Annotated in this window: 62 protein-coding genes (1 of these 62 only partly in view); 33 read left to right on the plus strand and 29 right to left on the minus strand. The window is 72.8% G+C overall.

Annotation, left to right across the window (positions count from 1 at the left end; genetic code table 11):
* Positions 1-110 precede the first annotated feature (110 nt).
* The 4 genes from IEY71_RS13060 (at position 111) to IEY71_RS13075 (ending at position 5,389) form a co-directional block, all read left to right on the plus strand.
* Entirely contained in the window at positions 111-1,496 is a 1,386-nt protein-coding gene (locus IEY71_RS13060; protein ID WP_189085747.1) for an MFS transporter, read from the plus strand.
* Between the two features lie 206 nt (positions 1,497-1,702).
* The gene (locus IEY71_RS13065) at positions 1,703-3,058 is read left to right on the plus strand and encodes an MFS transporter (RefSeq protein WP_189085748.1); all 1,356 of its coding nucleotides are present in this window, start codon (positions 1,703-1,705) and stop codon (positions 3,056-3,058) included.
* Positions 3,055-4,602 (plus strand): sulfatase family protein, encoded by a 1,548-nt coding sequence (locus IEY71_RS13070; RefSeq protein ID WP_189085749.1) that lies wholly within the window; start codon positions 3,055-3,057, stop codon positions 4,600-4,602. The genes IEY71_RS13065 and IEY71_RS13070 overlap by 4 nt, the downstream gene beginning before the upstream one ends.
* A gap of 28 nt (positions 4,603-4,630) precedes the next feature.
* Positions 4,631-5,389: a GntR family transcriptional regulator gene (locus IEY71_RS13075; protein ID WP_229781730.1), complete on the plus strand. Its 759-nt coding sequence runs from the start codon at positions 4,631-4,633 to the stop codon at positions 5,387-5,389.
* A 73-nt stretch (positions 5,390-5,462) separates the two neighbouring features.
* Here IEY71_RS13075 and IEY71_RS13080 read toward each other — a convergent pair whose 3' ends face one another.
* Positions 5,463-6,263, minus strand: a complete 801-nt coding sequence (locus IEY71_RS13080; RefSeq protein WP_189085751.1) for an SDR family oxidoreductase — start codon at positions 6,261-6,263, stop codon at positions 5,463-5,465.
* An 89-nt stretch (positions 6,264-6,352) separates the two neighbouring features.
* Between IEY71_RS13080 and IEY71_RS13085 the strand changes: the two genes are divergently transcribed.
* From IEY71_RS13085 to IEY71_RS13095, 3 genes are all read left to right on the plus strand, one after another.
* Positions 6,353-6,940 carry a TetR/AcrR family transcriptional regulator gene (locus IEY71_RS13085; protein WP_189085752.1) on the plus strand — a complete coding sequence of 196 codons (588 nt, stop codon included), beginning with the start codon at positions 6,353-6,355 and terminating at the stop codon, positions 6,938-6,940.
* Positions 6,941-7,016: 76 nt separating this feature from the next.
* Positions 7,017-7,574, plus strand: a complete 558-nt coding sequence (locus IEY71_RS13090; protein ID WP_189085753.1) for a bifunctional nuclease family protein — start codon at positions 7,017-7,019, stop codon at positions 7,572-7,574.
* Positions 7,574-8,374, plus strand: a complete 801-nt coding sequence (locus IEY71_RS13095) for an alpha/beta fold hydrolase (RefSeq protein WP_189085754.1) — start codon at positions 7,574-7,576, stop codon at positions 8,372-8,374. Before IEY71_RS13090 ends, IEY71_RS13095 begins: the two co-directional genes overlap by 1 nt.
* A gap of 55 nt (positions 8,375-8,429) precedes the next feature.
* Here the strand turns inward: IEY71_RS13095 and IEY71_RS18615 are convergent, their stop codons facing one another.
* A complete protein-coding gene (locus IEY71_RS18615; RefSeq protein ID WP_373292266.1) occupies positions 8,430-8,738 on the minus strand; it encodes an ABC transporter permease in 309 nt (102 codons plus the stop codon).
* Positions 8,739-8,794: 56 nt separating this feature from the next.
* Between IEY71_RS18615 and IEY71_RS13100 the strand changes: the two genes are divergently transcribed.
* From IEY71_RS13100 to IEY71_RS13110, 3 genes are all read left to right on the plus strand, one after another.
* A complete protein-coding gene (locus tag IEY71_RS13100) occupies positions 8,795-8,959 on the plus strand; it encodes a hypothetical protein (RefSeq protein WP_189085755.1) in 165 nt (54 codons plus the stop codon).
* An 8-nt stretch (positions 8,960-8,967) separates the two neighbouring features.
* Complete coding sequence (locus tag IEY71_RS13105) at positions 8,968-9,573, plus strand: hypothetical protein (protein WP_229781731.1); 606 nt, start codon at positions 8,968-8,970, stop codon at positions 9,571-9,573.
* Between the two features lie 119 nt (positions 9,574-9,692).
* On the plus strand, positions 9,693-10,157 hold the full coding sequence (locus IEY71_RS13110; protein ID WP_189085757.1) for a recombinase family protein: 465 nt from the start codon (positions 9,693-9,695) through the stop codon (positions 10,155-10,157).
* A 28-nt stretch (positions 10,158-10,185) separates the two neighbouring features.
* On the opposite strand, the gene IEY71_RS13115 is transcribed toward IEY71_RS13110, so the two are convergent.
* The 8 genes from IEY71_RS13115 to IEY71_RS13150 all read right to left on the minus strand — a co-directional run bounded on the left by IEY71_RS13115 (position 10,186) and on the right by IEY71_RS13150 (position 16,562).
* Positions 10,186-10,389 (minus strand): hypothetical protein, encoded by a 204-nt coding sequence (locus IEY71_RS13115; protein ID WP_189085758.1) that lies wholly within the window; start codon positions 10,387-10,389, stop codon positions 10,186-10,188.
* A 55-nt stretch (positions 10,390-10,444) separates the two neighbouring features.
* Positions 10,445-11,719, minus strand: coding sequence for a diaminobutyrate--2-oxoglutarate transaminase (gene ectB / locus IEY71_RS13120; RefSeq protein WP_189085759.1), 1,275 nt, complete (start codon positions 11,717-11,719; stop codon positions 10,445-10,447).
* 92 nt (positions 11,720-11,811) lie between these two features.
* Positions 11,812-12,891 carry an ABC transporter ATP-binding protein gene (locus IEY71_RS13125; RefSeq protein ID WP_189085760.1) on the minus strand — a complete coding sequence of 360 codons (1,080 nt, stop codon included), beginning with the start codon at positions 12,889-12,891 and terminating at the stop codon, positions 11,812-11,814.
* Positions 12,888-13,715, minus strand: a complete 828-nt coding sequence (locus IEY71_RS13130; protein WP_189085761.1) for an ABC transporter permease — start codon at positions 13,713-13,715, stop codon at positions 12,888-12,890. The genes IEY71_RS13125 and IEY71_RS13130 overlap by 4 nt, the downstream gene beginning before the upstream one ends.
* On the minus strand, positions 13,712-14,638 hold the full coding sequence (locus IEY71_RS13135; RefSeq protein ID WP_189085762.1) for an ABC transporter permease: 927 nt from the start codon (positions 14,636-14,638) through the stop codon (positions 13,712-13,714). Before IEY71_RS13135 ends, IEY71_RS13130 begins: the two co-directional genes overlap by 4 nt.
* A gap of 2 nt (positions 14,639-14,640) precedes the next feature.
* A complete protein-coding gene (locus tag IEY71_RS13140) occupies positions 14,641-15,768 on the minus strand; it encodes an ABC transporter substrate-binding protein (protein ID WP_189085763.1) in 1,128 nt (375 codons plus the stop codon).
* Positions 15,769-15,893: 125 nt separating this feature from the next.
* Positions 15,894-16,184, minus strand: a complete 291-nt coding sequence (locus IEY71_RS13145; protein ID WP_189085764.1) for a DUF4287 domain-containing protein — start codon at positions 16,182-16,184, stop codon at positions 15,894-15,896.
* A 42-nt stretch (positions 16,185-16,226) separates the two neighbouring features.
* The gene (locus IEY71_RS13150; RefSeq protein WP_229781732.1) at positions 16,227-16,562 is read right to left on the minus strand and encodes a cupin domain-containing protein; all 336 of its coding nucleotides are present in this window, start codon (positions 16,560-16,562) and stop codon (positions 16,227-16,229) included.
* Positions 16,563-16,608: 46 nt separating this feature from the next.
* On the opposite strand from IEY71_RS13150, the gene IEY71_RS13155 reads away from it, so the two are divergent.
* Complete coding sequence (locus tag IEY71_RS13155; protein ID WP_189085766.1) at positions 16,609-17,598, plus strand: ArsR/SmtB family transcription factor; 990 nt, start codon at positions 16,609-16,611, stop codon at positions 17,596-17,598.
* A gap of 21 nt (positions 17,599-17,619) precedes the next feature.
* Here IEY71_RS13155 and IEY71_RS13160 read toward each other — a convergent pair whose 3' ends face one another.
* Positions 17,620-18,528, minus strand: a complete 909-nt coding sequence (locus IEY71_RS13160) for a LysR family transcriptional regulator (RefSeq protein ID WP_189085767.1) — start codon at positions 18,526-18,528, stop codon at positions 17,620-17,622.
* Positions 18,529-18,611: 83 nt separating this feature from the next.
* On the opposite strand from IEY71_RS13160, the gene IEY71_RS13165 reads away from it, so the two are divergent.
* Positions 18,612-20,153: an aminotransferase class I/II-fold pyridoxal phosphate-dependent enzyme gene (locus IEY71_RS13165; RefSeq protein ID WP_189085768.1), complete on the plus strand. Its 1,542-nt coding sequence runs from the start codon at positions 18,612-18,614 to the stop codon at positions 20,151-20,153.
* Here IEY71_RS13165 and IEY71_RS13170 read toward each other — a convergent pair.
* Positions 20,146-20,721 (minus strand): GNAT family N-acetyltransferase, encoded by a 576-nt coding sequence (locus IEY71_RS13170; protein WP_189085769.1) that lies wholly within the window; start codon positions 20,719-20,721, stop codon positions 20,146-20,148. The two genes, IEY71_RS13165 and IEY71_RS13170, sit on opposite strands and share 8 nt — an antisense overlap.
* A gap of 46 nt (positions 20,722-20,767) precedes the next feature.
* Entirely contained in the window at positions 20,768-21,334 is a 567-nt protein-coding gene (locus IEY71_RS13175) for a TetR/AcrR family transcriptional regulator (protein WP_189085770.1), read from the minus strand.
* A 129-nt stretch (positions 21,335-21,463) separates the two neighbouring features.
* Here IEY71_RS13175 and IEY71_RS13180 point away from each other — a divergent pair, with 129 nt between their 5' ends.
* Entirely contained in the window at positions 21,464-22,477 is a 1,014-nt protein-coding gene (locus tag IEY71_RS13180; RefSeq protein ID WP_189085771.1) for an SDR family NAD(P)-dependent oxidoreductase, read from the plus strand.
* 69 nt (positions 22,478-22,546) lie between these two features.
* Here IEY71_RS13180 and IEY71_RS13185 read toward each other — a convergent pair whose 3' ends face one another.
* The gene (locus IEY71_RS13185; RefSeq protein ID WP_189085772.1) at positions 22,547-23,422 is read right to left on the minus strand and encodes an oxygenase MpaB family protein; all 876 of its coding nucleotides are present in this window, start codon (positions 23,420-23,422) and stop codon (positions 22,547-22,549) included.
* 78 nt (positions 23,423-23,500) lie between these two features.
* Here IEY71_RS13185 and IEY71_RS13190 point away from each other — a divergent pair, with 78 nt between their 5' ends.
* The 8 genes from IEY71_RS13190 (at position 23,501) to IEY71_RS13225 (ending at position 31,294) form a co-directional block, all read left to right on the plus strand.
* Complete coding sequence (locus tag IEY71_RS13190) at positions 23,501-24,154, plus strand: TetR/AcrR family transcriptional regulator (protein WP_189085773.1); 654 nt, start codon at positions 23,501-23,503, stop codon at positions 24,152-24,154.
* A 28-nt stretch (positions 24,155-24,182) separates the two neighbouring features.
* Positions 24,183-25,259 carry an alpha/beta hydrolase gene (locus IEY71_RS13195; protein WP_229781733.1) on the plus strand — a complete coding sequence of 359 codons (1,077 nt, stop codon included), beginning with the start codon at positions 24,183-24,185 and terminating at the stop codon, positions 25,257-25,259.
* A 228-nt stretch (positions 25,260-25,487) separates the two neighbouring features.
* Positions 25,488-25,976: an FBP domain-containing protein gene (locus IEY71_RS13200; protein WP_189085774.1), complete on the plus strand. Its 489-nt coding sequence runs from the start codon at positions 25,488-25,490 to the stop codon at positions 25,974-25,976.
* A gap of 47 nt (positions 25,977-26,023) precedes the next feature.
* Positions 26,024-26,503, plus strand: a complete 480-nt coding sequence (locus IEY71_RS13205; RefSeq protein ID WP_229781734.1) for a GNAT family N-acetyltransferase — start codon at positions 26,024-26,026, stop codon at positions 26,501-26,503.
* Positions 26,504-26,586: 83 nt separating this feature from the next.
* The gene (locus IEY71_RS13210; protein ID WP_189085775.1) at positions 26,587-27,165 is read left to right on the plus strand and encodes a TetR/AcrR family transcriptional regulator; all 579 of its coding nucleotides are present in this window, start codon (positions 26,587-26,589) and stop codon (positions 27,163-27,165) included.
* 90 nt (positions 27,166-27,255) lie between these two features.
* The gene (locus tag IEY71_RS13215; protein WP_189085776.1) at positions 27,256-28,614 is read left to right on the plus strand and encodes a cytosine permease; all 1,359 of its coding nucleotides are present in this window, start codon (positions 27,256-27,258) and stop codon (positions 28,612-28,614) included.
* Positions 28,611-29,738 (plus strand): S-methyl thiohydantoin desulfurase family protein, encoded by a 1,128-nt coding sequence (locus IEY71_RS13220; protein WP_189085777.1) that lies wholly within the window; start codon positions 28,611-28,613, stop codon positions 29,736-29,738. The genes IEY71_RS13215 and IEY71_RS13220 overlap by 4 nt, the downstream gene beginning before the upstream one ends.
* Positions 29,738-31,294 (plus strand): hydantoinase/oxoprolinase N-terminal domain-containing protein, encoded by a 1,557-nt coding sequence (locus IEY71_RS13225; protein ID WP_189085778.1) that lies wholly within the window; start codon positions 29,738-29,740, stop codon positions 31,292-31,294. Before IEY71_RS13220 ends, IEY71_RS13225 begins: the two co-directional genes overlap by 1 nt.
* 13 nt (positions 31,295-31,307) lie before the next feature.
* On the opposite strand, the gene IEY71_RS13230 is transcribed toward IEY71_RS13225, so the two are convergent.
* Positions 31,308-31,697, minus strand: a complete 390-nt coding sequence (locus tag IEY71_RS13230; protein ID WP_189085779.1) for a RidA family protein — start codon at positions 31,695-31,697, stop codon at positions 31,308-31,310.
* Positions 31,698-31,814: 117 nt separating this feature from the next.
* On the opposite strand from IEY71_RS13230, the gene IEY71_RS13235 reads away from it, so the two are divergent.
* Positions 31,815-32,234 carry a pyridoxamine 5'-phosphate oxidase family protein gene (locus tag IEY71_RS13235; RefSeq protein ID WP_189085780.1) on the plus strand — a complete coding sequence of 140 codons (420 nt, stop codon included), beginning with the start codon at positions 31,815-31,817 and terminating at the stop codon, positions 32,232-32,234.
* Positions 32,235-32,392: 158 nt separating this feature from the next.
* On the opposite strand, the gene IEY71_RS13240 is transcribed toward IEY71_RS13235, so the two are convergent.
* The 4 genes from IEY71_RS13240 to IEY71_RS13255 all read right to left on the minus strand — a co-directional run bounded on the left by IEY71_RS13240 (position 32,393) and on the right by IEY71_RS13255 (position 35,336).
* Positions 32,393-33,034, minus strand: a complete 642-nt coding sequence (locus IEY71_RS13240; RefSeq protein WP_189085781.1) for a GntR family transcriptional regulator — start codon at positions 33,032-33,034, stop codon at positions 32,393-32,395.
* A gap of 53 nt (positions 33,035-33,087) precedes the next feature.
* Positions 33,088-33,939, minus strand: coding sequence for a cytochrome c biogenesis CcdA family protein (locus IEY71_RS13245; protein ID WP_189085782.1), 852 nt, complete (start codon positions 33,937-33,939; stop codon positions 33,088-33,090).
* Positions 33,940-33,943: 4 nt separating this feature from the next.
* Entirely contained in the window at positions 33,944-34,810 is an 867-nt protein-coding gene (locus tag IEY71_RS13250; RefSeq protein ID WP_189085783.1) for a DsbA family protein, read from the minus strand.
* A 76-nt stretch (positions 34,811-34,886) separates the two neighbouring features.
* Positions 34,887-35,336 carry a DUF6389 family protein gene (locus IEY71_RS13255; protein WP_189085784.1) on the minus strand — a complete coding sequence of 150 codons (450 nt, stop codon included), beginning with the start codon at positions 35,334-35,336 and terminating at the stop codon, positions 34,887-34,889.
* Positions 35,337-35,489: 153 nt separating this feature from the next.
* Between IEY71_RS13255 and IEY71_RS13260 the strand changes: the two genes are divergently transcribed.
* A complete protein-coding gene (locus IEY71_RS13260) occupies positions 35,490-36,497 on the plus strand; it encodes a hypothetical protein (RefSeq protein ID WP_189085785.1) in 1,008 nt (335 codons plus the stop codon).
* 57 nt (positions 36,498-36,554) lie between these two features.
* Here the strand turns inward: IEY71_RS13260 and IEY71_RS13265 are convergent, their stop codons facing one another.
* The 3 genes from IEY71_RS13265 to IEY71_RS13275 form a co-directional block, all read right to left on the minus strand.
* Positions 36,555-37,022, minus strand: coding sequence for a VOC family protein (locus IEY71_RS13265; protein ID WP_189085786.1), 468 nt, complete (start codon positions 37,020-37,022; stop codon positions 36,555-36,557).
* Positions 37,023-37,098: 76 nt separating this feature from the next.
* Positions 37,099-37,611 carry a hypothetical protein gene (locus tag IEY71_RS13270; protein ID WP_189085787.1) on the minus strand — a complete coding sequence of 171 codons (513 nt, stop codon included), beginning with the start codon at positions 37,609-37,611 and terminating at the stop codon, positions 37,099-37,101.
* 66 nt (positions 37,612-37,677) lie between these two features.
* Positions 37,678-38,691 carry a LacI family DNA-binding transcriptional regulator gene (locus tag IEY71_RS13275; RefSeq protein WP_189085788.1) on the minus strand — a complete coding sequence of 338 codons (1,014 nt, stop codon included), beginning with the start codon at positions 38,689-38,691 and terminating at the stop codon, positions 37,678-37,680.
* 237 nt (positions 38,692-38,928) lie between these two features.
* Here IEY71_RS13275 and IEY71_RS13280 point away from each other — a divergent pair, with 237 nt between their 5' ends.
* The 4 genes from IEY71_RS13280 to IEY71_RS13295 are packed head-to-tail and all read left to right on the plus strand — an operon-like array spanning position 38,929 to position 42,994.
* The gene (locus IEY71_RS13280; RefSeq protein WP_189085789.1) at positions 38,929-40,221 is read left to right on the plus strand and encodes a sugar ABC transporter substrate-binding protein; all 1,293 of its coding nucleotides are present in this window, start codon (positions 38,929-38,931) and stop codon (positions 40,219-40,221) included.
* Complete coding sequence (locus IEY71_RS13285) at positions 40,218-41,162, plus strand: carbohydrate ABC transporter permease (RefSeq protein WP_189085790.1); 945 nt, start codon at positions 40,218-40,220, stop codon at positions 41,160-41,162. Before IEY71_RS13280 ends, IEY71_RS13285 begins: the two co-directional genes overlap by 4 nt.
* Position 41,163: 1 nt before the next feature.
* Entirely contained in the window at positions 41,164-42,045 is an 882-nt protein-coding gene (locus tag IEY71_RS13290; protein WP_189085791.1) for a carbohydrate ABC transporter permease, read from the plus strand.
* Positions 42,046-42,103: 58 nt separating this feature from the next.
* Complete coding sequence (locus IEY71_RS13295; RefSeq protein WP_189085792.1) at positions 42,104-42,994, plus strand: nucleoside hydrolase; 891 nt, start codon at positions 42,104-42,106, stop codon at positions 42,992-42,994.
* A 139-nt stretch (positions 42,995-43,133) separates the two neighbouring features.
* Here the strand turns inward: IEY71_RS13295 and IEY71_RS13300 are convergent, their stop codons facing one another.
* The 4 genes from IEY71_RS13300 to IEY71_RS13315 form a co-directional block, all read right to left on the minus strand.
* The gene (locus tag IEY71_RS13300) at positions 43,134-43,373 is read right to left on the minus strand and encodes a hypothetical protein (RefSeq protein WP_189085793.1); all 240 of its coding nucleotides are present in this window, start codon (positions 43,371-43,373) and stop codon (positions 43,134-43,136) included.
* Positions 43,374-43,487: 114 nt separating this feature from the next.
* On the minus strand, positions 43,488-44,567 hold the full coding sequence (locus IEY71_RS13305; RefSeq protein ID WP_189085794.1) for a hypothetical protein: 1,080 nt from the start codon (positions 44,565-44,567) through the stop codon (positions 43,488-43,490).
* Positions 44,568-44,679: 112 nt separating this feature from the next.
* On the minus strand, positions 44,680-45,858 hold the full coding sequence (locus IEY71_RS13310; RefSeq protein WP_189085795.1) for a DUF4303 domain-containing protein: 1,179 nt from the start codon (positions 45,856-45,858) through the stop codon (positions 44,680-44,682).
* On the minus strand, positions 45,855-46,241 hold the full coding sequence (locus IEY71_RS13315; protein ID WP_189085796.1) for a VOC family protein: 387 nt from the start codon (positions 46,239-46,241) through the stop codon (positions 45,855-45,857). The genes IEY71_RS13310 and IEY71_RS13315 overlap by 4 nt, the downstream gene beginning before the upstream one ends.
* Positions 46,242-46,389: 148 nt before the next feature.
* On the opposite strand from IEY71_RS13315, the gene IEY71_RS13320 reads away from it, so the two are divergent.
* The 3 genes from IEY71_RS13320 (at position 46,390) to IEY71_RS13330 (ending at position 48,534) form a co-directional block, all read left to right on the plus strand.
* Positions 46,390-46,875, plus strand: coding sequence for a hypothetical protein (locus tag IEY71_RS13320; protein ID WP_189085797.1), 486 nt, complete (start codon positions 46,390-46,392; stop codon positions 46,873-46,875).
* 97 nt (positions 46,876-46,972) lie between these two features.
* A complete protein-coding gene (locus IEY71_RS13325) occupies positions 46,973-47,698 on the plus strand; it encodes a hypothetical protein (RefSeq protein WP_189085798.1) in 726 nt (241 codons plus the stop codon).
* Positions 47,695-48,534, plus strand: coding sequence for a hypothetical protein (locus tag IEY71_RS13330; RefSeq protein ID WP_189085799.1), 840 nt, complete (start codon positions 47,695-47,697; stop codon positions 48,532-48,534). Before IEY71_RS13325 ends, IEY71_RS13330 begins: the two co-directional genes overlap by 4 nt.
* On the opposite strand, the gene IEY71_RS13335 is transcribed toward IEY71_RS13330, so the two are convergent.
* A complete protein-coding gene (locus IEY71_RS13335) occupies positions 48,521-48,868 on the minus strand; it encodes a hypothetical protein (RefSeq protein WP_189085800.1) in 348 nt (115 codons plus the stop codon). The two genes, IEY71_RS13330 and IEY71_RS13335, sit on opposite strands and share 14 nt — an antisense overlap.
* Before the next feature lie 286 nt (positions 48,869-49,154).
* Here IEY71_RS13335 and IEY71_RS13340 point away from each other — a divergent pair, with 286 nt between their 5' ends.
* Complete coding sequence (locus tag IEY71_RS13340) at positions 49,155-50,327, plus strand: Cmx/CmrA family chloramphenicol efflux MFS transporter (RefSeq protein WP_189085801.1); 1,173 nt, start codon at positions 49,155-49,157, stop codon at positions 50,325-50,327.
* A 56-nt stretch (positions 50,328-50,383) separates the two neighbouring features.
* On the opposite strand, the gene IEY71_RS13345 is transcribed toward IEY71_RS13340, so the two are convergent.
* Positions 50,384-50,659 carry a hypothetical protein gene (locus IEY71_RS13345; protein ID WP_189085802.1) on the minus strand — a complete coding sequence of 92 codons (276 nt, stop codon included), beginning with the start codon at positions 50,657-50,659 and terminating at the stop codon, positions 50,384-50,386.
* 109 nt (positions 50,660-50,768) lie between these two features.
* Between IEY71_RS13345 and IEY71_RS13350 the strand changes: the two genes are divergently transcribed.
* The gene (locus tag IEY71_RS13350) at positions 50,769-51,176 is read left to right on the plus strand and encodes a VOC family protein (protein WP_189085803.1); all 408 of its coding nucleotides are present in this window, start codon (positions 50,769-50,771) and stop codon (positions 51,174-51,176) included.
* Between the two features lie 283 nt (positions 51,177-51,459).
* Here IEY71_RS13350 and IEY71_RS13355 read toward each other — a convergent pair whose 3' ends face one another.
* Positions 51,460-51,924, minus strand: coding sequence for a DUF6993 domain-containing protein (locus IEY71_RS13355; protein ID WP_189085804.1), 465 nt, complete (start codon positions 51,922-51,924; stop codon positions 51,460-51,462).
* 186 nt (positions 51,925-52,110) lie between these two features.
* On the opposite strand from IEY71_RS13355, the gene IEY71_RS13360 reads away from it, so the two are divergent.
* Positions 52,111-52,747 carry the start of an ABC-F family ATP-binding cassette domain-containing protein gene (locus tag IEY71_RS13360; protein ID WP_189085805.1) on the plus strand. It continues 956 nt past the right edge of the window, so the window shows 637 of its 1,593 coding nt (coding positions 1-637); it begins with the start codon at positions 52,111-52,113; its stop codon lies off the right edge, out of view.

Raw genomic sequence — 52,747 nt, forward strand, 5'->3', positions numbered from 1 at the left:
ATCGTATATCATCATGGATGCCGGTCGTCGACGACCCCCTCGTCGCGACCGCCCTCGGTGATCGTGCGGCGCTCGCTCACCGAGCCCCTGATCAGACGAAGGAGTCAGCCATGAGCGCAGCAGAGCACCCTCCGGGGTTCACCCCGACCGGCACGATCGCCCAGGCCGCCGACCGCCGGCGCGTCGTCTTCGCCACGGTGGTCGGCACCACCGTCGAGTGGTACGACTTCTTCATCTACGCCTCCGCCGCCGGCCTCGTCTTCGGCGAGCTGTTCTTCGCCCCCGCCGGTCCCGGCATCGGCACGCTGCTCTCGTTCCTCACCGTCGGCATCAGCTTCCTGTTCCGGCCGTTCGGCGCGTTCCTCGCCGGCCACCTCGGCGACAAGTACGGCCGCCGCCTCGTGCTGATGCTGACGCTCATCCTCATGGGCGTCGCCACGGCCCTCATCGGCCTCCTGCCGACGTACGCCGCGATCGGCGTCGCGGCGCCGATCCTGCTGATCCTGCTCCGCGTGGTGCAGGGCATCTCGGCGGGCGGCGAGTGGGGCGGCGCGGTGCTGATGGCCGTCGAGCACGCCCCCAAGACCAAGCGCGGGCTCTTCGGCGCCTCGCCGCAGATCGGCGTGCCGCTCGGCCTCCTGCTCGCCTCGGGCACGATGGCGCTGATGGCGATCATCGCCCCGGGCGACGCCTTCCTCGAGTGGGGCTGGCGCATCCCGTTCCTGCTCAGCGTCGTGCTCATCCTCATCGGCTACTACGTGCGCCGCAGCGTCGAGGAGAGCCCGGTCTTCGTCGAGATCGCGGACCGCAAGGAGCAGACGCGGATGCCGATCATCCAGCTGTTCCGCAAGCACCTGCTGCTCGTGATCATCGCGGCGCTCGTCTTCGCCGGCAACAACGCGGTCGGGTACATGACGACCGGCGGCTACATCCAGAACTACGCGACGAACCCGGATGGCCCGATCGGCCTCGAGCGCGGGCCGGTGCTCTGGGCCGTCACGGGCTCCGCCGTGACCTGGCTGCTCTCGACGTGGTTCGCCGGCTGGCTCAGCGACCGCATCGGCCGCCGCACCACCTACCTCATCGGCTGGGTGCTGCAGCTCGGCGGGGTGTTCGCGCTGTTCCCGCTCGTCAACACGGGCGAGGTGGGCCTGCTGTTCGCGGGCCTCGCGGTGCTGACGATCGGCCTCGGCTTCACCTACGGACCGCAGGCGGCGTTGTACTCGGAGCTGTTCCCTGCGTCCATCCGCTTCTCGGGCGTCTCGATCTCGTACGCGATCGGCGCGATCCTCGGCGGCGCCTTCGCGCCGTCGATCGCGACGGCGCTCGTCGACGCGACCGGCACGACCATGTCGGTGACCTGGTACCTCGCGGGCATGACCCTGCTCGGGCTCGTGGCGAGCCTGCTGCTGCGCGACCGCAGCGGCATCCCGCTCGGCCCGGACCACGAGGCGGAGCAGGCGAAGAGCCCGATCTACGGCCTGAGCAAGGCCTGAGGCTCGGCCCGCAGGCCACGCGCGCACGAGGGGCGCGGCATCCGATCGGATGCCGCGCCCTTCCGCGTGCGGGCGGCACGACGCGGAGACATCCATACCTCTTTCGAATCGACGGAGAAGTCGATCTTGACGTCATCCCTGGAAGGGCTTACGCTCGGCCTGCACAAGACGTCTATACCTCTCGGTTCGAATCGAAGGAGATTCCCGTGACCAGCCAGCTCGCCTCCCCCGGCTCGCGCACCCCGATGGCCCGGCTCACCGCCGCGACCGTCGTCGGCAACGCGATCGAGTTCTACGACTTCAACGTCTACGGCACGCTCACCGCCGTCGTCTTCGGCCGCCTGTTCTTCTCGGCCGACGACCCCGTGCTCGGCACCTTCCTCGCCTTCACGACCTTCGCCGTCGGCTTCCTCGCCCGCCCGATCGGCGGCATCGTCTTCGGCCACTTCGGCGACCGCATCGGCCGCAAGCCCATGCTCGTCGCGAGCCTGCTCACCATGGGCATCGCGACGATGCTGATGGGGCTTCTGCCGACCTACGCCCAGGTCGGCGCGCTCGCGCCCGTGCTGCTCGTGCTGCTGCGCTTCGTGCAGGGCCTCGGCATCGGCGGCGAGTGGGGCGGCGCGATCACCCTCATGATGGAGTCCGCCCCCGAGCGCCGGCGCGGCATCTTCGGTTCGGCGGTGCAGACCGGCAGCGGCCTCGGCATCATGCTCTCCACGGGCGTCGTCACCCTGCTCTTCGTGCTGCTCACCCCCGAGCAGATCGACGCGTGGGGCTGGCGCATCCCGCTGCTGTTCAGTGTCGTGCTCGTCGCCGTCGGCCTCATCATCCGCTCGAAGATCGAGGAGTCGCCCGCGTTCCGCGAGCGCGAGGCGGTCGCCGCGCCGCCCAAGGTGCCCGTGCTCGAGACGCTGCGCAAGCACTGGCGCATGGTGCTCGTCGCCATCGGCATGTACATCTCGGTCGCCGCCTTCGGCTTCACCCAGGGCGTCTTCTTCGTCTCCTACCTCGTGAACCAGATGCAGATCGCCCCGGCGACGGCGACGCTCGCGAACCTCGTCGCGGCCGCCGGCTACCTGCTCGCGACGCTCCTCGGCGGCTGGCTCTCCGACCGGATCGGCCGAACCCGCGCCTACCTCGTCGGCGCCGTGCTCATCCTCATCGCCCCGTTCCTGATGTTCGGCATCGGCGCGACCGGCTCGGTGCCCCTCATCCTCGCCGTGATGCCCGTCGTCGGCGCCCTCGGCGGCGTGGCCTACGGTGCGCAGGCGGCGCTCTTCTTCGAGCTGTTCCCCGCTCGGGTGCGGTACACGGGCATCTCGCTCGGGTTCCAGATCGCCGCCGTGCTCGGCGGCGGGCTCACCCCGCTCATCGCCGCGAGCCTCACCGAGGCCACGGGCACGACGACCTCGGTATCGATCTACCTCGGCGCGCTCACCGCCCTCATGATCGTGTGCACCCTCCTCGCGCCGCGGGTCATCCGCGCCGAGGCACGCCGCAGCCCCGCCGCCGACGGCGACGCATCCACCCGTCAGCTCTCCCAAGGATCCGCCGTATGACCCGCCCCACCGCCCCGCGCACGATCGTGCTGCTCATGGTCGACCAGCTCGCCGCGAAGTGGCTCGAGCGGGCCCGCGAGGGCATCGTCGAACTGCCGAACTTCGACGCGCTGCAGGCCGAGGGGGCGACGTTCCGCAACGCGTTCAGCACGAACCCCGTGTGCAGCCCGTCCCGGGCGAGCATCGCCACCGGGCTCGCGAACGTGAGCCACGGCGTCACCGAGTGCGGCTACGACCTCGACCCGGGCGTGCCCACCTTCATGCGCGGGCTGCAGGAGGCCGGCTGGCGCACGGGCGCCTTCGGCAAGCTGCACCACGTCACCCAGCTCGAGGAGCTCGCCCCCGACTACACGGTCTACGGCTACGACGTCGTCGCGAACACCGAGGACCTGCGGGCCGGCGAGTGGATCGACTGGGTCGAACGCGAGCACCCCGAGCACTACGAGGCGGCGCTCTCGACGGTGTGGATGACGATGTCGGAGGACCTGCTCGACTACGGCCCCGAGCACGTCGACCTGCGCGCGCGGATCCTCGCCGCCCAGGAGCGCTTCCCCGAGTCAACCGAGGAGGCGTACGAGCTGCCGTTCCCCGCCGAGGTCTCGCAGACCGCGTGGATCACGGACCGCGCCTGCGCGTTCCTCGCCGAGGGCGGCGAGCGAGACCTCTTCGCGCACATCTCCTACGTGCAGCCGCACAACCCCTTCGCCCCGCCCGCCGAGTTCGTCGACCGGGTCGACGTCGACGCGATCCCCGAGCCCGTGCCCGCCGAGTGGGCCGAGCGGCCGATCCCGTACTTCGCCCAGGAGCGCTACCGCGAGCCGAGCTACGCGAACGCCGACTGGCGCCGGCAGCGGCAGCTCTACTTCGCCGACCTCGCGCACCTCGACCACGAGCTCGGCCGGGTCCGCCGGGCGCTCGCCGAGGCGGGGCGGCTCGAGGGAGCCCTCTTCCTCTTCACCTCCGACCACGGCGAGCTGCTGCACGACCAGGGCCTGCTCGGCAAGTGGGAGCGGCACTACGACCCCTGCATCCGGGTGCCGCTCGTCGTCGCCGCGCCGGGCGCCGTGCCGGGCCCGCGCGCCGAGCTCGCCGAGCACACCGACATCGCCGCGACCGTGTACGACTGGGCCGGCGTCGAGCCGCCGACGCTGCCGCAGCACACCCGCGCGGGGGAGCGGCGGCTGCCGATGCTGCACGGCCGCTCGCTGCTGCCGAGCGTGCTCGGCGCGCCGGGCGGCGGAGCGGCCGAGGCATCCGCCCGCGACGCCGTGTACATCCAGTCGAACAACAGCCACGTCGAGGCCCGGCCCTCCTCGTGGGCGCGCACGGTGCGCACCGAGCGCTTCCGCTTCACCTACTTCCCGGACGGCGGCGGCGAGCAGCTGTTCGACCTGGTCGCCGATCCGGATGAGCAGCACAACCTCGCGGCCGATCCGGCCTGGCGGTCGACGCGCGATGAGCTGTTCGCCCGCTTGACGGAGCTCATCATCGCGGAGGGCTTCCCGAACACGCCGCGCGAGCTGTACCGCATCGGCGCGTGGTGAGCGGCGGGCCGCCGCGATAATGGGAGCCATGCCCGCCTCGAGCAAGGTCACCGCCGCCGAAGCCGCGATCCGTGCGCTGCTCGACGGGGGCGTCGCGGGCGACCGGCTGCCGAGCGAGGCGGAGCTCGCCGAGCTCGCGGGCGTCAGCCGGGTCACGGTGCGCGAGGTGCTCGACCGACTCTGGTACGAGGGTGCGATCGTGCGCCGCTGGGGCGCGGGCACCTTCATCGCGGCGCGGCCGCGGGATGCCTCGGCGGGCCCGTTCCGGCGGATCTACGTCGCCCTCGACGACATCGGCTCGCTGCCCGGGCAGATCGACGCGAGCGGGCGGGCGGCGAGCCTCGCGGCCTTCGCCGTGGACCACCTGGTGCCGCCCGCGTGGGTCGCCGAGGCGCTCGCGCCGGAACGACTCGGCCCCGACGGCAAGCTCTGGCGGGTGACCCGCACGCTCGCGATCAACGGGGCGCCGGCGATGGTGATGCGAGACTTCCTGCCGCTCGAGCTGCCGGGCGGGCGGCTGAACCCCACCGAGCTCGCCGACCTCGGCATGGACCTGCCGCGGTTCCTGCGCCTGAACGGCGCGCGCATCGTGAAGTACGAGTCGACGCTCGAAGCGGTGGCGTGCGACGAGGAGACCGCCCGGCTGCTGGGTCGCGAGCCCGGCGCGCCGCAGCTGCGCACGCGGCAGCTCGCGATCTCCGACACGGGCGAGACCGTGAGCTGCGCCGAGCTCGCGTTCCGGGAGGACGAGATCAGCACGACGCTCGTGCGCGCGATCGGCGGCTGAGCCAACCGCTCCACCCCACCCCGAGTTGCCCGACTCTCATGGAAGTCGGGCAACTCGGGTGAGGCTGGGTGGCTCAGGCGGGGTCGTTCCAGGACCAGATGTCGTCGCCGCGGAGCGTCGCGTCGGCGCCGCCGTCGCAGTAGATCGTCTGGCCGGCCATGTGCGTGTTCTGCTCGCTCGTGAGCCAGACGAGCAGGTTCGCGATCGACTCGGGCGGCTGGTGCGAGTTGAGCGGCATCGGCACCGCGGCATCCACCATCGCGCGGCCCTCGGGGGTCTCGAGGAGCCCGGCCGTCATCGGCGTGATCACGGTGCCGGGGGCGACCGCGTTCAGCGGGATGCTGGCGCCGGCCCACTCGGGGGTGATCGAGGCGCGGCGCACCCAGCGCGAGAGCGCACGCTTCGACGACGGGTATACGAGGTAGCCGACCTCGGGGCCCTGTGCCGCGAGCTCGCCGGCGACGGCGAGCGCGCGGGCCTCGTCGCCCGCGAGCGCCGCCTCGACGAGCTCGGCGGAGTTCGGCTGCAGCGAGGCCATCGAGGAGACGACCGCCGCGCGCGGCGCGTCGGACTTCGCGAGCCCGGGCAGCAGCTGGGTGAGCACCTCGACGACGCCGAAGTAGTTCACGGCGATGGTCGCGGGGACGGGGGCCGAGATGCCGGCGCAGGCGATGGCGCCGTCGACGACGCCGCCGGCGAGCTCGAGCGCGCGGGCGGCGGCCTCGGTGCGGCCCTCGGGGGTGGAGAGGTCGGCTTCGACGTCGGCGCCGCGCAGGTCGATGCCGATGACGCGGTGGCCTGTGGCCTCGAGCGCGCCCTTCGTGGCGGCGCCGATGCCGGAGGCCGAGCCCGTCACGACGTAGGTGCGAGTCATGGGGTGTCCTTCCGATTTCACGGGACGGCTGGGGTGATGCCGTATATTTGACACGATACGCCAATAATCGGACGGATGGGGAGGATCGGATGACTCGAGGCCGCGGCCGCCCCAGCGTCGTCGACGTCGGGGCCGTCACCGAGGCCGCGTTCCTGCTCTGGTCCGATCGCGGCTACACCGAGACGGGGTGGAAGGAGCTCGCCGAAGCCACCGGCGTGAGCGCGCGCACCCTGATGCGCCACTTCGGCACTCGCGACCGCATCGCCTGGGCCGGCGTCGAAGCCGCGAACGAGCGGCTGGAGCAGGCGATCGCCGAGTTCCGCGACGAACCCGACGCTGCCGTCGCCGTCCGCCGGGCGATCGTCGCCTCCGTCTCGCACGACGAGCACGTGCGGCGCAGCGCCGCCGCATGGTTCCGCCTCATCGCCGCGGAGCCCGAGCTCGTCGCCACCGCGGCCGCCGCGAACCGGATGTGGACGGCGCGGCTCGCCGCCCACCTCGCCGAACGCCTGCCCGCGGCCGGCCCGGCCGTCTGCGCCGCACTCGCCGCAGCCTACGAAGCGGCCACCTTCGCCGCCCTCCGGGCGTGGGCCGAGCGCGCGACGCCGGGCGACGCGCCCGACGACCCGGCCGACGCCGTCGACGCCGCGCTCGCCTGGATCCGACTGGCGTCCTGAATCGCCGACTCCCCGGAATCGGCGGGGCCGACCGCAGCACGGCAGCGCCGCCTACCATGGGAGGGGAGGTGGCGGCATGATCATGATGCGCGTGCTCGGAGTCGCGCTCGACCAGGCGGGGCAGCATCTCGTGCTGCTGAAGCCGCTCGTCGACGGCCCCGGCGAACCGCGGGTGCTGCCGATCTGGATCGGCGCGCAGGAGGCGAACTCGATCCTCGTCGCCATCAACGACGAGCGCACGCCGCGCCCGCTCACGCACGATCTCACGACCACGCTCATCGATCTGCTCGGCGCCCGCATCGCCCGCGCCGAGATCACCAAGCTCGACGCCGGCACCTTTTACGCCGAGCTCACCCTCGTCACCGGCAACGGCCCCCGACTTGTCGACGCCCGGCCGAGCGACGCGATCGCGCTCGCGGTGCGCGCCGGCGCCGAGATCGTCGTCGACGAGTCGGTCTTCGAGGACGCGGCGATCCCCGCGGCGCTCACCGCGGGTGCGGACGACGACGAGGACGAGGCGGATGCCGCATCCGCCGCCGATCCCGACGCGCCGCCGTCCGCCGCCGACGAGGCGAAGCTCGAGGAGTTCAAGCGCTTCCTCGACGACGTCGACCCGGAGGACTTCCAAGGCTGATGGACGCGAAGATCCCGGAGCGCACCGAGCTGCCCGCCCCGCAGTTCGTGCTCGCCCCCGACGGCACCCGCATCGCCACCTACTCCTGGGGCGACGAGGACGCGCCGACCGTGCTCTGCGTGCACGGCTTCGCCTCGAGCTGCCGCGACAACTGGGTCGAGACGGGGTGGGTGCGCCAGCTCCTCGGCGCGGGCTTCCGCGTGCTCGGCGTCGACCAGCGCGGACACGGCGCGAGCGGCCATCCGCACGATCCCGAGGCGTACCGGATGTCGGCCTTCGTCACCGACCTCGTGACGGTGCTCGACACGTATCTGCTCGACGGCGTGCGCTACGCGGGCTACTCGCTCGGCGCCCGCGTCGGCTGGCAGCTCGCCGTGCAGGCGCCGGAGCACGTCTCCCGGGCGGTGCTCGGCGGCATCCCCGACGGCCGCCCGCTCGCCCGGCTGAAGACCGAGCAGGCCCGCGCCTACGCCGAGCACGGCACGCCCGTCGAGGACCGGGTGACCCGCAGCTACGTCTCGCTCGCCGAGCGGGTGCCGGGCAACGACCTGCTCGCGCTCATCGCGCTCGCCGAGGGGATGGCGGGCGGCGATGCGGATCCCGACCCGGCCCGGCCGCCCCGGCAGCCGGTGCTGTTCGCGACCGGCTCGGAGGACGCCATCCTGCCGCAGTCGAAGCGTCTCGCCGAGGCGACTCCGGCCGCGAGCTTCCTCGAGGTGCCCGGCCGGCACCACTTCAACGCGCCGGGCTCGCGGGTCTTCCGCGAGGGCGCGGCGGAGTTCCTCGCCGAGGCGGGCTGAGTCTCGGACAACGCTGCGCGACGCCACGGCGGTCGCGTCGCGCGGGTGTCGCCCGCTAGGGAACGCGCAGTTCCGCAACCGGTTCGCGTCGAGAGGCGACGATGGCGGGGATCACGCTCGCGAGCACGGCGACTGCGACCGAGAGGACGCCGACACTGAACAGGTACGCCGGCGGCGGAAGCGGGTCCGAACCGAGCTCGAGGACGAGGACCGAGACCGTTGTCCCGATGAGTGCGCCGGTGAGGGCGAGGATCAGGGTCTGAATCAGGAGCAGGCGAACGATCAGTCTCCGGCTCGCGCCGAGGGCTCGTCGGCGACCGCGGCCATGGCGTCGAGCATAGCCATTGCAAAACAATCCAACCAAACGTTATGTTTTGTGTGTCGCGGCATCGACGCCCGGCCGAACAGAATCGGGGAATCATGAGCCTGGCGAGGTCGGGGAGCACCGCGGTGAACGTGAACGACTGGCGCTCCAGTGCCACGCTCGGCACCAACGTCGCGCGCAACTGGTACTCCACCCAGCAGGCCGGCAACTGGGGTGTCAGTGCCCCGAGCGTCGCGGCGGCGTCCGCGTCGTGCGGCTGACGGCGGGCATGGCGGATCGCGCCGCGTTCCGCTGCGTCGTCGCGGCGGTGATCGCGAGCACCGCGGTTCTCCTCGCCGCTTGCTCGGGTCAGGCATCCCCGCCCGACGAACGTTCGGATCCGAGCAGTGCCGCGGACTACGGCTATTTGAGCGAGGTCGACTCCGAAGGCCTGCTCGGCGGGCGGACCGTTTCGCAGGTCCTCAGCCAGGCGATGTACGACTGCATGGTGGACGCGGGCTGGGTGAACCTCACCGTGGCGGACGACGGCAGCATGAGCGGGGAGGTCCCCGCCGCGCAATCGGAGCAGTACGACACGGACTTCGCCGACTGCCAGGCCCAGGTGGACCTCAACTATCCGATTCCGGAGATGACCGAGAGCGCGATCCGGGAGCGGTACGCGCGCGAAGTCGAGGCGCGGGATTGCCTGATCGCGCAAGGCTACTCCGTGAGCGAGCCGCCGTCCGAGCAGGTCTGGGTGGAGACGTTCACGAGCGACCCGGCCAGCTTGTGGCTGCCGTACTTCGAAGTCTTCACGCAAGCGCAGCTGAGTGCATCCGAGGAGAAGGAACTCAAGCGAGCGTGCCCGGACCCCGGCGACCGCTTCTACACGTAGACGTCGAGGGCGGCTCGGCGGTCGGCGGCGCTCCCGTCCGACGGGGACGGGATGCCTCTCCGAGTGTCGGCGGGAGGCCGTACCCTGGAGGGAGGGTCGAAACTGACGAGGAGCGAGCGATGAGCGAGACGAACACGGGATCCATGGCCGAGGCCGAGGCGATCCACGCCGCCATCGAGTGCCCCGACTGCTTCGTCGAGCTGCAGCGCGACGGGCACTGGTGGATGGCCCGCCCGGCCGGCTCGCGACTCGTCGGCCTCGTCGTCTCGCGCGACGACATGCCCTCGATCGTCGAGCAGCGCGACGACCTCACGCACTTCGGGGTCGCCATCTCCGACTTCCGTCACCCGGCTCCCGAGAACCTGTCCGAGTCGTGGGAGCAGCGGCTCGCGCGCTTCTTCGGCACGCTCAAGAGCGGCGACGTGCTCGTGGTCGCCACCGTGCACGCGCTCGGCCGCGACGTCGACGAAGAGCTGCGCACGCTCGCCGAGCTCCGCCGCCGCGGCGTCGTCGTCAAGGTGCTCAGCCACGGCGCGCGCCACCTCGCCGACACGGGGCTCGAGGGCACCGGGCTCGAGGCCTAGCGCGGCGCGATCCTGACGGGCGCTCGGCTCAGCCGAGCGCGATCCACCAGCCGATGCACGCCACCATGGCGAGCAGCAGCGCCCCGAGCGCGACGCCCGTGCGCACGATGCGGCGACGGCTCAGCGTGCCAGGGTCGAGCGACGAGCGCGAGAAGCGGTCGAGGTTCGGGCTGACGGCCTGGAACGGCGGCTCGCTCGACGGCGGGATGCCGCCGCCCTCGTTCCGGTCCATGCGTGCATGGTAGCTCCGAACCGGGGCGCCCGGTATCCTGCCGCGCGAGGTGGGGTTACTGCCCCTTGACCTCGGCGAGGCTCTCGCGCACGATCTCCAGGCCGCGGCGCAGTTCCTCGTCGGTGATGGTCAGCGCGGGCAGGAACTTCAGCACCTCGTCGTGCGCGCCCGAGGTCTCGATCACGAGGCCGCGCGCGAACGCCGCCTTCGAGATGCGGCCGGCGAGCCCGCGGTCGAGCTCGCAGACGAGGCCGTACATGAGGCCGCGGCCGCGCACGCGGAGCTCGAGCTCGGGGTGCTCGGCCGCGATCGCCTCCAGCTCGCCGCGCAGCAACACCGACTTGCGGGCCACCTCGCTCGTGAAGGCGTCGTCGGCCCAGTAGCGTTCGAGCGCGACGCGCGCGGTGACGAAGGCGAGGTTGTTGCCGCGGAAGGTGCCGGTGTGCGCACCCGGCTGCCAGACGTCGACCTCGGGGCGCAGCAGCACGAGCGACATCGGCAGGCCGGAGCCCGAGATCGACTTCGAGACGGTCACGAGGTCGGGCACGATGTTCGCGGCCTCGAAGGCGAAGAAGGTGCCGGTGCGGCCGACGCCGGCCTGGATCTCGTCGAGGATCAGCAGGATGCCGCGCTCCGCCGTGATCGCCCGCAGCCGCTGCAGCCACGGCACGCTCGCGACGTTGATGCCGCCCTCGCCCTGCACCGCCTCGACGATGACGGCGGCGGGCAGGTCGAGGCCCGAGCCCGGGTCGTCGAGCATCTTCTCGAGCAGGTCGAGGGTGTCGACGCCGTCGCCGAGGTAGCCGTCGTAGGGCAGGCGCACGACGTCGTCGAGGCCGACGCCGGCGGCGCCGCGGTAGTGGCTGTTGCCCGTCGCGGCGAGCGCGCCGAGGCTCAGCCCGTGGAAGGCGTTCGTGAACGCCACGATGGTCTGCCGGCCGGTCGCCTGCCGGGCGACCTTGAGGGCGGCCTCGACGGCGTTCGCGCCGGTCGGGCCGGTGAACTGGAGCTTGTGGTCGAAGCCGCGGGGCTCGAGCACGAGGCGTTCGAAGGCCTCGATGAAGGCGCGCTTCGAGGAGGTGGCCATGTCGAGGCCGTGCATGATGCCGCCGCGCTCGAGCTCGGCGATGAGCGCCTCGGTGAACGCCGGGTTGTTGTGCCCGTAGTTCAGCACGCCCGCGCCCGCGAAGAAGTCGAGGTACTCGCGCCCGTCGGCGTCGATGATGGTCGAGCCGCTCGCACGGTCGAACACGGTCGGGAAGGCGCGCACGTAGCCGCGCACCTCGGACTCGCGGCGGGTGAAGACGTCAAGGTTCGCGGCATCGCTCATGGCGGACGGACTCCTCTGCGGGATCGACGGAAGGCGGTGCTCCGAGCCTAGAGCCTCCGCCTGGGAGCGGGCGCGCAGCCGGGCAGCCCGGGTCATCCCTCCCGCGGGCGCACCGCGACGGGCGCGGGCTCGATGCCGAGCGTCACCCGCTCGTCGAACTCCACCCGCTCGCCGACCGCGTGCTGCATGCGCAGCAGCTGCCCGCCCGCGGTGCGGAGCACGGTGCGCCGCACGCTGCCGAGGAAGGTGCTCTCGAGCACCACGGCGTCGATCGGTCCGCCGAGGCGCACGTTCTCCGGCCGCACGAACGCTTCGGCCGAGCCATCCGCCGACTCGCCGACGATGGGGAGGCGGATGCCGAGCACCTCCGCGACCCCGCCGTCGACGGTGCACGGCAGCACGCTCGACAGGCCGACGAACTCGGCGACGTGCGCCGTCGCGGGCCGCAGGTAGAGCTCCTCCGGCGTGCCGATCTGGTCGATGCGCCCGGCGTTCATCACCGCGATCCGGTCGGAGACGGCGAGGGCCTCCTCCTGGTCGTGGGTCACGAACACGGTCGTGATGCCGAGGCGCAGTTGGATGCGGCGGATCTCGTCGCGCAGGGTCACGCGCACCTTCGCGTCGAGCGCCGAGAGCGGCTCGTCGAGCAGCAGCACCCGGGGCTCGGTGACGAGCGCGCGGGCGAGGGCCACGCGCTGCTGCTGCCCGCCCGAGAGCTGGTGCGGGAAGCGCTCGCCGAAGCCGGTGAGCCCGACGAGGGCGAGGGCGTCCCGCACCCGCTCGGCGGCCTCGCGCTTGGCGATCTTCCGCATCCGCAGCCCGAAGGCGGTGTTCGCGGTGACGTCGAGGTGCGGGAAGAGCGAGTACGCCTGGAACACCATGCCGAGGTCGCGGCGGTTCGTCGGCACCGCCGAGACGTCGGCGCCGCCGATGCGCACGGTGCCGCCGTTCGCGCGCTCGAGCCCGGCGAGCACCCGCAGCGCCGTCGTCTTGCCGCAGCCGGAGGGACCCAGCAGGGAGACGAACTCGCCGGGCTGGATGGCGAGGTCGAGGCCGTGCAGCACCCGGGTCCGCCCGTAGTCCTTGACGACGCCCTCGAAGGCGACGGCCGAGCCGGTGCGGGCCCCGGCGAGGATCGCGTTGTCGGCGGTCGCGATGGCGGTGTCGGTCATGGCTGGTCCTTCGGGGGTCGGCTGGAGCGTCGGGCGCGCGGGGCCCCGCCGCCGATGCGCCCGATGGCGACGAGCAGCACGAAGGCGAAGGCGAGCGCGAGGAGAGAGAGGATGACCGAGGCGTACGGGTCCTGCTTGCCGACGACGACGAGCGCCGTCTGCAGGTTCTGCCGGTTCAGCAGCGAGGCGATCGTGAACTCGCCGAGCACGACCGCGACGGAGATGAGCGAGGCGGCGAGCAGCCCGGGGCGGAGGTTCGGGGCGAGCACGCGCAGCAGCACCGCGGGCCAGCTCGCGCCGAGCGAACGGGCCGCCTCGGCGAGGACGCGCAGCTCGGTCGCGTCGATCGCGGCCTGGATGGCCCGGTACGCGAACGGCAGCACGGTGACGCCGTAGGCGAAGGCGAGCGGCCAGATGCCGGTGCCGATCGTGCGGCCGATGGCGAGGTAGATCGGGGCGAGGCCGACGACGAGCACGATCGCGGGGATCGAGATGGGGAGCAGCGCGAGGAACTCGAACGGGCGCTTCAGCTTGGGGAAGCGCAGCTCGACGAGCACCATCGTGGGCGCGAGCAGCAGCACGATCGCGACGGTCACGACGGCGAGCACGACCGAGTTGCCGAGGCCGGTCCAGATGGGCCGGTACGTGCCCGCCTTCGCCGGGTCGAAGAGCTCGATCCAGTGCACGAGGGAGTGGCCGCCCGTCGTCGCGTCACGGAGCGTGTACTCCGCCATCGACACGATCGGGATCGCGAACAGCACGATGATCGCGAGCCCGATCAGCCAGCGCACGGCGGGGTGCGGGGCGAAGCCGCGGGCAGTCATCGCTGCCACCTGGCGGCGCGGCGCTGCACGAGGGCGTAGAGCGACATCGTCACCGCCATCACGACGATCATGCCGAGCGCGAGGGCGCCGGCGAGGTTCTCCCGGCCGAGGAGCGTCTCGCTCGTGAGCGCGGTGCGGATCTGCAGCGGCACGATCTGCGAGCCCTGGCTCGCGAGGGCCGCGGCGGTCGCGTACGAGGAGAACGCGTTCGCGAACAGCAGCAGCAGGCTCGCGAGGAACGACGGGGCGAGGACGGGGATGCCGATGTGCCGCCAGAAGCCCGGGCGGGTGCCGCCGAGCGTGAGGTTCGCCTCGGCCCACTGCGGGCGGAGCGCGCTCATGGCGGGCATGAAGGTGATCACCATGAGCGGCACCTGGAAGAAGAGGTAGGGCAGGATGAGCCCGGGCAGGCCGTAGATCCAGGCGCCCTCGGCGAACAGGTCGATGCCGAGGCGGTCCTTCAGGGTGAGCGTGACGAGCCCCTGCAGGCCGATCGTCGCGATGAAGGCGAAGGCGAGCATGACGCCGCCGAACTGCGCGAGCACCCCGCTCGCGGCGTCGACGAGCCGGCGGGTGCGACCGGTCTCTGGCAGTCCCGCCATCGCGTAGCAGGCGAGCGCGCCGAGGAGCGCGCCGCCCACGGCGGTGAGCGCCGAGAGCCAGGCGGAGTTCGCGAAGGTCTGCACGATCACCGGGTCGACGAGGGCGGCGACGTTCGAGAGCGTGAAGCTCCCGTCGTCGTCGACGAAGCCGCTCGCGACGGTCAGGACCGTGGGCAGAGCGAGGAAGATCAGCAGGTAGGCGGCGAAGGGCACGAGGCCGAGCACCGCCGCGGCGCCGGAGCCGAGGCGCCGCCGGGGCGGAGGGAGCTCCTCCGTCCCGGCGGCGTCGACGAGCGGTGCCGCGGGAGCGGCGACGGTCATGCTCAGCCGACCGCCGCAGCCCACTTCTCGCCGAGCAGGGTGCCGGCGTTCGTCGACTGCTCCTCGGTCGGCACGACCGTGTCCTCCGGCGCCTCGGGGAGCGCGTCGAAGAGCTTCTGGTCGATGGTGCCGGCGTCGGCCATGGCCTCGGCGCGGACGGGGCGGGCGCCGCCCTTCAGCCAGAGGTTCTGCACCTCGTCGCTGTAGAGGAACTCCTGCCAGAGCCGGGCCGCCGCCGGGTGCGGGGCGTCCGCGTTGATGGCCTGGTTGTAGTAGCCGGCGTAGCCGGTGCCCGGGAGGATCACCGTCTTCCAGCTCGGGTTGTCGGCCGTGTGCGCGGCGTTCAGGTAGTCCCAGTCGAAGACGACGGGGGTCTCGCCCGAGGTGACCGTCGCGGTCGTGACGTCGACCTTCAGCAGGTTGCCCGCCTGATTCAGCTGCTGGAAGAAGTCGATGCCGGGCTGGAAGTCGTCGAGGGTGCCGTCCGACTGCACGGTCGCGAGGCCCACGGCGGCGAACGCGGCGCCCGCCTGGGTCGGGTCGCCGTTGATCGCGACGGCGCCCTTGTAGTCGGCGCCGAGCAGCGCGTCGAGGCTCGCCGGCTCGGCGTACTTCGCCGAGTCGTAGCCGATCGACATGTACCCGCCGTAGTCGCCGACGAAGAGGCCGGAGGGCTCCTTCAGCTCGGCGGGGATGTCGTCCCAGGTGGCGACCTGGTACGGCGCGAACTGCTTCGTGTTCTGCAGCGCGACGGTGAGGCCGACATCGAACACGTCGGGTGCGGTGTCGAGGCCCGCGTTCGTCTCGGCGGCCTGGATCTCCTCGGCGCTGGACGCGTCGGGGGAGGCCTCGTTGATCGTGATCTCCGGGTACTTCTCGGCGAAGAGGTCGAGGATCTCGCCGTAGTTCGCCCAGTCGCGCGGCAGCGCGATGACGTTCAGCTGGCCCTCGGCCTTCGCGGCCTCCTCGAGCGCGGCGAGATCGCCGAAGTCGGCGAGGCTCGTGGCCGTCGCGGCATCCGTCCCGCCGTCGCCGCCCGCGGCGTCGGCCGAGCCGCCGGCGCAGCCGGCGAGGCCGAGCACGACCGCGGTCGACAGGGCGAGCGCACCGAGTGCGTAGTGCTTCTTCAACGCGTGTCCTCCGTCTGGCGCCGGGCCGCCCGAGCTGTGGAGCGGGCGTCGGGACCGCAGCGCCAGAGCGAAGCTAGGAGCCGAAGGAGGACGGTCGGGAGTGCGGCGGTGAATGCGCGGTGAACTCAGCGGTTCGGGTTCGTGTCCTTGCCGTCGAGCCAGAGCGTGTCGGTGGCGTCGCGGTGCACGCCGTCGGTGCCGACGTGCTTCTGGCTGATCTTCGGCCCCTTGGTGATGACGTGCACGAGCGCCATGGCGTGGCCCTGGCCGAGGCCGTAGTCGGCCTTCAGCCAGGCCACGATCGGCGCGGCCTTGGTGGTCTCGTCGAAGCCCTGCTCGTGGGCCAGCTCGAGGAACTGGCGGGGCGTCAGCCCCGTCTTCGTCTCGATGTTGTCGAGGTAGCTCTGGAACGACATGCGGTGCTCCCTGGTGGTCGGTGGTCGGTGGTCGGCGGGTGGTCAGGAGGTCTGGACGATGGTGTCGGAGGCGTGGATGCCGATGAGGCGCAGCTTGCCCGGCCCGGCGTTCACGAAGCCGTGCCAGGTGTTCGGCGGCACGGTGGCGGTGTCGCCGTCGTGCAGTTCGAGCTCCTCGTCCCCGATCGTGGCACGTGCGGTGCCCTCGATGACGAGCCACGTCTCGTGGTACGGATGCCAGTGCCGCTCGGCGCCCTCGCCGGGCTGGTTGTCGACGAAGAAGTACGAGATGGCGGCCTCGTGCTCGCGGCCCTCGAAGCGGCGCGTGCCGCGGGTGCCGATGCGGAGTTCCTCGGCGGTGACGATGTGTGCTGACATGCCATGAGCTTCCGCCCGAGGCATCCGCGCTCGGTAGTCTTTCGATGTGGATCGAAACTTCGTGGATTTCCGGCTGGCCCCCGGAGACGTCTCCGCGATCCGCTTCGGCGTCTCGCCCGGCCACGAACTCGCGCACGCGGTGCGCGTGCTGCAGCGCCCGGCGGAGCATCCGCTGCAGTGGGGCTGGCTGCGGGCGGTGCGCGAACGCCTGCCGCGCGAGCCGTTCGAACTCCTCGCCGTGCTCATCGGCGTCGACGGCTACCTGCCCGACTTCCTCACCTCCGATCCCGCCTGGGACCTCGAGCCGGCCGACGAGGCCGAGGCCATCCGCCGCGCGCCCATCGAGCCCATGCTCGTCGACCTCGAGAAGATGGTGCTGCGGTCCGAAGGGGCCAGGCAGGCCGCGCTGCGGCGGATGATCGCCGCGCCCGAGCGGGCGCGCGCGATGGTCGCGGACGCCTGGGACGCGGTGTGGGATGCCGCGCTCGCCCCCGTCTGGCCGCAGCTCGAGCGGATCCTGCGCGCCGACATCGCCGTGCGCTCGCGCCGCGTCGCGACCGCGGGACTCGCCAGCATGATCGACGAGCTGCACCCCTCGGTGCGCTGGAGCGAGGGCTCGGTGCGGGTGCAGCTGCGCCTGCACCGTGAGGCGCTCGACTGCCGGGGGAGCGGGCTCGTGCTCGTGCCCTCGGTGATGAGCTCCCTCGGCTGCATGGTGCTCACCGAACCGCCCGCCCAGCCGACCGTGTTCTACCCGGCGCAGGGGGTCACCGAGCGCTGGGCGCGCGACCCCGCGTCCATCGAGGCCGCGCTCGGCGCACTGCTCGGCCCCGCCCGCGCCGGCATCCTGCTCTCGGCGCACAGCGCCCGAAGCACCTCGCAGGTCGCCGCCGACGCCGGGCTCGCCGTCTCGACCGCCTCGCACCACCTCACGGTGCTCCGCGACGCCGGGCTCGTCGCGAGCCGCCGCGACGGCACGAGCGTGCTGCACCTGCGCACGCCGCTCGGCGAGGCCATGATCGGCGCGGTGCTCTAGGTCCGCTCGGGCGCTCGGGCGCTAGGCGGGCTCGCGCTCGCCCGCCGCGCCCGCGCCGAGCGCCGCCGACAGGGCCTCGCGCAGCCCCGGCTCCATCGTCGCCGCGGTGACGAGCGAGACCTCGCGCGAGAGCCGGAGCCCCGCCGGCGGGGCGAGCACGAGGTCGTCGCGCCACACCGGCAGCGCGAGCTCGGGCACGAGGGCGACCCCGAGCCCGGCCGCGACGTACTCGACGACCACCCGGTAGTCGTCGCTGCGCGGGCCGATCACGGGCTCGAAGCCCGCCCGTCGCGCCGCGGCGCGGAACGCCGCGTCGACCGGGTCGTCGTCCTTCGTGCCGATGATCCACGGGGTGCCGGCGAGCGCCCGCAGCGGCACCGGCCCGCCCTCGCTCAGCGGATGCCCCGCCGGCAGCACGAGCGAGAAGCGCTCCGTGAACAGCCGGGTGCGGGTGAGGCCCGGCGTCGGGTGCGGCGCCTCGCCGGGGGTGTCGTAGACGACGGCCGCGTCGAGCGCCATCCGTCCGAGCGCGGCCTCGATGCCGTCGAGCTCGGCCTCGAAGGCCTCCACGCGCCATCCCTGTCCGTCGAGCGCCCGCACAAGCTGGGGGAGCAGCCGGGCCGCGGCCGTCGGGAACACCCCGAAGCGCACCGTGCGCCGCCCCGCCTCGAGCGCGTCCTGCACCTCGGTGAGCGCCCGGTCGGCGCGCTCCGTGATCGCGACCGCGTGCGGCAGCCAGGCTCGGCCGGCCTCGGTCAGCCGGGTGCCCGCCGAATCGCTCGCGATCACCGGCGCCCCCGTGACCCGGCCGAGCGCGGCGAGATGGTGCGAGACGGTCGGCTGGCTCCAGTCGAGCGCCCGTGCCGCCTGGGCGAGCGAGCCGTGCTCCTCGACCGCGCGCAGGGCGCGCAGCTGACGCAGGTCGAGCATCGTCGCTCACCTCCATACTCAGTATCGAGATCTGCAGCCTACCCGCTATTCCGTATCGAAGCCCCCGGGAGGAGGATCGAGGCATGACCGCCCCCTACGCCGACGCCCTCGCCCAGTACGCCGCCCGCGACGACCGGGTGCGACTGTACGTGCCCGGGCACGGCGCCGACGCCGAGGCGGCGCCCGCGCTCGCCGAGTACTTCGGGGCCGAGCTGCTGCGCCACGACGTGACGCCGCTGCTCTCCGGGCTCGACAAGGGGCCGGGCAACGCGCTCGACGAGGCGCAGCGGCTCGCGGCCCGGGCCTGGGGCGCGAAGCGCACCTGGTTCCTCACGAACGGCGCCTCGCAGGCGAACCGCATGGCGGCCATCGCGCTCGGCTCCTTCCGGGCGGCGGAAGCTCCGGTGCTCGCCCAGCGCAGCGCGCACTCCTCGTTCATCGACGGCATCATCCTCGCCGGCCTCGTGCCCGCCTTCGTCTCGCCCACGATCGACCCCGTGCTCGGCATCAACCACGGCGTCTCGCCCGCCGCCCTCCGCGAGGCGATCGAGCACGGCGAGGCCAAGCCCAAGGCCGTCTACCTCATCACGCCGAGCTACTTCGGCGCCGTCGCCGACGTCGCGGCGCTCGCCGAGGCCGCCCACGCGGTCGGCGCGCCGCTCATCGTCGACGCCGCCTGGGGCGCCCACTTCGGCTTCCACCCGGCGCTGCCGGAGAACCCGCTCGCGCTCGGCGCCGACCTCGTCGTCTCGAGCACGCACAAGCTCGCCGGCAGCCTCACCCAGTCGGCCATGCTGCACCTCGGAGACGGGCCGTTCGCCGCGGAGCTCGAGCCGCTGCTCGAGCGCGCGTTCGCGCTCACCCAGTCGACGAGCACGAGTGCGCTGCTGCTCGCCTCGCTCGACCTCGCCCGCGACAGCATCGAGCACGGCGAAGCCCGCATCGCCCGGTCGATCGAGGCGGCGGACCGGCTGCGCGAGGCGGTCCGGGCGCACGGCCGCTTCGGCATCGTGAGCGACGGCTTCGACCGCTTCGAGGACATCGTCGCGGTCGACCCGCTGCGGGTCTCGATCGACGTCGGCGCCGCCGGGCTGAACGGGCACGCGGTGCGCGAGCGGCTCGAGCACGAGGGCGTCTCCTTCGAGATCTCGACCGACTCGGCCGTCGTCGCCGTGCTCGGCGCGGGTGCCGTGCCCGACGTCGATCGCGTCGTCGAGGCATTGCACGCGATCCCGGCCGTCGAGCCCGCCGCCGGCGAGGCCCTCGTCGCCGGCGCCGGCGCGCTCGCGCTGCCCGCACCCGGGCCGCTCGTGATGCGCCCCCGCGACGCCTTCCTCGCGCCGGGCGAGGCCGTGCCGATCGAGCAGGCCGTCGGCCGGGTGTCGACCGACTCGCTCGCGGCGTACCCGCCCGGCATCCCGAACGTGCTGCCCGGCGAGCGCATCACCGCCGAGGTGGTCGCGTTCCTGCGCCGCATCGCGGCCATGCCCGGTGGGCACGTCCGCGGCGCGGCCGACCCGGCGCTCTCGGTGCTGCGCGTCGTGCGCGCCGATCACGGGCAGCCCGGCGCGGCGGCCGATGCCGACGCGGCGCTCGGCGCCGCTCGGGAGCTCGCGCTCAGCTGAGGTCGAGCCGCATGATGACGCGCGGATGCCCCGACAGCACCGACTGCGTGTCGGCGGCCTTCTCGAAGCCCGCCGCCTCGAACACCGCGCGGGTGCCGACGTAGGCCATCGTCAGGTCGACCTTCTCGCCCCGGTTGTCGACCGGGTAGCCCTCGATCGCGGGCGCGCCGCGCTCGCGCGCGAACTCGACGGCCCCGGTGAGCAGGTGGTGCACGAGGCCCTGTTTGCGATGGCCGGGACGCACCCGGAAGCACCACACCGACCACACGTCGAGCTCGTCGACGTGCGGGATGCGCCGGTTCTTCGCGAAGCTCGTGTCGGCGCGCGGGTGCACGGCGGCCCAGCCGACCGGCTCGTCGCCGTCGTAGGCGAGCACGCCGGGCGGCGGATCTTCGGCGCAGAGCTCGCGCACCCGGGCGGAGCGGGCCGGCTCCTTCAGCGACACGTTCTCTTTCGAGGACAGCAGGCGGTAGCTCAGGCAGAAGCACACGTTCGACGTCGGCTTCTTCGGCCCGATGACGGCGGCGACGTCGTCGAAGACGTCGGCCGGGCGGACTTCGATCCCCATGCGTAGAGTCTGGCACCCGCCGCCGACACCGCGACGGCGCACCGCGCTACGGCAGCTCGCGGGTGTCGCCGGGGCCGAGCACCATCCGCCAGAGCCATTCGGCGGCGACGTCGACGTCGGGCAGCGGGTCGAGTTCGAGCCAGGCGGTGATGACGCCCACGATCGAGCCGGCGAGGCCGGCCGCGGCGACCTCGATGGGCATCTCGTCGAAGGCGTGCGAGCGGGTGCGCGCGACGCCCTCGCGCACGAGGGCGGCGACGCGGCCGCGGAGCCGGGCCACGACGAGCGCGGAGCCGCGCGGACCGAGCGCACGCCGGTAGAGCTCGGCGTGGTCGGCGAAGTGGCTGAGGAAGTGCGCCATGCCCTCCGGCGGCCGGCCGGTCGGCACGAGCTCGAGCTCGGGGGCGTTCGCACCGGCGGCGTCGGCTGCGGCGTCGAGGGCATCGGCGAGGAGCTCGTCGCGGTCGCCGTAGTGCTGGTAGAAGCTGCTGCGGTTGACGCCGGCGCGCTCGGCGATGAGGCTGATGCTCAGTTCGTCGTACGGCCGCTCGTGGGCGAGGTCGAGCAGCGCGCCCTGCAGCGCCCGCCTGGTCCGTTCGACTCGTGCATCCACCGTGCGATTCTGCCAGCTCGACGGCGCGAGAGCTGGGAGAGTTCCGACATTCGTCGGTTTTCCAACAAGTGTCGGGTACCCTGAAGAGGACGCGAGATCACGCGCCTGGGACCGAAGAAGGAGACCCCGATGTCGCACCACCCCCTCACCGCGAACAGCTCGATCGAGCAGTGGCTCGAGCACCCGGAGGGCGGCCCCCTCGTGCGCGGTCTGCTCGCCGCGAGCGGCGCCTCGGAGGAGACGCTCGCCCCGATCAAGGGGCTCCCGCTGCAGCAGCTCGTCGCCCTCAGCCAGGGCCAGCTGCCGCAGTCCGTGATCGACGACCTCGTGCTGAAGGCGAACGGCGGCGTCATGCCCGAAGACGACGCCGAGGCATCCGGCTGGCAGGAGCGCGTGACGCCCGGCCGCTTCGACGGCCGCACCATCGTCGTGACCGGCGCGGCCTCCGGCATCGGCCGCGCCACCGCCTCGCGCATCGTGCGCGAGGGCGGCCGGGTCGTCGCCGTCGACATCTCCGCCGAGCGGCTCGAGGAGTTCGCGGCCTCCGCGCCCGAGGGGCGGGTCGTCGCGGTCGCCGCCGACGTCACGAAGCAGGACGACATCGACCGCGTCGTCGCCGCGGCGGGCGGCCGCATCGACGGCCTCGCCAACGTCGCCGGCGTGAACGACGACTTCTCGCCGCTCGCCGAGACGAGCGACGCGATCTGGGACCGCGTCATCGGCATCAACCTCACCGGCGTCTTCAAGCTCACCCGCGCGGTGCTGCCCGGCATGGTGGAGGCCGGTCGCGGCTCGGTCGTGAACGTCGCGAGCGAGGCCGGCATCCGCGGCAACGCCTCGGGCAACGCGTACACCGTGTCGAAGCACGGCGTCGTGGGCCTGACTCGCAGCGCCGCCTTCATGTACGGGCCGCAGGGCATCCGGGTGAACGCCGTCGCCCCGGGCGGCGTCGCGACCGGCATCCCCTTCCCGCCGCACGTCTCGGAGGCCGGGCAGGCCCGACTCACGCCGTTCCAGCAGCAGATCCCGACGATCGCGACCGCCGAGCAGCTGGCCGCGTCGATCACCTTCCTGCTGAGCGACGACGGCGTGAACATCAACGGCGCCGTGCTGCCGAGCGACGGCGGCTGGTCGGTGCAGTAGCCCGGCCATCCGTCCGCTCCCGCGACGCGCCGGAGCCGCTTCCCCCGCGGCTCCGGCGCGTCACGCGTCTCAGGCCGGGCGGCGCAGCTTCCGGTACGGGTGCGTGTCGACCCGCGTGGTGAGCTCGGCGATCGTCCGCTCGTAGCCCGCGTTGCGCCGTGCGGCGCGGACGAGGCCGCGTGTGGTCCCGGCCGCCGCGCGCAGGTTCATCGGCCGGCCCTCGATGCCGTAGAGCAGGCGCGCCCAGTCCGGCAGGAGGGAGAGGATGCCGTCCTGGATCACGACGCCGGTCCACACCTTCACCGGGTTGCCGCCGAGCGACGGCCGGCGCAGGCTCCGGCTGAGCTCGGCCGCCGGGAGCGTGAGCGCCAGCCGCTCGCGCTGCGCCGAGACGTAGTCGTCGAGCTCCGCGCGGGTCGCCGGGAGCGCGTGCTCGATGCCGACGAGCCGGGCGGCGACGTGCTGCTCGCGCACGAACTCGTCCTGCTCGGCGCGGCTGAGTTCCGGGCCGAACGCCTCGGCCGCGCGCAGGACGCCCCAGACGACCGTGCTGTGCGTCCACTCGATCCATTCGGGGGTGTCGGCGCGGAGCGTGCGGCCGGTCGCCGGATCGGTCCAGCTCGCGTGCGCGTGCATCCGCCGCACGGAGGCGCCGGCCGCGTCGGCGTGCGCGCGGTCGCCGAAGACGGTCGTGTCGATGTAGCGCGCGGTCCGCTCGGCGCGGCCCTGGGCGTCCCGGGACAGGTTCGTGGTGTGCTCGAACAGGCGCATCATCTCGGGGTTGAGGGCCTGGAGCAGGATGGCGGCGATGCCGCCGAGCTTCGAGGCGGGATCGGCGAACAGGCGCCAGCTGACGCTGGCCGGGCCGAAGTAGCCGTCATCGGCGCGGGTGCTCATGGCGCCCTCGTGTCGGTTCGTCGTGGTCGTGTCCGTGGCGGTGCTCATCCGTACTCCCGAAATCTTGGACAAAGTGCAAGTTTGTACTCAGTCCAAGACTGGGGGCAAGTCACGCATAATGGGGACATGGACGATTCGCGCAGCTCCGGGGGCCTGCGCGAGCGCAAGCGGCGCGCGACCGAGAACGCGATCGAGGAGGCCGCCGTCGGCCTGGCGCTGCGCGACGGGATCGCGGCGGCGACGGTCGAGGCGATCTGCCGGGAGGCCGGGGTCTCGCGAAGCACCTTCTTCAACTACTTCCCGAGCAAGGAGCAGGCGATCTTCGGGCGCGCCGCCGAGTTCGCGCCCGACGCCACGAGCGAGGCGATCCTCGACGCGCACGCCGGCGAACTCGCCGTCGGGGTCTTCTACGTGGGACTCCACGCGCTCGGCAGCCAGCGGGTCAACACCGAGGTGGCGCGCGCACGAGTGGCCCTCGTCGCCGCCGACCCCGCTCTCGCGCACCACCACGCCGCGGCCGTCGCGAAGCTGGAGGCCGGACTCGTCGCCCTCCTCGCCGACTGGCTGGCCCGGCATCCCGACGCGCGGCGACTGCCGGGCGATCCGCTCGTGGAGGCGACGCTCACCGTCGCGGCCGCCACCGGAGCGGGGCGGCTGATGATGGCCGAGTTCCTCGCCGGCGCGGGCGACATCGCGATCGACGAGGAGCGGTTCCGGGCGGCGCTCGCCGCGATGGCGCTCGTCGCCGGCGCCGGCGCGCCCGGCGCGTCGCACGGGTGAACGCGGCCCGCCTGCCAGCATGTGAGGCGTGACCAGTCGACCGCGCACAGACCCTGCCGCCGCCGTCCTCGACCGTCGCCCGCCGCTCTCGCGCCGCGCGCGGCGCTGGACCCTCGCCGCGCTCATCGCCGCCTTCGCGATCGTCGCGGTCACCGGCATCACCTCGGCGACGCCCTGGCCCGCGGCGATGCTCATCCGCTCGGTCTTCGAGCAGGGCGGCGCGGCGACGGTGCAGGAGATGCTCGAGTACGGCCCCGAGCCCGCCGGCCCGGTCGACGCGCGGCTCGACCAGGCGACGGACGTCGCGGGCGGGCCCGGCACCGGCTTCGACGTGTTCACCCCGGCCGGGGCGACCGGCGCGCACCCCACGGTCGTCTGGATCCACGGCGGCGCGTGGATCTCGGGCTCGAAGGAGAACGTCGCCCCCTACCTGAGCCTCATCGCGAGTCACGGCTACACGGCGATCGGCGTCGACTACACCGTCGCACCCGAAGCCACCTACCCGACCGCGGTGAACCAGCTGAACGACACCCTCGGCTACCTCCTCGAGCACGCCGAGGAGTACGGCGTCGACCCCGACCACCTCGTGCTCGCGGGCGATTCGGCCGGCGCACAGCTCGCGAGCCAGCTCGCGGTGCTCACCACGAACGAGAAGTACGCGCACCTCCTCGGCATCGAGCCCGCGCTGCAGCCGCAGCAGCTCTCGGCGCTCGTGCTGAACTGCGGCGTCTACGACCTGCCCGCGATGGCGGAGCTGAACGGCATCGGGCAGTGGGGGCTCAAGGTCGCGCTGTGGGCGTACACGGGCACGAAGAACTGGTCGAGCGACTACGCGGGCAGCACGATGTCGACCATCGAGTTCGTCACGGAGGAGCTGCCGCCCACCTTCATCAGCGGCGGCAACGGCGACGCGCTCACCTGGATCGAGTCGATCCCGATGTCGACCGCCCTGCAGGACGCCGGCGTCGAGACGACCGAGCTGTTCTGGCCGGCCGACCACGAACCGAAGCTCCCGCACGAGTACCAGTTCCACTTCAAGCTGGACGAGGCGCAGGAGGCCTTCGTGCAGACCATCGACTTCCTCGACCGCTACGCCGACCGCTGAGCCGGCCGGGCCTCCCGCTCGCGCACCGGAGTACACTCGACTCCGTGCTTCGATCCGTCTGCATCCAGGAGGTCTCCGGCGCCCCACGCGCCGCGATCAGGTGACCCCGCCCCCGGTTCCTCCGCGCGCGAGCAGGAGGGGCCGCGGTCCGGCGCGCCCGCGCGCCGAGGTCAACGATTCCTCCGGTCGCCCGTCTCCGGGCGCCACGCAGACAAAGGTCACTTCACCATGCACTCCCTGAACGACGCGCAGATCCGCGCCTCCTTCGTCAACGCCAGCGTGCGCGAACGCGCCGCCCTCACCCTGCCGCCCGGCTTCGCCGAGCTCGACTGGGATCGCCTCGACTTCCTCGGCTGGCGCGATCCCAAGCTCCCGCTCGTCGCGTATGCGGTCGTCCCGGGCGAGCAGGGCCCCGTGGGCATCATGCTGCGGCGGGCCGAGGGGCGCCTGCGCTCCCGGCCGCAGTGCGCGTGGTGCGAGGACGTGCACCTGCCGAACGACGTGCTCTTCTACGTCGCGAAGCGCGGCGGCCAGGCCGGCCGGCGCGGCGACACCGTCGGCACGCTCGTCTGCGCCGACTTCCAGTGCTCGAAGAACGTCAGGAAGCGGCCGCCGGTCGCCTATCTCGGCTTCGATGTGGAGGCCGCGCGCGAGCGCCGCATCGAGGCGCTGCGCGAGAACGTCGCCGGCTTCGTCCGCGCGGTCACGGCGGACTGAGCGCCCGCGGGGTCGGTGGATGCCTCGGTGCGTGGCATCGTGGGAGCGTGACGCTCACCACCATCGAGGCATCCGGAACCCGCTACGCGCTGCGCCGCGCCGAGCGCGACGACGTCGAGGCGATCCTCGAGCTGCTCGCCGGCGACGTGCTGCGCCGGGAGGAGTCGCGCAGCGACGACGCCGCCGCGCTGCGCGCGTTCGAGGTCATCGACGCGGATGCCTCGCAGCTGCTCGTCGTCGTCGAGGGCCCCGGCGGCGCGATCGTGGGCACGATGCAGCTGAGCTTCATCCCGGGCCTGTCCCGCGGCGGGGCGACCCGGATGCAGATCGAGGCGGTTCGTGTCGACGAGGCGCTGCGCGGCGGCGGGATCGGCGCGGCGATGATCGAGTGGGCGATCGGCTGCGCCCGCGAGCGCGGCGCCCGGCTCGTGCAGCTCACGAGCGACGCGCGCCGCGAAGCGGCCCACCGCTTCTACGAGCGGCTGGGCTTCGAAGCGTCCCACGTGGGCTTCAAGCTCGCCCTCTGACGGCCGACGCACGGCGAAACCGCTCTTGCATGCCGCGGCATCGCGGACTAACCTCTGCCTAACTAATGATCGTTAGGCAGGCCATGACCAGAGCGCTGATCCTCTCCGAAGCCCGTGCGGTGTTCGGGCGACGAGGCTACGCCGAGGCGAGCCTGCGCGAGATCGCCGGGGCCGTCGGAATCAAGACGCCCTCCCTGTACGCGCACTTCCCCAGCAAGGAGGCGCTGTACGAGGCGGTCTACGCCGAGGTCGTCGTCGAGCACACCGCGTTCTTCGACGAGCTCGTGCAGCGAAGCGGCGCACTGCCGCCCCTGGAGCGGCTGCGCCACTTCCTCGGCGGTATCGAGTCGTACTACCGCGACCGACCCGACCTCGCCGAGTTCAGCCTGCGCGCCGCGCTCGCCGAATACGGCCCCGACGGGCAGGCGCTGCGGCAGATCTTCCTCGACACCGAGTCCGAGCTCGCCGCCGCCGTGCGGCGCGCGTACGACGACGGCGTCGCGGCGGGCAGCTTCGCCCCGGGCGACCCCGAGGGGTTCACGGCCCTCGTCTTCGTCATCATGGACGGCCTGTTCCTGCAGCTCACGCACTACGCGCCCGAGGTGTACCGCGAGCGATTCGAGCACGCCTGGCGGCAGCTCGCCGCCGTGCTGTCCGCCTGACCGTCATCCCACTCCCTCCCCCGAACTCCCGAGTTGCCCGACGTTCATGAACGTCGGGCAGGTCGGACTCTCGCTTCCGAAAGAACCCCCATGGACTCGACCGACTACGAGCACGGCACCGTGCCCGCCGACCAGCGCAAGAGCTGGATCTCCATCGCCGCCGTCTGGATCGCCATCGGCATCGACCTCTCCGGCGCCTTCCTCGGCATCGCCCTCGCCTCGGGCATGGCGTTCTGGCCCGCCATCCTCGCGACCGTGACCGGCTCCCTGCTGCTCGGCCTGCTCGCGATGGCGTGCGCCTACGTCGGCGCCGCGACCGGGCTGTCCACCGCGATGATCTCGCGCGCCGTGTTCGGCAAGATCGGCGGCGCCGTGCTCGCCCTGGCCCTCGCGATCAGCCTGCTCGGCTGGTTCGCGGTGCAGGCGGGCTTCTTCGGCTCGAACGCGCAGATCGCCTTCACCGAGCTCACCGGGTTCGAGATGCCCGTGCAGCTGTTCACCGCGATCGGCGGCGTGCTCATGGTGCTCACCGCCCTCTGGGGCTACCGCTCGATCTCGCGGCTCAGCACCCTCGCCGTGCCGCTGCTGCTCATCCTGCTCGTGGTCGGCGTCATCGTCGCCTTCGCGATGCACGGCGCGAGCGGCCTCGACGCCCCGGTCGAGGCGACGATCACCTTCGGCGGCGCGGTGTCGCTCGTCATGGGCATCTTCATCCTCGGCGTCGTGTCGGCGCCCGACATGGCGCGCTGGGCGAAGACGCCGAAGCAGGCGATGGCGGCCGGCTTCGTCGGCTTCTTCTTCGGCAACTCGATCATCATCGTCGTCGCGATCCTGCTCGCCCGGGTGATGAACCAGTCCGAGCTCATGACCATCTACTTCGCCCTCGGGCTCGGCGTCATCGCCGTGGTCGTGCTGATCCTCGCGCAGTGGACGACGAACACCACGAACATCTACTCGGCGGCGCTGAGCTTCGCCTCGATCAACGGGCGCCTGAACCGGCGAACGCTGACGATCATCGGCGGGGCGATCGGCATCGTCATCGCCGTCGCGGGCGCCGCGGACTTCTTCGTGCCGTTCATCCTCGCGATCGGCGTCGTCATCGCACCGTACGGCGGCGTCTACCTCGCCGCGTACCTCACCGGCCGCCGCAGCGCGCGGTGGAGCGCGGGCGCGACGGTGCCGACGGTCGACGGCTGGGCGATCGCGGCGTGGGCGGTCGGCATCCTCGTCGCGCTCGCGACGACGAACCCGGCCGACGGCCTCGGCTTCGGTTGGTTCAGCCTCACCACCATCTCGGCGCTCGACGGGCTCATCGTCGGCTTCGTGGTCTACCTCGCGCTGCTGCCGCTGCGCCGGCGCGAACTGCCGGAGCGCGTCGAGTCCGCTGCGAGCGCCGCTACCGGGGCCGCCGCCGGCGCCGGCCGCGACCCCGAGGAGGCCCGCGCATGAGCGAGCGGCTCATCACCGAGTCCGACATCGACGAGATCGCCCTCGGCGCGGCCGTGCTCGGCACGGGCGGCGGCGGCGACCCGCACGTCGGCTCGCTCATCGCGAAGCGGCTCATCCGCCTGCACGGCCCCGTGCGCCTCATCGACGTCGACGACCTCGAGGACCGCGACTTCGTCGTGCCGATCGGCGGCATCGGCGCGCCCTCGGTGAGCGTCGAGCGCATCCAGGCCGAGTCCGAGCTGCTCGCCGCGCTCGAGGCGATCGAGGGCGCGGTGCGCCGCGTGCCGACCGCGATCATGCCGATCGAGGTCGGCGGCGGCAACTCGATGCTGCCGATCGCAGCGGCCGCGCTGGCCGGGCTCCCCGTGGTCGACGGCGACGCGATGGGCCGGGCCTTCCCGGAGGCGCAGATGGTGACGTTCCACCTCGCCGGCTACGGCCCGGGCGCGACGGTGCTCGTCGACCACCACGGCAACGAGGTGGTCAGCCGGCCCGTCGACGGCGCGTGGTCCGAGCGGCTCGCCCGCGCCGCGACCGTCGAGATGGGCGGTGCGGCCACGATGATCGACTACGCGTACGGCGGCGAGGTGGTGCGCGAGTGCGCCATCCCGGCGACGCTCACCCAGGCGCAGCGGATCGGCCGCATCCTGCTGGGGCGGGATGCCTCGGGCGCCGAACTGCGCGACGACGAGAAGATCGACGCGCTCTGCGCGGAGCTCGACGCCGTGCGGCTGTTCGACGGCAAGGTCGCCGACCTGCAGCGGGAGGTCGTCGGCGGCTTCACCCGCGGCGCGGCCGAGCTCGACGGCGTCGGCGAGGACCGGGGCAGCGCCTTCCGCCTCGACTTCCAGAACGAGATGCTGCTCGCCCGCCGCGACGGCGAGCTCGCCGCGGTCACGCCCGACCTGATCGCCGTGCTCGACCTCGCGACCGGCCTGCCGATCACGACCGAGGCGCTGCGCTATGGCGCGCGGGTCACGGTGATCGCCATGCCCTGCCACGAGAAGTGGCGCACCGAGGCCGGCCTCGCGACCGCGGGTCCCGGCCACTTCGGCTACGACGTCGACTGGATCCCCGTCGAACAGCTCGCCCGGCAGCGGCGCGAGCGGAAGGAGGCGGCGTGATGACCGCAGCGCAGGGCTACCGCATCGGCATCGACGTCGGCGGCACGAACACCGACGCGGTCGTGCTCGACGGCCGGCTCGACGTCGTCGCCTCGGTGAAGCGGCCGACCACCGCCGACACCGGCGACGGCGTCGCCGCCGCGATCGACGCCGTGCTGGAGGCCGCCGGCATCGACCCGGCGCTCGTTACCCACGCCATGCTCGGCACGACGCACTGCACGAACGCCATCGTCGAGCGCCGCGGCCTCGGCCGGGTCGGCATCCTCCGCCTCGGCGCGCCGGCCACGACCGCCGTGCCGCCGCTCGAGGGCTGGCCCGAGGACCTGCGCCGGGCGATCGGCGAGCACGCCCACCTCGTCGCGGGCGGCTACGAGGTCGACGGGCGCCTGCTCGCCCCGCTCGACGAGGAGGCCGTGCGCGCCGCCTGCCGCAGCATGCGCGGGGAGGTCGACGCGGTCGCCGTCGTCGGCGTCTTCTCGCCGGTCGACGAGCGGCAGGAGGAGCGGGTCGCCGCGATCGTCGCAGAGGAGCTCGGCGTGCCGGTCTCGCGCTCGGCCCGCATCGGCTCGCTCGGACTGCTCGAGCGCGAGAACGCGACCGTGCTGAACGCGGCGCTGATGCGCACGCTCACGCAGATGGCGGATGGCTTCGTCGGGGCGCTGCGCGCCCGCGGCATCGAGGCGACGCCGTACTTCGGGCAGAACGACGGCACGCTCATGCAGCTCGAGTACGCGCTCGAGTTCCCGGTGCTCACGATCGGCTGCGGACCGACGAACTCGATCCGCGGCGCGGCGCACCTCTCCGGGGCGAGCGACGCCCTCGTCGTCGACATCGGCGGCACCACGACCGACATCGGCGTGCTCGTCGGGGGCTTCCCGCGGCAGTCGGCGCACGCGGTCGAGATCGGCGGTATCCGCACGAACTTCCGCATGCCCGACGTGCTGTCCGTCGGGCTCGGCGGCGGCACGATCGTGCGGCCGCAGGGCGACGGCGTCACGGTCGGACCCGACAGCGTCGGCTACCGCCTGCCGCAGGAGGGCCTCGCCTTCGGCGGCGGCACGCTCACCGCGACCGATGTGGCGCTTGCGGTCGGCGGCGCGACGATCGACGGCCTCACCCCTCCCGAGCTGGATGCCGCGACCGGGGCGGCCGCCTGGGCCGGCATCCGCGAACTGCTCGAGGACTCGATCGATCGCATGAAGCCGAACGCCGCCCCCGTGCCGGTCATCCTCGTGGGCGGGGGCAGCATCATCGCGCCCGACGAGCTCGACGGGGTCGCGGAGCTGATCCGCCCCGAGCACTTCGGCGCGGCCAACGCGGTGGGCGCCGCGCTCGGCGAGATCGCCGGGCAGGTCGAGAAGATCTACCGGCTCGAGGGCACCGACCGTCGCACCTCGCGGGAGGATGCCTCGCGCGAGGCCGCCGAGCGCGCCCGCCTCGCCGGCGCCGACCCGGCGACGATCGAGCTCGTCGCGGTGGAGGAGCTGCCGGTGGCGTACCTCGACGGGCAGGCCGTGCTCATCCGGGCGCGTGCGGTCGGGCGGCTCGCCGCCTGAGCGGCGCCGCGCCTCAGGCCGCGGGCACCGCGGCGATCGCGTCGATCTCGACGAGCGCGCCCGGCCGGGCCGGGGCGACGGTGAGCACGGTGACCGCGGTGCGGTGGTCGCCCCACACCTCGCGCGTCGCGGCGTAGGCGTCGGTCGGGTCGATGCCGGGCGCGAGGTGGATCGTGAGCTTCACCACGTGCTCGGCGTCGGTGCCGGCATCGGCGAGCACGGCGAGCACATTGCGCAGCGCCTGCTCGGTCTGGGCGCGCAGGCCCTTCAGCAGGGCGCCCTCGGCGTCGGTGCCGTTCTGGCCGCCGACGTAGAGCACGGGGCCGGCCGGGGCCAGCATGCCCTGCGCGAACGCCGGGCTGCGGAAGAGCTGGGGCGGATCGATCTGCGTGGGCTTCGTCATGGCTCGATTCTGCCGCGCCCCGCCGACATCGGCGGAGACTTCGGCGCCGAGGCATCCGGCCGTCGATGACGCGTCCCGGCTCTGGCCTCGCCGATCCGATCGGCCTAGCCTCGGAGCATGAGCGAAGAGGTCGACGAGCGGAACCCGACCAGGCATCTGAGCGACGAGGAGTGCTGGCAGCGGTTGCGCGACGCGCCGTACGGCCGCGTCGCGCTCGCGGTCGCCGGGGAGGTCGACATCTTCCCCGTGAACCACAAGGTCGACGGCAGCTCGATCGTGTTCCGCACCGCGCCGGGCACGAAGCTGCTCGAGCTCACGATCCGCGACCACGTCGCGTTCCAGGTCGACGGATTCACCGAGCGCGAGGCGTTCAGCGTGGTCGCGAAGGGCGCGGCGCGGGAGTTCGATCGGCAGGGCGAGGTCGCCGCGGCCGAACGCCTCGGTATCGAGCCCTGGGCGCCCGAGCAGAAGGACCGCTGGGTGCGCATCGACGTCACCGAGCTGCACGGGCGCTGGTTCGAGCGCCGCGCGCAGTAGCCGCGCCCCTTCCCCAATCCCGAGAGGGTCACTTTCCGACATCTGCTGCGCAAAAGCGCGGAGCGGATGTCGGAAACTGACCCCCTTCGAGCGAGGGGAGCGGGGGAGCGCAGGAGCGCGGGAGTGAGGGGAGCGCGGGAGCGGGTGAGCCGGCCGGGCTAGACCGGCCCGAGCTCCGGCCCGTGCGTGTCCATCAGGTGGCCGCGCAGCGCCGCGGCGAAGCCGGCCGGGTCGTCGGCGCGCAGCCGCTCGATCAGCGAGCGGTGCTCGGCGACCGTCTCCTCGACCCGCTCGAACAGGGTCTCCCGGTGGGCGCTGAGCAGCAGCCGCTGCCGGTCGGTCAGTCGGTCGGCGATCTCGGCGAGCACCGCGTTGCCCGCCGCCTCCACGAAGGAGCGGTGGAAGGCGATCGTGAGCGTCACGAAGCCGTCGAGGTCGCGCGCGAGGAGCGCCCGGCGCTGCGCGTCGAGCTGCGGTTCGAGGCGGTCGGCGAGCGCCCGGCGCACCTCGGCGGAGGCGCGCTGCACGCCCATGGCCTCGAGGATCAACCGGGCGTCGGCGAGTTCGGCGATCTCGCGGTCGCTGAGCGCCCGGACGAGGGCGCCGCGCTTCGGGTAGATCGTGATCCAGCCCTCGTCCTGCAGCCTCGTGAGTGCGGAGCGCACGGGCGTGCGGCTCATGCCGAGGGCCTGCGCGAGCTCGTTCTCGCTGAGCATCTCGCCGGGGCGGTGGGTGCCGTCGAGGATCGCCGCGCGGATGGCGGTGTGCGCGCGGAGCGCGGCGCTGTCGGGCGTGGGCACCCGCCCATCATCGCGCGCGTGCCGGGTCGCCGCATCCGCCCGCGCCGCGAGCGTCACGCGTCGATCCGCTCGTCGCCGCCGTCGGCGGCGCGCGGCGCCTCGGCTCGGCGCCGGTTGCGCCGGTGCAGCAGCCAGGCGCCGAGGAGCACCAAGATCGCGACGCCCGCGACCGCGAGGTCGGGGACGGCGGACGTGAGACGGAGCGCGGATGCCTCGAGCTCGAACTGCGCGGTCGCGCCGAGCACCCCGCCGAGGGCCGCGGTGCCGTCGGTGACGAGCAGCAGCACGCCGATGCCGATGCCGAGGAGGCCCGCGACGATCTGCGTCCAGGTGTTCGTCCACCGGCCGATGCGCACAGTGCGGGGGCGCACGAGCCGGCGCACCCACGCGGAGCGCGACCAGGCGAAGGCGAGCACGAACAGCGGCACCGTCATGCCGAAGGCGAACACCGCGAGTGCGACGCCGCCCTGCAGCGGGCTGCCGCCGAGCGCCGTGAGGGCGAGCACCGAGCCGAGCACGGGCCCCGCGCACACCCCGGCGAGCCCGTAGACGGTGCCGAGCAGGTACACCGAGGCGATCGAGCCGACCTCGCCCGGCTGCTCGCGGGTGAAGGCGGGCAGCGGGATGCCGAGCAGCTGCACGAGGCCGAGCACGATCACGGCGACCGCGGCGATCGTCACGAGCAGCACCCGGTTGGCGCTCACGAACGCGCCGACGGTGCCGGCGAGCACCCCGATCGGCACGAGCGTCGTGATCAGCCCGAGGTAGAAGACCCCGGTGCGGGCCATCAGACGTCCCGGCGTGGTGAAGGCGTAGGCGAAGAACGCCGGCAGCAGCATCACCGAGCAGGGGCTCAGCAGCGTCAGGATGCCGCCGACGAGCGCGCCCGCGAGGCCGAGTTCCACGGGCTCAGCCCGCCCGGCCGGCCCCGGGGGCGTCGACGCCGGCCTCGGCGAGCCGTGCGTCCAGGAACTCGCGGAACGCGTCGACGGGCTGCGCGCCGGCCATCGCCTGCGTGCCGACGACGAAGAAGGGCACGCTCGAGACGCCGAGCGCCTGCGCCTCGGCGGTGCTCTTCGTCACCGCGTCGCGCAGCTCGGGCCGGTCGAGGTCGGCCTCGAAGCGGGCGAGGTCCGGGACGCCGGCCGTCTTCGCGAAGCCGAGGAGCTTCTCGCGGGGCATGTCGGGGTGCCCGGACTCGGGCGCCGCGGCGTAGAGGGCGGCGAGGTACTCGGGGAAGCGACCCTGCTCGCCGGCGGCGCGGGCGGCGACGGCGGCGTCGACGGACTCGTCGCCGAAGAAGGCGACGTCGCGGAACTCGTAGCGCACGAGCCCGGCGTCGACGTACTCGTCGAGGATGACGGGCATCGTGTCGTTCGTGAACACCGCGCAGAACGGGCAGCGGAAGTCGGCCCACTCGACGAGCACGATCGGCGCGTCGACCCGGCCGATGGCGAAGGGGTCGTCGGGGTCGCGCTTGGCGATGGCCGGGTTCTCGGGGTTCTCGTTCGCGGCGGGCGCCCCGGTGGCCGGCGCCTCGGTGCCCGCCGGGCCGCCGTTCGCCGTGGCGCCGCCCGTCGCACCGGGGAGCGCCTGCGCGAGCACGACGACCGCGAGGAACGCGGCGAGGGCGCCGAGCACGACGTTGAGGAGGCGGGAGCGGCGCAGCCGCCGTTCGAGCCCCGCCGCGTGGGCGGTGGCGTGGCCGGGGCCGGCGGCGGGTGCGGTCGGCTTGGCAGCGGGCTGGGCGGGCTTCTCGGGCGGCGTCTTGGACATCGCGCCCAGGATACAACTTGTATCCAAGCAGAGGATGAACGACGGCTGGGCGTGACGGCGACGGCCCGCCGCGCCCTCAGGCCTCGAGCTCGACCGGCGCGACCGTGCCCCAGCCGTCGATGCCCGCGATGTACCCGGGGATCGGGCTGCGGCCGCGGGCCGAGCGCGTCCAGAGCTCCTCGAGCCATCCGCTCGCCGCGTCGACGATGACGTCGCGCACCTCGAAGCCGGCCCGGCCGGGGGCGAACATTGGTACGGGCGGCGTCGGGCCCTGCGCGCCGTGCCGCACCTCGAAGAGGGTGCGGTCGGCCTCGATCGCGCGGTTCAGCACGTAGGCGTCCGGGCCCTCGAGCGTCGCGACGATCGAGAAGCCGCCCTCGCCGTCCTGATCGGGGAAGACGAGCAGCTGCAGCTCCTCGGCGGCCTCGGGCGCGGCCGCGACGATGCGTTTGAGCTTCGCGGCGGCGGCGTCGGCGACCCGGTCGAGTTGGGTGCGGAGGGCGGCGGCGTACGCGGAGGCATCCATCGGCCCAGGCTATCCGCCGCGTCCGCGGTTCCACGGACGCTCGTTCGACCGGCTACGTGGTGTCCTCATCCTCGAGGGTGATGCGCGGCGGCGTCCGTCACCGCGAATCTCGATGTCGCGCGCGCCAGGGGGCGCGCGTGAACGGAGGCGATCATGAACCACGACTCGGCACCCGGACCGCAGCCCGCTGCCGCGGGCGCGCAGACCACGGCCGGAGACTCGAGCGGCACGGGCGGCCGTCGGCGGCTCCTGCGCTGGCTCGTCCCGGCGGCGGTGCTCGCGCTGCTCGTCGGCGTCGGCGTGCCGGTGGGGGCGTGGGCGGCGGATCGCGCGGCCGCGGCCGAGGCCGCCTCGGCGGACGCCGCGCGGCTCGACGCTGCCGTCGCCGGCGCGACGGAGGCGTCCGCGCGCTTCGAGGCGACCGCCGGCCTCGCGATCGAGTTCTCCGAGACGACGGCCGTCGGCGTCCGCGACCTCGTCGCCGGACGCACGGGGGAGTTCTCGGCGGACGCGGCGGGCGCCCTGACGGGCTCCGTCGACGCGCTCACCGCGAGCCTGGCGGCGCCGGTGGCGCAGGATGCCGCGGCGGCGTCCTCGCTCGACTGGGCGCCCGCCGCCGGTGACGACGAGGTGCGCACGCACTACGAGCAGCTCGGCGGCGAGGAGCGGGAGGCCGCGCGGCGCGAACTCTCCGGCGAGGTGCAGCGGCTCGACGGGCTCGCCGAGGAGCTCGACACGGCCGAGGCCGAGGTCCGCGCGGCGGTCGACGCCGTGGACGCCGCCATCGTCGCCGCGGCCGGCGCCGGGGCGGCGGCCGGAGCCGCCACGATCGCGGCCTCCGGGTACGCGAGCGCCGAGGCGAAGGCCGCGCTGGAGCAGTCGGTCGCCGCGCTGCAGGCGGTCGCCGGAACCTCGCTGCCGCTCGACTGGACGGGACGCGCCGAGACCCCGCCGTTCGTGGAGCTCGGTGCCGCGGCGCAGGGGTACGTCGACGCCGCCGCAGCGGTGCGCGACTCGCACACCGCGAACACGCCGGCCCCTGAGCCCGAGCCGGAGGAGTCCTGGGACGGCGGCGACGGCGGCGACGACGGCTCGGGGAGCGAGTACCGCTGGTGCTACCTGCCCGACCCCTTCGGCTTCACCTACCAGGTGCCCTGCTGAGCGGTGAGTCCGCCGAGCCGCGCCGGGCGACCGACTCGGTCGCCCGGTGCGGAGCGCTCAGGCCTGCTCGAGCTCCGCGATCACGATCTTCTTCTGCGCCATCATGACCTGCACCTGAGCCGGCCGCTGCATGAGCTCGGACATGTTCGCGGGGATGATCTGCCAGCTCACGCCGAAGCGGTCCTTGCACCAGCCGCACTGCTCCGACTCGGGCACGTGCGAGAGCGCCGCCCAGTAGCGGTCGATCTCGGCCTGGTCGGCGCAGGAGACGACGAAGGAGACGGACTCGTTGAAGGTGAACAGCGGGCCGCCGTCGAGGCAGACGAAGTCGACGCCGTTCAGCGTGAAGCTGCCGTTGATGACCTTGCCCGCCATGCCCGCGAAGTGCTCGTCGAGGGACTCGTCGGGGTACGCCTCGATCGAGTTGATCCGCGAGTCCGGGAACACCCCCACGTAGTACTCCATCGCCTCGCGCGCCTGGTCGTTGAACCAGAGGCAGGGCTGGATCGCTGCGAGTGCGGCCATGACGGTCTCCCTTGATCGAGTGTGGCGTGGTCGAATCGGGCACAGGCTACGCCGTCCCGGCGCCGGCCGGTAGCGCTCAGCCGCCCGACTGCATCGGCGAGACGTCGATGTCGACGTTGCCGAAGGTGAAGGGGATCCAGAACTGCTCGCCGCCGTCCCAGGCGTCGAGCGGGATCGACATGAACGACACGAGCGTGAGCGCCAGCCAGGCGGCGGTGACGGCGACGATGAGGATGACGGCGCGGTCGAGGGTGCGGAGGGCGGATGCCTCGTCGGCCGAGCGCCGGAGCACGAGCGTGATGGCGATGAGCGCGATCGCCGCGATGGCGATGTAGACGACGGGGCTCGGCCGCAGCACGAGGTCGACGCAGAGCGGCACGGCGGTCGTCGCCCGGCCGTCGGCGTCGAGGTAGCCGCCGTCGCCCGTGGCGCCGCCGCGGCAGAGCCCCTTCGAGGCGGCGCTCAGGCCGGTGTAGACGAGCGCGGTGCCGAGCCCCCAGAGCAGCAGGCGGCGGATGCGCCGGATGATCGTCGCGCCGGGCAGGGTGGACAGTCGTGCGTCGGGGGAGTGGTGCAGCGTGTCTCGCATGGCGGCCTCCCGGCTCGTCGGTGAGGACATGCTGGCACGGCCCGGGGCTCCGGGGCTAGGGGCGGTTCACCCCTCCGCGCAGCCGCACGAGGCGCGCACGATGAGCTCGTGGCCGGCGAGCTCGCGCACGCGGGTGAAGTCCGCGCCGTCGGCGGGCTCGGCGGCGGCCTCGGCGACGAGCTCGATCGCGCGCGCGGCGATCGCCCGGATCGGCTGGCGCACGGTCGTGAGCGGCGGCACCGCGTACTCGGAGTGCTCCGTGCCGTCGAAGCCGATGACCGCGAGGTCCTGCGGCACGCGCAGGCCGAGCAGGTAGGCGGCGTGCAGCACGCCGTACGCCTGCTCGTCGGTGGCGCAGGTGATGGCTCGCGGGCGGTCGGGCTCGGCGAGCCAGCGCAGCGAGACGGCCGAGGCATCCGCACGGGAGGTGCCGCTGTTGCGCTCGTCGTGGCGCAGCTCGCGGCCGGCCTCGGCCATGGCGGCGAGGAAGCCGCGGCGGTGCTGGCCGGCGCCGACGGAGTGCGCCGGGCCGTTCAGGAGGCCGATCGAGTCGAAGTCGTGGGCGACGAGGTGGGCGGCGGCGGCGCGCGCGGCGAGCTCGTAGTCGATCGTGAGCGAGGCCGCGGGCGCATCGTCGGCGATGGGGTGCAGCGCGATCACCGGGATGGAGGCCTGCTCGAAGGCGGCGAAGTCGGGCTCGTCGAGCAGGGAGACCATGACGACCGAGTCGACCCGGCGTTCGACGAAGGCGGCGATGTGCCGGCGCTCCCGCTCCGGGTCGAGGCTCGAGTCGCCGATGAGCAGCAGCTCGCCCCGCTCCATGGCGGCGTCCTCGAGGGCTCGGGCCAGCTCGCCGAAGTAGGGGTTCGCGATGTCGGGCACGATGAGCCCGATCGTCGAGGTGCGGCCGAAGCTGAGCGCGCGGGCGAGCGCGTTGGGCCGGTAGTTGAGCTCGGCGGCCGCGGCGAGCACGCGTTCGCGGGTCGCGGGGGAGACGTTGCGCGGGCCGTTGTTGAAGACGTAGCTCACGACGGCCGTCGAGGTGCCGGCGAGCTGGGCGACATCGCGTCCGGTGGCCATCGCGGCTCCCTCCTGCTAAGCGGTTAGACCTGCATGGATGCTAGCAGTGCGCCGCACCGCAGGGGCGCAGCCGGATGCCTCGGCGACGGCGTCTTGCGTCGCTGGAGGCGGTAGCCTAGAGTGCCATCTAACCGCTTCGTCTATCCGCTTAGATCCTGCGCACAGCAGGCGGGATCCCGGCCCACTTGCCGGCGCGGCGGACGAGCGCGACGATTCCCCCGACGGAAGGTGCACCCAATGAAGCGTTCACGAGCGTTGCTGCTCGCCGGAGTCGCGGCGAGCGCCGTGCTCCTCGCCGGCTGCTCGGCCCCCGCCCACTCCGGCTCGGCCGGCGACGGATCCGGCACGGTCCGGTTCCTCGGCCCGGAGGACCCGGCGACCTTCGCCCCGGTCATCGCGGCGTTCGAGGCCGAGCACCCGGACATCACGATCGACTACACCCAGGTGCCGTTCGACCAGTACTCGAGCACGCTGCAGCAGCGGCTCGGCGCGAAGGACGACACGATCGACGTCTACGCCGTCGACCAGCCGAACCTCTCCCAGCTCGCCGCGCAGGGCTTCCTCGAAGACCTCAGCGACCTCTCCGACGAGGCGAAGGCCGCCACGAGCTCCGCGCAGTTCGAGATCAACCAGTACGACGGCAAGATGTGGGCCCTCTCGGTCTGGAACTCGACGCAGATGCTGTTCTTCAACCGCGACGCCCTCGCCGCGGCCGGCGTCGAGGCGCCCACCGCCGACCCCGCGGCCCGCTGGACGTGGGAGCAGACCGCCGACGCCGGCCGCGCCGCCCAGGCCGCAGGCACCCAGTACGGCCTGCTGCTCGAGCAGGTCGAGGCGTACTACCAGCTGCAGCCCCTCGCCGAGTCCCTCGGCGGCGGCTCGGGCATCACCGGTGACGACATGCTCACCGTCGACGTCACGAACGACGGGTGGCAGCAGGCCATGGCCTGGTACGGCGACACCTTCGAGAGCGGCCTCTCGCCGCGCGGCGTCGGCGGCTTCCAGACCGCGCCCGTCTTCATCGACGGCAACGTCGCCTTCTTCGTCGGCGGCCCCTGGGACGTCGGCCGCTTCGCCTCCGACGCGAAGTTCGACTGGGGCGTCGCCCCGATGCCGTACTTCGAGGGCGGCGAGGTCGCGACGCCGACCGGCTCCTGGTCGTGGGGCGTGAACACCGCGTCGAAGAACAAGGACGCCGCACGCGAGTTCATCGAGTTCGCCGCGCTCGACCCCGCCGGGGCCCTCGCCACGACCGAGGCGACGACGATCATCCCGTCCAACACCGAGGCCGCCGCGAAGTACCTGCCCGGGCTCGAAGAGCTCGGCGGCGAGCACGCCGCGGGCGTCGCCGACCTCATCACCTACGAGATCGAGGAGACCGCCGTTCCCCGGCCCGTCTCCGTCGGCTACGTGCAGTTCGAGTCGGCGATGAACACCGCCTTCGCGGACATCCGCAACGGCTCCGACCCGGCCGCCCGCCTCGAGCAGGCGACCACCCAGATCCAGGACGCCTGGAAGAAGTTGCGATGACCACTCCCACCACCCGGGCGGGCGCGGACCCCCGCGCCCGCCGGGCGGTGCGGCCGGCGCCGCCGGCCCGCCCCACTCGGCGCGGGCGGCGGCATCCCGCCCTCATCGCCCTCGCCTTCCTCGCGCCGGCGCTCATCGCGCTGCTCGTGCTCCGGCTCGCGCCGGCCGCCGTGGCGCTCTGGGACAGCCTGTTCCGCACGAGCCTGCTCGGCGGCACCCAGTTCGTCGCCCTCGGCAACTACTTCGAGCTCTTCGGCAACCCCGACTTCCAGAACGCGCTGCTCGTCACGCTCGTGTTCACCATCCTGATCAACCCGCTGCAGGTCGCGACGGCGTTCCTGCTCGCGGTGCTCTACACCCGCAAGGCGGCCGGCTCGAAGATCTGGCGCTCCCTCGTCATCCTGCCGATCGCCGTGCCGCCCGCCGTCTCCGCGGTGATCTGGAGCGTGATCTACCGGCCCGACGGCCTCGCGAACGCGTTCCTCGACCTGCTCGGCCTGCCCGCGCAGCCGTTCCTCACCTCGCCGCAGCAGGCGCTCGCCTCGATCATGGTGCTGCTGTCGTGGATCGGCGTGGGCTACTGGATGATGTTCCTCATCGCGGGCATCAACGACATCCCGCGCTCCTACTACGAGGCCGCCTCGCTCGACGGCGCCTCCGCGTGGCGGCAGCTGTGGACCATCACCTTCCCGCTCGTGCGCCGGCCGCTCGCCTTCGTGCTCGTCGCCGACACCGTGTCGAACCTGCTCGTCTTCGCGCCGGTGCAGATCCTCACGAAGGGCGGCCCGGAGGGCTCCACCAACCTCCTCATGTACGACATCTTCACCAGGGCGTACACGCTCGGCGACCTGAACACCGCGCAGGCCGAGGTCGTCATCCTCGTGCTCATCACGCTCGTGATCGTCGCCCTGCAGTTCCGCCTGCTCCGGTCGGAGGACTGACATGACCGCATCCCTCGCCACCTCCCAGGCGCCGGCCGGCCGCCGCCGGTCGACCCGGCGCCGCCTCGGCCCCGTCGGTACCTCCGTGCTCGGCGCCGTCATCGGGCTCGCGTTCCTCATCCCGCTGTGGTGGACGGTCGTGAACTCGCTGCGCCCCGGCGACGAGACCTTCCGCTACCTGAACCCGCTCGAGTGGCGCACCTTCTTCACGCTCACCCCGACGCTCGACAACTACTTCGCGCTGCTCGACACCGACCTCGGCCGGGCCATCCTGAACTCGCTGTTCATCAGCCTCGTGACGGTCGTCGTCGGCCTCGTGATCTGCGCGACCGCCGCGTACGGGCTCTCGGCGTTCAAGTTCCGCGGGCAGGGGCTCGTGTTCTCGGTGATCATCCTGTCGTTCCTGATCCCGTTCGACGCGATCGCGATCCCGCTCGCCGACATGTTCCGCGACTGGAACCTGCAGAACACCTTCTTCGGGCTGATCCTGCCGGGGCTCGGCAACGGCATGGCGATCTTCCTGCTGCGCACCTTCTTCCTCGCGATCCCCGAGGAGCTCGTCGAGGCCGCCCGCCTCGACGGCCTCGGCCCGTGGGGCGTGTTCCGGCGCATCTACCTGCCGCTGTCGGTGCCGGCGCTCATCGGCGCCGGGCTCATGCTGTTCCTGTTCCAGTGGCAGGCGTACGTGTGGCCGCTGCTCATGGGCACCGACCGCGACCACGTCGTCGGACCCGTCGCGCTGTCGAACCTGCAGGGCCAGTTCGCCGTCGACTACGGGGTGCTGTTCGCGGCCTCCGTGATCCTCATCCTCATCCCGCTGGCGATCATCATCGGCTTCCAGCGCTACTTCATCCAGTCCGTGTCCACGACCGGGCTCAAGTAGCCGACCCGTTCTCCGCACGTCCCGCACCACTCGCACCACCCCGAAAGGAGCACCGCCGATGCGCGCTGCCCACCGAGTCATCCTCGACACCGACCTCGGCTCCGACGTCGACGACGCCATGGCGCTCAGCCAGCTGCTCGGCCTGCCCGCCGTCGAGCTGGTCGGCGTCACCACCGTCTACGGCGACACGCTGCTGCGCGCCCGGATGAGCCGCCGCATCGTCGAGCTCGCCGGCCGCGACGTGCCCGTCTACGCGGGCCGCGCCGAGACCCGTTCGGGCCGGGAGATCTGGTGGGCCGGCCACGAGGGCGCGCTGCTCGACGACCTCGAGCGCGAGCGCGTCGAGGCCGGCGACGCCGTCGACTTCCTCGTCGAGCAGGTCGTCGGCAACCCGGGCGAGATCGACGTCGTCGCGATCGGGCCGCTCACGAACATCGCCGCCGCGATCGAGGCCGACGAGCGCTTCGCCGGCGCCGTGCGCCACCTCTGGATCATGGGCGGCTCCTTCACCGACGACGAGCCCGAGCACAACCTGCGCAGCGACTCGGCGGCCGCCGAGCTCGTCTTCGGCGCCGGCATCCCGACCACCGTCACGGGACTCGAGGTGACCCGCCGCGTCGAGATCCGCCGCGACCAGCTCGACCGCATCGGGGCGGCGGGTGCGCTCGGCGCGCTCGTCCTCGCCGAGGTCGAGCAGTGGTGGCGCTACTGGAACGTCGAGTGGAACGTGCCGCACGACCCGGTGACCGTGCTCACGCTGACCGAGCCGGGCCTGTTCGAGGTCTCCGAGCCGGGCACGGTGACGATCGAGCGCGACGGCGAGGGCGAGGGACGCAGTGTCTTCGCCCCGGGGGGCGGCGCGACGCGGGTGGTGCGCGAGCTGGATGCCGAGGCCGTCGCCGAGCACATCGTCACCGCGATCGTGGCCGCCGGGAGCGCCGCGGCCTGAGCACGGTGCCCGTGTCCGATCCCGGCGGGAGGAGACCGTCACCCCGGGAGGTCGTTCCGCGGCCCGGAATCCTCCCTGAGTGACGATCTCCTCCGCCGGGGCCGAGGCGTCGGCGCCGCCTCAGTTGATCCAGTAGTCCTCAGTTGATCCAGTAGTAGGAGAACGCCCACTTCTGGTCGTACGAGCGCTTGTGGCACGCCGTCACGATGCGCGCGCCGAGCCCCCGGTACTGGTTCGAAATGCGCTGGCAGTCGGTCTGGCTGTATCCCGTGATGTAGTACCAGGTCTGCGGTGCGGCGTTCGCGACGGCCGAGCCGCCGAACACCATCGCGAGGCTGACTCCGAGAGCCGCCAGGGTCTTCACTCCACGTGCACGCATCTGCGTTCCTTCCCCCGAACGGTGCACCGGGGCGGTCGCCCGCGGTGGCGTGCGCCCAGGCTAGCGACGAGGCGGGCGCCGAGGGAATGGGCAGGGCTGCCCATGCCGGAGGGCTCAGCCGAAGCGCAGTTCGTCGCGGGCGCGACGACGCGCCGACCAGGCTCGCGCCGCGCTCAGCACGAGGGTGAGCACGGTGGCGACGGCGGCGAGGCCGTTGAGCCAGCCGGGGACGGCGTCGAGGGGCATGGTGAGCTGCTCACCTCGCTCGGCGGCGATGAAGAGACCGGACGCGCCCGCCGCCGCGAGCCCGATCGCGGCGATGATGATCGCCGCCCTCAGGAACGGATCGATTCGGCGCTCGATCGCGCCGCCGGTGCCGGGCGGGCTCGGCCTGCGAAGCCGCAGCCGGGGTGCGGTTCTGCCTGTGAGGGCGAGCCGCGACGCCGCCTCCACATACCAGGCGAGGAGCGCGGCGCCGCCCGTACGCCGCGCCCGCTGCTCGGCGACGGCCCGGCCGAGCTGGCGCGAGCCGCGGCGCCAGCGCTCCGCGACGAGGACATCGGAGATGGTGTCCCGTGGCAGTTCACGCCGCTCGACGAGCTGTTCGAGGGCCTGCGTCGGGGCCGCATCGGCCCAAGCGGAGGCCGGACTCGCGCCCGCCTTTCGCGCTCGCTCCAGCGTCTGCGCCGAGAGAATGCAGAAGCGCCACTCGAACGGCGCGCGAGCGCGCCATGCACGTTCGCGGAGGGCGAGCGTGACGATCATCGGCACCAGGGCGAGCACGAGGACGCCGAACGAGAGCACCAGCCAACCCGTCGAGCGCGTCCCCAGGAACGTCAGCAGGGTCCAGATCGCCTGCGCCCCGCCGAGTCCAAAGACAAGCCAAGCGAGCAGAGTCGGTGCGCTCCAGATGCCGAGCCAAGCGTCGTGCGCGGTGCGAGCGGCCCGGCCGCTCGCCGCCTCGAGCCGCGCATGGCTCGGTCCGACGGGTGCCGGCCTCGGAGCCAGCGGAGCCGTGCAGACTCGCCACCACCGCGGCAGGCGCGCCGCCCGCTGCTCCCAACGCCCGAGTCGGAACCCTGCGCCCCACGGCGCCATGCCGACCATCACCGTCCACCCCCAGACCAGGGCGAGCAGGAAGATGAGCGTCAGGGAGGCGAGCCAGTACTGGCTCCAGAGCAGGGCGGGCAGCATCCGTCCACTCTCGGGCACACGCCCGACACGCGCCGCGGGCCATCCACAGCTCAGCCGAGCTCGGCCGCGACCCGGAGCAGCGCGGCGCCGAGCGCAGCATCGGGCGCCGAGCTCATGCAGACCGCCCCGCGTCGTCCAGCACCGCGCGTGCGTGCCGTCGCACCACCTCGAAGGGGGAGCCGAGCGCCGCGCGGGCGGTCGCCGCCTCGGCAGGCTCGATGGTGCAGTAGCCACTGCCGGGGCGGAGCTCGTCGAGCATCGCCTCGGCCAGCTCCGGGTGCTCGGTGAGGGCGGCTTCGAGCGGGGCGTAGTCGAGCGGCAGGTGCCGAACCGCGCGGTCGCGGAACGAGGTGTACGGGGCGGCGAGCCCGCGCAGCAGCACGGGGCGAGGCATCCGCTCGGCCTCGGCGAGCACGAGGTCGAGGCGACCGAGTCGCGCGAGCGCTGCGGCGGCCCAGGCGCGGTCGGGCTCCGGCAGCTTCTTCGCGCGCAGCACCGTCGCAAGGGCGTCGATTACGTCGTCACGGGGGATGCCGAGGTCGGCGAGCAGCTTCGCCCACTGCCACCGGCGCTGCGAGCGAGGCATCCGCTCGAGCGCGACGTCGACGGATGCCTCGCCGAGCTCGCGCAGCAAGCGCTCCGCCTGCTCGGTGGAGACGACGCCCGGCGTGTACGCGTCGAGCAGCTCGCCGAGGGCAGCGGCCCGCGCGGGCGCGGGAAGCGCCTCGAGGCGGGCCAGCTCCTGCGCCTCTTCGCCGAGCTCGGGGAAGTGCCGCTCGAGCTCGGCCTTCGTGAGGCTCAGGGGGACGAGCTCCCACGCCTCGTCCATGGCGAGGGCGAGGAACCCCGGGGCGACGGCGCCCTCGGTGCGCAGCCGCTTCTTCGCCGTCTTCGCGGCGGTGGCGAAGCTGCGGAGGAACCGCGCGAAGATCGCCTCCCAGTGGGCGTCGTCGCCCCGGGCGGCCGCCTCGACGCGGGCCGCCCAGGCGTCGTCGGCCTCGCTCGGATCGAGCTGGAAGGCCCAGTCGGCAGGACTCCACCGCAGCTCCTCGGTGCTGAAGCTCGAATCCTCGGCGGCCGCCGCGAGCGACTCCTCGCTGCCGACGGCGAGCCCCGGCCACGCGATCACTCCGCCGGTCTCGCCGGAGAAGACATGGGACGCGACGCCGAACACGCGTTCACCGGGGTGCTGCGCGAAGAAGGCGTGGACCGCCTCGGCGTAGCGCTCCGCGATGTGCGCCTCGAGGGCGCGCCAGTCGGCGGCGCTCATGGCGGTGCGCTCGCGGGTCATCGGTCGCTCACGGCGAGGCGGTTGCCCTCGCTGTCGGTGAACTCGGCGACGGTCTGCCCGTCGGGCAGCGTGGTCGCGGGGTAGAGCTCGACGGCGGCTCGCGCGAGGGCGGCGGCGAGCGTCGCCGGCACGTCGTCGACCGTGACGTACACGCGGGTGCCTGCGAGGGCGGGCTCGTAGCTCTCACCGGTCATGAGCGCGATGAGCGCACCCTCGGGCAGGGCGGCAGCGTCGTCCGTCGGCTCGTCCAACACCGCGGCCGGGTGCCCGTCGATGACCGTGCGCCGCGCGCTCGCGCCGAACACCTCGGCGTAGAACGCGACCGCCCGGTCGAGGTCGATCGCCGGAATCTCGACGTACGTCGCGCGGACAGCTGGGCTCATATGCCGATCCTCGCATGCGCCTCCGACGAGTGGAAGGCGATCGGGGTTGGGGGCGCCCCGTTCCGGTTCGGCGACGATCGCGCATCGCTTCCGCAACGGATGCCTCGGCTGCACGTCGCGCGGGATCATTCCCTGGCAGGCTCGGGGCATGCGCAGCAGACCGACCACCACGACGGCCGTCGCCGCGCTCGCCGGCGGCCTCGCGCTCGCACTGAGCGGCTGCGCCGGCCCCGGTGTCGTCGCCTGCTCGGCCGTCGGCTACCTCTACGACGGCCCGGCGGTCGTCGCCTTCGACCCGGAGCTGCCCGACGACGTCCTCGTCTCGGCCTGCTTCGGCGCCGGGTGCGCACCCGCGCCCGTCGATCGGGGAGCCGAGCCCACGGTCGGCGAGACCATGCCCGGCGGGGTCTGGCGGGTGCCGCAGGCGGCGCCGTACCTCGGCGCGGGCGTGTACGGCGACGGGAGTGAGCGCAGCTTGCGCGTGGTCGTCGAGGCCATCGACGGGACCGGCCTGGTCGACGGCGAGTACAAGATCCCGGTCGCGGTCGAGCGCACCGGCATGTTCGGCGAGTGCCCGGGCCCGTTCCGCTTCGAGACGCTCGTCGTCGGGGCATCCGAGCGATCCACGGAGTGAGCCGTCGGCGGCCGGGGAATCGGCATGTCCGGGCAGCGCATCGCGTTCGGGACACCGGCTGTGCCAGGCTGTGGGTGTTCCGCTGTGATGGGCACTGATGCGCAAGGAAAACGTGAAGATGGAACTGAGCGGTGTCCTCCTTCGACGACGAAGCCGGCCGGGCCTCCCGCGACGGCGGCGTATCGCCACCGTTCATGCGGCATTCCTCGCTCTGGTCGTCGGAGCTGTCGCGCTTCTCGAGGGCCGCGACGGCGGCCTCTCCGCCGCGCTCGGGGCAGCGACCGCGGTCACCGTGATGGCGCTGGTCTCGTTCGCCTTGTGGCCGCTGTACTTCGCGTTGGGGCGGGCGAATCTCCGCTCGGCGATGCAGCCAGCCGATGACCATCGCGCCATCGCCGTCCGCACGACCGCCGACTTCTCGACCTTCCCGCCGGCGGAGCTGAGCATCGTCCTCAGCTGGCTGCGGCCCTGGATCAGCTACCAGGCGATGACCTTGGACGAGCACACGCTGACCTTGCGCAACGCCGGGCGACGGCGTTGGTTGGCCGGTGCGCGGTTGCGCCTCGACCGAGTCGATTCGATCGAAGTTGGCACCGCGAACTTCGGCACGCTCGTGGAACGCGCGATTCTCGTGAGCGGCTCCGCGAACGGCACGAGGTACGAGCTCGGCATCGTTCCGGTGGATGGGACATCGCGCACCATCGCCCCGGTCGATGATCCTGCCTACCGGGATCTCCTCGGGGAACTGATCGCGCTCGCGAGCACTGCGGAGTCCGCGGCGGGACGGGTGCGTTCCGAGCACCCCCAGGAAGGTCGTCGGTGAGCGTCCCGATTCCACCATCCGCGCGCCCGGCCACCGTGGTCTGGGCGACGCTTCTGCTGTACGTGTGCGCCGGCCTGAGTCTCATCAACGCCGTCCCGTTGTTCCTGCCGGCCGCCGCTGCAGGGCTTCCCGCGGAGGTCGTTGCCCCCACTGTCGCGCTGCTCGCCCTCGTCTCGGCCGGGATCGTCGCGGTGCCGCTCCTCGCCGCGCTGGCGGCGCGGCGGCGGAGGCGGTGGCCGCGGCTCGTCGTCTCCGTCTACGCGGTCCTGATGACCGTGTCGGCGTTGAGCGGGCCGACCTCGAACCTGCTGCTCGTCGGCGTCGCGGTCGCGGCGCTCGCCCCGGCGATCCTGCTGTGGGTGCCGGCGTCGCGGGGCTTCGCGGTGCCCGCCGCGAGCGAACGCGCCGAGCGCGGGAAGATCCCACGGGGGACCTGGCGGCCGGTGCCGGCTGCGGCGATCCCCGCCGCGGTCGCCTGGGCGAGCGGGCTGGTGACGCTGACCGGGGGACTCTGGACCATCCCGATCATCTTCATGCTGCTGTTCTCAGCTTCTCAACCCGGGCTGTCGGTGAGCGAATGGCACCTTGTGCTGCTCACGGGAGCGTTCGCCGCCGCGCACTTCGCGGTCGCCTTCGCCTGCTGGCATGGACGGGCGTGGGCGTGGGCCGGCCTGCCCGTGCTGCTCGTCGTCGCGGCCGTGGTCTCGATCCGGGTGAACCCGGTCGCGCTCTTCGACGTCGCGCTGCTCGTCATCGCCGGCATGCTGCTGCTGACGCGAGACGCACGCGCGTACGTCGGGGCGTCCACGACACGTCGAGCGCCTACGAGGTCGTGATGAGGAACAGCACGACCACGAAGGGCACCAGCAGCACCACCGCGATGGGGAGCGCGAGCGCCGCCAGCAGCTGAATGGCGGTGGGCTGAACCCGGCGGCGCAGGTTCACGATGCCGAAGATGGTCGCGGCGAGCAGGAACGCGAGCGAGAACGCGTGCAGCGCGATGGCGACGAAGGTGAGCGCGACCGCAGGCGGGGACCCCTGCTCGAGGAGCGCGACCCCGAACCACGCGCCGAGGGCCACGAGCTCCGCCACGAGCCCGACGATGAGGTACCGGAACGCGAGGCGCGGGTTCGGCGTCGCCGCTCGGTCGTCAGTCGGTGAATCGCTCATCGTGGCCCCCGGGTTCCTGCGTCGCGCCTGGTTCGCGACGCACGTGTCCCGGCACCCTATCAACCGTCGCACGCCGGCTCGTCGAGGCATCCGCTAGCCTGGCCGGGTGAGTTCTCCCGAAGCGTCCAGAGTCGAGCTGCCGGCCCGCCGGTAGCTCCGACCTCGATCGCGCCCTCTGAGCGGCGCGCGCTTCGCTGCATCGACCCCTCGATGCAAGACGCCCTGGTCCGGGGCTCCGGTGTGCCGGTCCGTATCGACCGACCGTTACCCTCATCGGAGTTCACTCATGCCAATCCTCATCGTGCTGCTCGCCGTCGCGGTCTTCGCGCAGGGCACCTCGGAGTTCATGCTCGCCGGCCTCCTGCCGGCGATCGCCACCGAGCTCGACGTCACCGTGCCGGAAGCGGCGCTGCTCACCACCGCCTTCGCCGTCGGCATGGTCGTCGGCGCCCCGCTCATGGCGGCACTCGCCCGGCGCTGGTCGCCGCGGATCGCGCTGTCGGCGCTGCTCATCGGCTTCATCGCCATGCACGTCGTCGGCGCCCTGACCGGCAGCTTCGGCGTGCTGCTCGCGACCCGCGTCGTCGCGGCGCTCTGCAACGCCGGCTTCCTCGCCGTCACCCTGTCGACCGTGTCGGCGCTCGTGCCGCCGCAGCGGCTCGCCCGCGCGCTCGCCGTGATCCTCGGCGGCACGACGCTCGCCCTCATCGTCGGCGTCCCAGCCGGCGCCGCGGTCGGCGCGCTGCTCGACTGGCGGGCGGCGCTCTGGGGCGTCGCGATCCTGTCGCTCCCGGCGCTCCTCGGCGTCGCGCTCGCCGTGCCGAGGCGGACGGATGCCTCGCCGGCGCCCCGCGAGCAGGCACCCGCCGCGCCGCCGCTCCGGACGGAGCTTGCCGAACTCCGCCGCCCGCCGCTGCTCCGCCCGCTCACGCTCGGGGCGCTCGTGAACGGCGCGACGTTCTGCGCGTTCACCTTCCTCGCGCCGCTCGTGACCGAGCGCGCCGGACTCGACGAGTCGGCGGTACCGCTCGTGCTGGCGCTGTTCGGGCTCGGCGCGTTCCTCGGCGTGTGGTCAGCCGGGCGCTTCGGCGACCGGCATGCGCGAGGCATGCTGCGGTTCGGGGGCGTCGCGCTGCTCGCCGGCTGGTGCGCCTTCGCGCTGCTCGCCGCGAGCCCGGCCGCGCTGCTCGTGCTCACCTTCGTGCAGGGTGCGCTGTCGTTCGCGGTCGGGAGCACGCTCATCGCCGCGTCGATGCGCGTCGCGACGGGGGCGCCGACCATGGCGGGCTCGTACGCGACCGCATCGCTCAACGTCGGTGCGGCCGTCGGACCGGTGCTCGGCGGCGCGGCCTACGCGAGCGCGCTCGGCGCGGTCGGGCCGCTGCTGGTGAGCGCGGGGCTCGTCGCGGTGGCCGGGGTGGTTGCGGTGGCGGCGGGGGTCCGGCGGTCGCAGGGATGAGTCGAGGGGCGCCCCGATCGCGGGGCGGCCCTCGGCTCGTTCGGCTCAGTGCCGGCTCAGATGAACCAGACCTGGAACATCCACTTCCGCTTCGAGTCCTGGTAGTGGCACGGCGTGTACGCGGTGCGCGTGTGGCCGGTCGCCGCGATGCGCTGGAACGCGTACGTCTGCTCCGACTGGCAGCGCTGCTTCGTCGGGTAGTTGCTGTACGTCTGCATCTGTTCGTAGGCGGCATTCGCGGGGGCGGCGGTGGCGAGCGCGAGGCCGCCACCCAGGGCGAGGCTCGCCGCGGTGGCGAGCGCCGCGGTCTTCGTGCGGATGGAGGTGCGCATCGTGTTCCCTTCGGTCGTGCGTGCCGCCAAGCTATCCCCGGGCTCGCGCCGGGGGAATGGGGAGCGCTGCCCATCCGGAGCGTCGCCGGCATCCGTCAGACTGGTGGGCATGCCAGTTTTCGATCACCTCGGGGTCTCCGTCGCCGACCTCCGCCGCGGCATCGACCAGTTCGACGCCGTGCTCACCGCCCTCGGCTTCGAGAAGGGTGGCGAGCACGACGACTCGGCCGCCTGGTGGAAGGAGGGCGAGACGGAGTTCATCGTCTTCGCCGCGCGCGAGCCCGAGTCGGGTCCGCACGAGCACGGCCGGGTCGGCTGGCAGCACCTCGCCTTCGCGGTCGACTCCCGCGACGAGGTCGACCGGCTGCACGCGGTCGCGACGGATGCCGGGTGGAGCGTCGTGCGCGAGCCCAAGCTGTACCCCCGCTTCAACGAGCGCTACTACGCCTCGTTCCTGGAGGACGACAACGGCATCCGTATCGAGTTCATGCATAACCCGCCGCGCGACGCGGAGTGATCACGCGAGGATGTTCGTGACGGCGCCCCACGCCATGAACGGCGTCATGAGCGTCAACACGCACCCCGTGTAGCGGATGCGGCCCGTCGAGAACATCTTGGCGGCCATTCGAGGTCCTAGAAGTGGGCCTCCTCCCACTTGAAAGAACCGGCCGACTCGGCGCGGGACGACGACTGAGGCGATGCCCAACGCGAAGAAGCCGATGAAACCGATGCTCGCGAACACGAGTTCGGCGGTGGTCTGACTCACTGGAGTGTCCGCTGGTTCCATGTCGCGGCGGGATTCATGGTGCGACCTTATCCGGTCTGTTCCGGGTCTCGGACGGTGGGGCCACCAGACAACGGCCGCCCACGAGCGGTGCCTCGGCGCTGAGGTACTGCCGATCGGGGTCCGTTTCGAGCGGGCGGAACTGGCCGACGAGGCATCCATCATCGAACCGCACCGCCCAGAAGTACGCATCGGCGGGCTTGCCCTCGGTGGTGAGGTCGTCCCCGAATTCGAGTCGCTCGTCGGGCGCGCCCGCGGTGCGCAGGGCATCGACGAAGTCTGACGTCGTCGGTGGCCCATCCCGCTCGATGACCCCGTGAGCGAGAGCGTCGAAGGTCTCGAGATTGCGTGTGGGCGGAGTGCTCAGGTCGAGCGCACGTGGCGTCGCCGACGGGGACGGCGGAGGAGCAGATACCGGTGTGCTCGCCGACGGGGGAGCAACGGTCGAGGTGCACCCGACGAGCAGCGTCACGGCGATCATGGATGCCGCGACGGCACGCCCTCGTTGAGGCATCCGTATCTCCTTCCGATCTGCGTTCGCGCGACCTGGAGCCTCGCACATTCCGTTGCTCGGCGTCGCCGCCCGTGCACAGGCGCGCTCGGTAGAGTCGACTGGCGGCTCGAGGCATCCGTCTCGCCGCTCCCGACCCCCGACGCGAGGACACCCGTGAGCCTGATCCGCCTGAACGACGTCAGCATGGACTACGACGGGCGACCGGTGCTCAAAGAGGCGTTCCTGAAGCTGCGCAAGGGCGACCGCGTCGGGCTCATCGGCAAGAACGGCACGGGCAAGTCGACGTTCCTCGAGATCGTGCTCGGCCGGCGCGAGCCCACGGGCGGCACGGTCGACGTGACGCAGGGCACGACGATCGGCTATTTCTCGCAGTTCTCGGAGCTCGACGGTGAGCGCAGCGTGCAGCAGACGCTGAGTGACCACTTCACCGAGGTGCACGAGACGCAGGCCCGGCTCGACGAGATCGGCGCGCAGCTCGCGGAGCCGATGGATGCCTCGGCCATGGACAAGCTGCTCACCGAGCAGGGCGCGCTGTTCGAGCGGATGGACGCCGTCGGCGGGTGGACCTACGAGACCACGATCGACACCGTGCTCACCCGGCTCGGCTTCGACGAGGAGCGCCGGCACCTCCCGGTGGACCGGCTCTCGGGCGGATGGCGCAACCGCGCCGCGCTCGCGCTGATTCTCGTGCAGGCGCCCGATGTGCTGCTCCTCGACGAGCCGACGAACTTCCTCGACCTCGACGGCGTGAAGTGGGTCGAGAACTGGTTGCAGGGCTTCGCCGGGGCGG

This window comes from Agromyces mediolanus (assembly GCF_014648575.1).
Lineage (GTDB): Bacteria > Actinomycetota > Actinomycetes > Actinomycetales > Microbacteriaceae > Agromyces > Agromyces mediolanus.

Bases quoted from the DNA above. Each gene is read 5' to 3' on its own strand.
- IEY71_RS13210 (WP_189085775.1), top strand. From the start codon at position 26,587: ATGACCAGAGCGCTGATCCTCTCCGAAGCCCGTGCGGTGTTCGGGCGA.
- IEY71_RS13275 (WP_189085788.1), bottom strand. From the start codon at position 38,691: ATGGCCACCGGACGCGATGTCGCCCAGCTCGCCGGCACCTCGACGGCC.
- IEY71_RS13125 (WP_189085760.1), bottom strand. From the start codon at position 12,891: ATGACCGACACCGCCATCGCGACCGCCGACAACGCGATCCTCGCCGGG.
- IEY71_RS13080 (WP_189085751.1), bottom strand. From the start codon at position 6,263: ATGACTCGCACCTACGTCGTGACGGGCTCGGCCTCCGGCATCGGCGCC.
- IEY71_RS13235 (WP_189085780.1), top strand. From the start codon at position 31,815: ATGAGCGAAGAGGTCGACGAGCGGAACCCGACCAGGCATCTGAGCGAC.
- IEY71_RS13300 (WP_189085793.1), bottom strand. From the start codon at position 43,373: ATGCGTGCACGTGGAGTGAAGACCCTGGCGGCTCTCGGAGTCAGCCTC.
- IEY71_RS13295 (WP_189085792.1), top strand. From the start codon at position 42,104: ATGCGCGCTGCCCACCGAGTCATCCTCGACACCGACCTCGGCTCCGAC.
- IEY71_RS13200 (WP_189085774.1), top strand. From the start codon at position 25,488: ATGCACTCCCTGAACGACGCGCAGATCCGCGCCTCCTTCGTCAACGCC.
- IEY71_RS13110 (WP_189085757.1), top strand. From the start codon at position 9,693: ATGAGCGAGACGAACACGGGATCCATGGCCGAGGCCGAGGCGATCCAC.
- IEY71_RS13255 (WP_189085784.1), bottom strand. From the start codon at position 35,336: ATGGATGCCTCCGCGTACGCCGCCGCCCTCCGCACCCAACTCGACCGG.
- IEY71_RS13075 (WP_229781730.1), top strand. From the start codon at position 4,631: ATGCCCGCCTCGAGCAAGGTCACCGCCGCCGAAGCCGCGATCCGTGCG.
- IEY71_RS13060 (WP_189085747.1), top strand. From the start codon at position 111: ATGAGCGCAGCAGAGCACCCTCCGGGGTTCACCCCGACCGGCACGATC.
- IEY71_RS13165 (WP_189085768.1), top strand. From the start codon at position 18,612: ATGACCGCCCCCTACGCCGACGCCCTCGCCCAGTACGCCGCCCGCGAC.
- IEY71_RS13095 (WP_189085754.1), top strand. From the start codon at position 7,574: ATGGACGCGAAGATCCCGGAGCGCACCGAGCTGCCCGCCCCGCAGTTC.
- IEY71_RS13145 (WP_189085764.1), bottom strand. From the start codon at position 16,184: ATGTCGTTCCAGAGCTACCTCGACAACATCGAGACGAAGACGGGGCTG.
- IEY71_RS13160 (WP_189085767.1), bottom strand. From the start codon at position 18,528: ATGCTCGACCTGCGTCAGCTGCGCGCCCTGCGCGCGGTCGAGGAGCAC.
- IEY71_RS13115 (WP_189085758.1), bottom strand. From the start codon at position 10,389: ATGGACCGGAACGAGGGCGGCGGCATCCCGCCGTCGAGCGAGCCGCCG.
- IEY71_RS13100 (WP_189085755.1), top strand. From the start codon at position 8,795: ATGAGCCTGGCGAGGTCGGGGAGCACCGCGGTGAACGTGAACGACTGG.
- IEY71_RS13180 (WP_189085771.1), top strand. From the start codon at position 21,464: ATGTCGCACCACCCCCTCACCGCGAACAGCTCGATCGAGCAGTGGCTC.
- IEY71_RS13215 (WP_189085776.1), top strand. From the start codon at position 27,256: ATGGACTCGACCGACTACGAGCACGGCACCGTGCCCGCCGACCAGCGC.
- IEY71_RS13290 (WP_189085791.1), top strand. From the start codon at position 41,164: ATGACCGCATCCCTCGCCACCTCCCAGGCGCCGGCCGGCCGCCGCCGG.
- IEY71_RS13135 (WP_189085762.1), bottom strand. From the start codon at position 14,638: ATGACCGTCGCCGCTCCCGCGGCACCGCTCGTCGACGCCGCCGGGACG.
- IEY71_RS13315 (WP_189085796.1), bottom strand. From the start codon at position 46,241: ATGAGCCCAGCTGTCCGCGCGACGTACGTCGAGATTCCGGCGATCGAC.
- IEY71_RS13185 (WP_189085772.1), bottom strand. From the start codon at position 23,422: ATGAGCACCGCCACGGACACGACCACGACGAACCGACACGAGGGCGCC.
- IEY71_RS13325 (WP_189085798.1), top strand. From the start codon at position 46,973: ATGCGCAAGGAAAACGTGAAGATGGAACTGAGCGGTGTCCTCCTTCGA.
- IEY71_RS13230 (WP_189085779.1), bottom strand. From the start codon at position 31,697: ATGACGAAGCCCACGCAGATCGATCCGCCCCAGCTCTTCCGCAGCCCG.
- IEY71_RS13280 (WP_189085789.1), top strand. From the start codon at position 38,929: ATGAAGCGTTCACGAGCGTTGCTGCTCGCCGGAGTCGCGGCGAGCGCC.
- IEY71_RS13085 (WP_189085752.1), top strand. From the start codon at position 6,353: ATGACTCGAGGCCGCGGCCGCCCCAGCGTCGTCGACGTCGGGGCCGTC.
- IEY71_RS13350 (WP_189085803.1), top strand. From the start codon at position 50,769: ATGCCAGTTTTCGATCACCTCGGGGTCTCCGTCGCCGACCTCCGCCGC.
- IEY71_RS13335 (WP_189085800.1), bottom strand. From the start codon at position 48,868: ATGAGCGATTCACCGACTGACGACCGAGCGGCGACGCCGAACCCGCGC.
- IEY71_RS13345 (WP_189085802.1), bottom strand. From the start codon at position 50,659: ATGCGCACCTCCATCCGCACGAAGACCGCGGCGCTCGCCACCGCGGCG.
- IEY71_RS13305 (WP_189085794.1), bottom strand. From the start codon at position 44,567: ATGCTGCCCGCCCTGCTCTGGAGCCAGTACTGGCTCGCCTCCCTGACG.
- IEY71_RS13190 (WP_189085773.1), top strand. From the start codon at position 23,501: ATGGACGATTCGCGCAGCTCCGGGGGCCTGCGCGAGCGCAAGCGGCGC.
- ectB (WP_189085759.1), bottom strand. From the start codon at position 11,719: ATGAGCGATGCCGCGAACCTTGACGTCTTCACCCGCCGCGAGTCCGAG.
- IEY71_RS13260 (WP_189085785.1), top strand. From the start codon at position 35,490: ATGAACCACGACTCGGCACCCGGACCGCAGCCCGCTGCCGCGGGCGCG.
- IEY71_RS13170 (WP_189085769.1), bottom strand. From the start codon at position 20,721: ATGGGGATCGAAGTCCGCCCGGCCGACGTCTTCGACGACGTCGCCGCC.
- IEY71_RS13355 (WP_189085804.1), bottom strand. From the start codon at position 51,924: ATGATCGCCGTGACGCTGCTCGTCGGGTGCACCTCGACCGTTGCTCCC.
- IEY71_RS13250 (WP_189085783.1), bottom strand. From the start codon at position 34,810: ATGTCCAAGACGCCGCCCGAGAAGCCCGCCCAGCCCGCTGCCAAGCCG.
- IEY71_RS13320 (WP_189085797.1), top strand. From the start codon at position 46,390: ATGCGCAGCAGACCGACCACCACGACGGCCGTCGCCGCGCTCGCCGGC.
- IEY71_RS13220 (WP_189085777.1), top strand. From the start codon at position 28,611: ATGAGCGAGCGGCTCATCACCGAGTCCGACATCGACGAGATCGCCCTC.
- IEY71_RS13265 (WP_189085786.1), bottom strand. From the start codon at position 37,022: ATGGCCGCACTCGCAGCGATCCAGCCCTGCCTCTGGTTCAACGACCAG.
- IEY71_RS13270 (WP_189085787.1), bottom strand. From the start codon at position 37,611: ATGCGAGACACGCTGCACCACTCCCCCGACGCACGACTGTCCACCCTG.
- IEY71_RS13340 (WP_189085801.1), top strand. From the start codon at position 49,155: ATGCCAATCCTCATCGTGCTGCTCGCCGTCGCGGTCTTCGCGCAGGGC.
- IEY71_RS13130 (WP_189085761.1), bottom strand. From the start codon at position 13,715: ATGACTGCCCGCGGCTTCGCCCCGCACCCCGCCGTGCGCTGGCTGATC.
- IEY71_RS13150 (WP_229781732.1), bottom strand. From the start codon at position 16,562: ATGTCAGCACACATCGTCACCGCCGAGGAACTCCGCATCGGCACCCGC.
- IEY71_RS13070 (WP_189085749.1), top strand. From the start codon at position 3,055: ATGACCCGCCCCACCGCCCCGCGCACGATCGTGCTGCTCATGGTCGAC.
- IEY71_RS13090 (WP_189085753.1), top strand. From the start codon at position 7,017: ATGATCATGATGCGCGTGCTCGGAGTCGCGCTCGACCAGGCGGGGCAG.
- IEY71_RS13285 (WP_189085790.1), top strand. From the start codon at position 40,218: ATGACCACTCCCACCACCCGGGCGGGCGCGGACCCCCGCGCCCGCCGG.
- IEY71_RS13310 (WP_189085795.1), bottom strand. From the start codon at position 45,858: ATGACCCGCGAGCGCACCGCCATGAGCGCCGCCGACTGGCGCGCCCTC.
- IEY71_RS13225 (WP_189085778.1), top strand. From the start codon at position 29,738: ATGACCGCAGCGCAGGGCTACCGCATCGGCATCGACGTCGGCGGCACG.
- IEY71_RS13105 (WP_229781731.1), top strand. From the start codon at position 8,968: ATGGCGGATCGCGCCGCGTTCCGCTGCGTCGTCGCGGCGGTGATCGCG.